The sequence below is a fragment of the Rhodobacteraceae bacterium S2214 genome, assembly GCA_025141675.1.
Lineage (GTDB): Bacteria > Pseudomonadota > Alphaproteobacteria > Rhodobacterales > Rhodobacteraceae > Yoonia.
Genome location: CP081161.1, coordinates 1,981,217 through 2,037,515 on the forward strand (window position 1 = coordinate 1,981,217; position 56,299 = coordinate 2,037,515).

Here is a 56,299-nt window from a genome sequence, read left to right on the forward strand (position 1 = left end):
TCGCCCCGAAGAACACGCCCACGTCGGCACCATTGACGTCATGTGCGGCTTTGGCGGTGCCTTGGGCGTTGCGGCGGCGCTCTATCAGAAATACCGCTTTGGCCGTATCGGGCGCGGGCGCACGTCGCTGTCGTCTAACAGCGGGCTGCTACAGGTGCCCTTTGCCTTTGACTACAAAGGCCGGGGGCTGTTTGATGAACCATCCGGCCCGGAAACCAGCGGCTATGACGCGTTGACGCGTTTTTACAGTACCGCCTCGCGCCATATCCTGCTCTCTGCTTATGAACATGATTTGCCGCTGTTTCGAAACGTCGAGGGGCTAGAAGAACTTCCCGATCTTGAAGAAGACGAGCGCGCGGCCTTTCTGGCAACCGCCTTCCAAGCGCAGCCTGCGAATGAGTGGGTCGAACGTTTGCAGGCCGCCGATATCGGTGCCGTAATTTGTGAAAATCTCGACTCCCTGCGCGCGATGAACCTGCGGGATGCCGACGGCACAGCGGGCACTGAAAACGGCAGCTATTCCTTCTCTCATTATCCGGATCATCCAAGCGGCCACAGCGTTATCCAGCTTGACCCATACGCCGTGCGCACAGCCCGAGGGGCCGTTACAGCCGTGACGCCTGCCGAAAAGTTCGGCACCTCAACCCGCGCGATCCTGCGTGAATTGGGTTATGCAGAGACCGCCATCGAGGCGATGATAAAGTCAGGCAATCTAAGCGAGTCCTGGAGTGAGGAATATTTGCCGAGCTAACCAACGGGCGGGTTTGTCGTTTCTGGCATCTATCCTGATACGCGGCCCCGCTAAACCGAGGCAAGATAGACAAAGTAGGGCACGCGGCGATTGCCAGCGTGGGAGGACCAAGTCTATCTGGCATGCACCCGCCATTTAGGAGGAAACATGGCACATAAACCCCCATTGATGGAACTACCCATCCAAACCGCTGATCGCGGCTTTTACGCTGGCTTCAGCAAAGATGTTGCGATCACGTCGAAGATTCTGATCGCGGCCCTTATCGTTTGGGCCATCGCGGTGCCAGAAACAGCCGCAACGATCCTCGGAGACATGAACGGTGCGCTCCTTGCGGCATTCTCAAGCTGGTACATCTACGTCGTTGCCCTGTTTTTGATCGTCTGCGTCATTCTGGCCCTGATCCCAAGCACAGGCCGCTTGAAACTTGGCCTTGAAGGCGACACGCCCGAGTTTTCCAATTTCTCTTGGTTCTCGATGATGTTCGGGGCGGGGATCGGCATCGGTATGCTGACGTTTGCAACCGCCGAACCGATGTATCACTTCGCCACGAACCCCAATGTTATCATGGGCGAAGCGGGTGCATCCGGCGCTGACAACGTCACCAATGCCTACCTTTGGTCGTTCCTGCACTGGGGCTTTTCGGCCTGGGCGTGCTACGCGATTGTGGGCCTGTCGCTTGCGTATTTTTCCTATCGTCGCAATCTGCCACTGACGATCCGCTCGGCGCTGACGCCGCTGTTTGGTGAGCGGATGTCGGGTATCCTTGGGCACATCGTTGATGTTGTTGCCGTTGTTGCGACGATTTTGGGTGTAGCACAGACGCTGGGTTTTGGGGTTGAGCAGTTCGTCTCGGGCTTGCACCGCATTGGCCTTGGCGATTGGTTGATCGATGCAGCAACAGGCAAACCATCGACGGCAGGTGTCATTACGGCACTTCTGGTCATCATGGGCGCATCGACATTGTCCGCGTTGTCTGGCGTTGGCAAAGGCATCAAATGGCTCTCCAACATCAACATGGGCCTCAGCTTTTTCCTGCTGGCGTTCTTCTTGCTCTTTGGGTCAACGTTCTTCGGGCTGACCGCGCTGCTTGAAGGCTTGATGGCATATATCGTTCAACTTCCTAAGTTGCTTTTCACCGTCTGGTCATCTGACGGCGTTGACGGCAGCGAAGCCGCACAACTTGCCAGCTGGCAGGGTGGTTGGTCCGTGTTCTACTGGGCATGGTGGATCGCATTTGCACCCTTCGTTGGCGTCTTTCTGGCGCGTATCTCTCGCGGTCGATCCGTTCGGGAGTATGTCTTGGGCGCGATTCTGATCCCGTCTGTGATGTGTTTTGTCTGGTTCACAATTGTCGGCGGCACGGCGATTGACCTGACCTTGAACGGCGGCGCAGGTGATGCGATTTCCGGCGCGGGTCAGCAGAACCAGCTTTTCGCGATGCTCGACTTTATCCTTGGCTCCGGTTTGGCGTGGATGATGGCTGTGATCGTCGTTGTTTTGTTGCTTACCTATTTGGTGACAACAGCTGACTCTGCGATCCTGATCGTGAACACGATCAACGCTGCCGGCGCAGAAGAGCCTTCGGGCCGTCCTCACATCCTGTTCTGGGGCTTGGCGTTGTCTTTGGTTGTTGGTGGTCTGCTGATCGCTGGCGGCGTCGGGGCGATCCAATCCGCGATGGTGATCGGCGCTTTGCCATTTTCGGCCGTCATGGTTTTGATGTGCGCCTCGCTTGTGAAAGCGATCGTCAAAGACGGCATTCGCGAAAAGAACGGCGTGCAGTCCGTTCACACTGAAAGCTAACTAAAACGGGGCCCATGCGGCTCACCCTTCGCCCGGCACAGGATGCCGGGCGAAAGCAGCCAATGACCTTGGCGTATAGGCTTTCCCATATCGGCCAAGTGTCGTGGAGATGGGCCGGTTCAAAAAAACCTTGCTTTCGAAAACAATCTCTCTTTCAATTGTCAGACATTTGTTTGCGGCCGACGGGAGGTGGCCGCAGATGTTTCTGAGCAGTCAATAAAATGAGGTCCAAACCAACTTTCAAAGCAACTATTTCTCGGGAGGAAAAACCATGAACCTAAGGCCAGATCCAACGTTTCACGCAACGCCACAGCTTGCGATGGCAGCGCCCACAGAGAACTATGCCTTTACCATCATGCTAAGCCCAGATGGGTCGCAATCAGATGGCATTGCGGTGGTCGATGTAAATCCCACCTCTGACACCTACGGCGAAATCGTGCATCAAGTCATCGTTCCAAACAAAGGGGATGAGTTCCATCACTTTGGATGGAACGCTTGTTCGTCAGCTCTATCCCCGCTTACGGGTCATGCATTTCTTGAGCGTCGCTATCTGATTGTACCGGGCATCCGATCATCACGAATTTATGTGATTGATGTCAAAGATCCGCTCAAGGCGAAAATCCACAAGACAATTGAACCCGAAGAAATCTTCGAAAAAACGGGATATTCCCGCCCACATACGATCCATTGCGGCCCTGAAGGTATCTATGTTTCGACCCTTGGCGGCGGTGGCGAAGATGGCACAGACGGCCCCCCGGGTATCTTCATTATGGATTGTGAGACGTTCGATATTATCGGGCGTTATGAAATGGACCGAGGCGCGCAAGACAAACACTACGATTTCTGGTGGAACCTGCCGCAGGATTACATGGTCAGCTCTGAATGGGGGCTACCGCCGCAGTTCGAAAACGGGATCGTCGCCGAGGACCTTTTGTCCAACAAATACGGCCATTCCATCCATTTCTGGGACCTGCGGAAACGCAAGAACATCCAAACCATTGATCTGGGTGAGAACCACCAAATGGCGCTGGAAATTCGCCCCGCGCATGATCCTGCAAAATCCTACGGCTTCTGTGGTGTCGTGGTGGATACATCAAACCTACAAGGTGCGATCTTTACGTGGTGGAGAGACGACGACGGCAAATGGCAGGCAAAGAAAACGATCACTATTGATCCCCGTCCCGAAGATCCGGAAAACCTGCCGCCGCTGTTGCAAGGCTTCGGGGCTGTACCGGCGCTTGTGACGGATATCGACCTTAGCCTTGATGATAAATACCTTTACGTTGCTTGTTGGGGCCAAGGTGAAATGCACCAATACGATGTCTCTGACCCGATGAACCCTGTTTTGGCGGGCAAGGTCGAAGTCGGCGGCATCGCGCGCGGCAAGGACCACCCCAATGGAAAACCGTTCGCCTATGGCCCTCAGATGGTGGAAATCAGCCGTGACGGTAAACGCGTCTACTGGACCAACTCGCTCTATTCGACGTGGGACGATCAGTTCTATCCAAATGACGAAGGCGGCCAGATGGTCATGGCCAACAACGACGAGAACGGCTTTCACCTGGACAAAGATTTCTATGTGGAATTCCCAAAAGGAATGCGGTCCCACCAGATCCGGCTGGAAGGCGGCGACTGTTCGACAGACAGTTTCTGCTATCCGAACGTCTAACCATTGGATGACGTAACATCGGTGGCGGCCCTTTGGTGGGCCGTCATAGCATCCGGCCTATACCATGGCGTTAACCCCGGAATGGGCTGGCCACTGGCCGTGTCAGCTGCACTATTTGAACAAAAACCGTCCGCCCTATTGCGTGCTTTAGCCGCGCTGGCGATCGGCCACTTTATCGCGATGACGGCGATCCTCTTGCCATTCTCGATGATGATCACCTTGGTTGAATACGAGGTCGAAATCCGCATCGGCGCGGGTTTTCTTGTTATCGGATTGGGTCTTTATCTGCTCATCAATCGCCGCCACCCACGGTTTCTGGCTCGGATCAGCCCTGCCAAGCTCGGGCTATGGTCTTTCCTTGCAGCACTCGCTCACGGGGCAGGTCTAATGCTGGTTCCGATCTACTTGGGCATTTGCGCGGTCTCAGAGTTGGATACGGGCCATGAGGCGGCTTTCGAGCTGATGAGCTCAAATGTCTCAATCGCTTTTGCCGTCGCTACGGCCCACACGGCAGCCATGATGTTGGCTGGTGGGATACTTGCGGCAGGCATGTATTTTTGGCTCGGTCTCAAATTCCTTACCAAAACTTGGTTTAACTTGGATGTGGTCTGGGCGCTGAGCCTTATCACAGTCGGCTCCATTGCGATTTTGCACGCTTTAACTTGATGCATTTAACCAAGCCCACGTTCTAATGAACGAAACCGCGCCAACGAGCGCGCCGCGCTTACGAGTGAGTACTGCGCCTGCAAGGCATCGAAACTGAAGGTCGGTTTTGCCCGCGATCGAGACCTCAGACTTCGCAACAACCTCGCGGACGCAGCGAAGGTCCGGTCTGACGGGCAACACTGCAGCATCCTCGGGGTCGGCTGGAGGTCGGCTTTGGGCCGTTCGTGTCTTTGACCAAGACACAGGTGAGTTCATGCTGTGTACCGTTTCTACAACCGTGTGCGCGCTGAAATGGACGGACTCCTCGCATTCTACGGCAAGGAGCACAAAGTGATCAAACGCGCCGAAGCGCAGCGCCTAGCTGATACGCTTGCTGGTTCCGACATGACCATCCTTCACGGTGAAGACGCCAGCCCGTCAGCCGCCCTGTCTGCCTTGGCTGAGCCGATTGGCATGGGAGAAGGAGTCTATACGCCCGGGGACGAAGCTGCGGTCGAGGACGTTAATGATGATGACGACGCCGACATGCCGGATGTGGCAACAAGCAGCGGCGATAAATCACCCGCAAAGAAAGTTCAGAAATTCACCGGTGCGCCGGAAGGTAAAGGATCATTGAAATGAACGGCACTAAGAGCACGGACGCCGATGTGAAACCGTCGATCGCGGTCCTGAAAACGCTGAAGTCGCGGTACTATGAATTGCCGCGGTATCAGCTTCTCGGCAGCGCCTTCGACCGCGTACTGGACCAGTTCCTTTCGGCCTATCTTGCGGGGCAGCATGTGGAGGGTCGAGGTCTGATGGTTACCGGTGGAACCAGAACTGGTAAGTGTCATGACATCAAGCATCTTCTGCGTGGGTTTGCAGCGTCAGAGGAGCCTTTGGCTGGAGATTTCCAAAGGAAATATGTCCGGGTGTCACTGCGGTCGGCAGTTAACTGGAGGGGGTTGGGGATGGCGTTCTTGGAAGCCATGGAATTCTCATTCAGTCTTGATCACCGCAGAACTGACACGATTTGGTCAAGGGCGGAATCTCAGCTTCGACGCGACAAATACCTGATCCTCAATATCGATGAGGCACAGCATCTGTTCGTGGACAAAAAAGCGAATGAGAACGAAGTGATCTTGAACGGTCTAAAAGATCTCATGAAGCGGCCAGGTTGGCCAGTGCTACCGATTTACTCCGGCGTCTCAGAGCTTTTGGACTAAGCGAATCAGAATGAGCAGCTGACCAGTCTGATCGAACCGATCACCTATGATGATATCGCCTACAATGAGATCGGCCTGAAAGAGGTCGATTCAATCCTTTTGACGTACTCTGAAGTCGTGGGCCTAGACCCGACTGAAGTGCGCAACTCAGAGGTTTACAATCGGTTGATCCATGCCTCCAATGGTCGATGGGGTAGGTTGATCGCGCTAGTCATCCACGCTTTGGCGGAAATCAGTGTCGTACATCCCGGTAGAAAACAGGTTCTCATCGGCGATCTCGCTGTTATTTTTCAGCGATGGACCGGCGTATCGGATCCGGCAAATGTCTTCTTAGTCGATAATCGATATCGGATTGCGGTGGGAGTTCTCTACCGACAATAGTTTGGCTCAAAACCTATGAAAACGGATGACCCTGCAGCTGTTTCAGCTGTGGGTTTTTTCTTTATCTTATTGAAAACATAGATAATTATGAAGTTGGTGCCAGGAATAGTGAAATTTCCAAATTGCGCTTCCGTTAGACTCTGAAAACAAACGATATTTGATTAAGCCGACAAACTTATTCCGACGAAATTACGGCATCTCGCAGGTGGCGGTTTCTGCCTTATTTCATAGGGGCGGGTCAAACGTTAGCAGGTTTCACCCTTCCTCGTAGTAGCTGTCATCCCACTTGTCGGCCTTGGCTCCAGACGTTTCGCAAGATCGGTGTTTTGCGGTTCTGATGCACCCGCAAGACGTCTCCACGCAACCCAACTTCTAACTGGCCGCGATCAGTGAGGCCGGCGGCTTTGGCTGGATTGCTTGTGACCGTGGCGATTGCGCGTGGGACGTCGTTCCAAGTTTTGGCGAGATGGAAGGCAGATAATAGCAGGGCCGACGGGACGTAGTCGGAAGACACGATATCCAGAAGGTCAGCGTTTGCTAGATCTTCCGCCGCGACGTTTCCGGAATGCGAGCCACCCCGTATCAGGTTGGGCGCCCCCATCATCACTGCGATCCCATGTGCGCGACAGGCTTGTGCAGCTTCAACAGTCGTCGGAAATTCAGCAAAGCCGACGCCGTTTTTGGCTGACGTCGCAACATGTTCACCGGTGGTATCATCGTGGCTGGCCAGCACAGCGCCGAGGCGTTTGGCCTCGCTAACCGCGCCGATTTCGTGCTTTGCGCCGTATCGTTTTTGAAGATTTATTTGATTTTCAACGTGTTCCGCAAATTCGGTATCGTTCATGCCACGCTTTTTGCCGACGTAGGTTTTAAGCGCTGTAAGATCACGGAACTGTCGTTGACCCGGCGTGTGGTCCATTAGGCTAACGATGCCGACCCGATCGTCGACGCTAAACGTGGCCAATTCTTCAAGAAGCGTTTCTGAACATATCTCTGCCCGCAGATGCAGGAAGTGGCTGATCTTAAACAGACCTTCGGCCCGTGCCGCCAATAGTTCATTTGCAAGTGTGCGGGCGTATTCAACATATTGCCCTTTTTGACTGCTGTAGATCGATCCTACGCGCATGGCGTCAAAGACAGTCGTGATCCCTGTGGACGCAAGTTCCGCGTCATGTGCCAGAAGGGCAGGCAGATGGGGCCAATCCACCTTTGGGCGGGGTTCCATGTGGCGTTCGACGTTGTCGGTGTGCAACTCAACTAGTCCAGGTAAAACAAGATCACCGGCGCAATCAACTGCACCATTTGGGACAAGGTCACCTTCGGCAACGTCGGTAATCACGCCCTGTTCGATTGTTATCGATCCGGTTAGGACTTGATCTGCCAAAACGAGCTGTGCATTCGCCAAACAAATGTCGTTTGTCGTGCTGGTGTCACAAGACTTTGTAAAAGAGGGCGCAGGAAAAGGGGAATTCATGTCATATTCTCGATTTGCGATTTACTTTATCCCGCCGGAAGGCGCTTTGGCAGATTTTGGTGCCGCGTGGCTGGGTTGGGATGTTGTGACTGGTCGTGACGTTGTTCAGCCATCTGTGTACGGTTTGCGTGACATCACGATGACACCGATGAAGTACGGGTTCCACGGGACGTTGAAGCCGCCGTTCAAGCTGGCAGCAGGGCGATCTTTCGCGGAACTCGAGCGCGCGGCGGCAGATCTTGCCGCGATGGTAAAACCCGCAGTCAGCGATGGTTTGGAATTGACCACGTTGGGCGGTTTTCTTGCGTTGACGCCAAGCGGTGATGTGTCTGGGGCACGGCGCGTGGCGCAGGCCTACGTGTGTGATCTCGATCCGTTTCGCGCGCCCGCAAGCGCGGCTGAACTGGACCGCCGCCGTGCCGCTGGACTGAGTGCGCGCCAAGATGCGCTTTTGACGCAATGGGGCTATCCATATGTGATGGACGAGTTCCGTTTCCATCTGACCCTTTCGGGGCGTTTGCCGGAGGAAGACATCGCGCGTTGGACAGATGTTGCAAGCAGTCATTTGCCCGATTTGCCCAAGCCGTTTGTGATTGACCAGATCGCCCTGTGCGGTGAACGCGAAGATGGTCGCTTTGAGCTGATCCATCTTTATGCCCTGACCGGCTGAAGCAGCTTGGCTGCATGTGCGATCGTTGTGGGCAAGGGGCCGTCGTTCGACACATGGATGACTTTGAGGCCTGCAGGCAAAGGTTTGATTGCGACAGATATCCTTTGTGCGATGTCTTCTTCGCTTTCGCGACCACGCGCAGCAAGGCGTTTGGCCAATGTTTCCTCGGATGCTGTAATATTCAGAACGACAAATTGAGGAAAAATCTTTGCGGCATCGTTGAGCGCTTTGCGTGAAAAATTTACGAGGCAGTCCGTCCCTTTGTTAAGTCGGTCGCTCACGTTGATCGGGATACCATAGCGCAAACCATGCGCGCCCCAATGGATCGCGAATGCCCCATCTTGCGCCAAGGTCTCAAACGCGGCAGGGGTAGCTGCATCATAGTCTTCGCCGCCAAGGCCCGGTGCGCGTGTGATGACCCGGCGCACCAGATGCATGCTTGGCATCAAATCATGCAGACCTGCCATCACGCTGTCTTTGCCGACGCCGGACGGCCCAACAACTGCGATGAGGCGTCCTTGCGTCATGCCGCCACCTTTGGCGTGAATTGGCTCACGTCTATTTCCCGATCACACAGACGCTCGCGGGCCGCTTCATCGTGGAAGATCCCGATGATCGCAGCGCCGCGTGCCCTTGCGTCTTCGATCAATGACAGCACGACTTCGCGGTTGGCAGCATCAAGGCTCGCGGTGGGCTCGTCCAACAGCATTGCAGGATATTCATGCGCGAAACCTCGCGCGATATTCACGCGCTGTTGTTCGCCGCCTGAAAACGTTGTGGGCGAAAGGGACCACAGCCGTTCTGGGATATTCAGCTGTGACAACAACCGCTTGGCGCGTGTTTCGGCATCATCGGCGGATACACCCACCGCACGCAATGGTTCGGCCACCACATCTAACGTTGGCACACGTGGCACAACCCGCAGGAACTGACTGACGTAGCCAAGCACATCGCGACGCAGGTTGATGACCTCGCGCGGTTGCGCCTGCACTATGTCGACATCGCCGATCCGAATTTCACCTGCTTGCGTCCGGTAGTTGCCGTAGATCATGCGCATCAGCGTCGATTTACCTGCGCCCGATGCTCCGGTCAGGGCGACGCATTCGCCTTTGGCGACGGACAGGGAGACATAGTTGATGACTTCAATCACGGCACTACCTTGATTGTGCAGGGTGAATGTTTTTGAAACGTCTTTAAGATCAATCATCGGTCATACCTGTAAGACAGAGGAAACAAGAAGTTGGCTGTAAGCATGTTGTGGGTCATCAAGCACCTGATCGGTCAGACCCGCTTCGACAACGTGCCCGTCTTTCATCACCATCAACCGGTCGGCCAATAGGCGGACAACGGCAAGGTCATGGGTCACGATGATCGCAGACAATCCCATGTCGCGTACCAGCCCGCGCAACAGATCAAGCAGGCGTGCTTGAACGGACACGTCTAAACCACCCGTGGGTTCATCCATGAAAACCAGCCGTGGACCTGTCACCAGATTACGCGCGATCTGTAGCCGCTGTTGCATGCCGCCCGAGAACGTTGTGGGGCGGTCATCTACGCGGCTGGCGTCGATTTCGACCCGACCCAGCCAATCAACCGCCTTGCCACGAATGTCGCCGTAATTGCGTTCGCCCACGGCCATCAGGCGTTCACCGACGTTGCCGCCAGCGCTGACACCCATGCGCAAACCGTCGCGGGCGTGTTGGTGGACAAAGGCCCAATCGGTCCGGCCCAACATCCGGCGTTCGGGTTCGGACATCGTGATGGTATCTTTGGGGCCGTCTGCGCGGGTATCAAAAACGACCGCGCCAGCGTCAGGGATCAAGTGACCTGCCATACTGTTGAGGAGCGTGGATTTTCCAGAACCACTTTCCCCGACAATGCCCATGACCTCACCGGGGTACAGGTCAAACGACACATCAGCGCAACCAATATGCGCACCGTAGTGTTTGGTTAGGTTTTGAACGGATAAAAGCGGCGTCATGCTGCGGCCTCATTTTCAGTTGATGCGGGCCCGAAATGGCCAGCGTTGCGGCGTCCCATGCAATAATCTGTGTCAGAGCAGCAAAAGAGACGGCCGCCCTGATCATCGGTGATCACCTCATCGAGGTAGCTTTCGTCAGACCCGCAAAGCCCGCACACATGATCCGCTTTTGTGGCCTCAAATGGATGATCTTCGAAATCGAGACTCACTACCTGCGTGTAAGGTGGCAATGCGTAGATGCGTTGTTCACGCCCCGCGCCGAACAGTTGGATCGCCGCCATATCACCGAGCTTCGGATTATCGAACTTTGGAATGGGCGATGGGTCCATCACGTATCTGCCCTCAACCTTTACCGGATAGGCATAAGACGTCGCAATATGACCGTGACGGCTAATGTCTTCGTAAAGTTTCACATGCATCAGCCCGTATTCTTCGAGGCTATGCATTTTGCGGGTCTCGCTCTCGCGTGGTTCCAGAAACCGAAGGGGTTCCGGGATGGGCACCTGATAGACAAGGATTTGATTTTCAGTCAGCGGTTCTTCGGGAATGCGGTGGCGTGTTTGGATCACGCTTGCCTCGCTGGTCTCGGTGGTTGTCTCCACTGCCGCTGTGCGTTCAAAAAACGTGCGGATCGAGACGGCGTTGGTCGTGTCGTCCGCCCCTTGGTCAATGACCTTAAACGTGTCGTCAGGAGTCAAGACGGCGGCAGACACCTGCACACCACCCGTGCCCCAACCATAAGGCATCGGCATTTCGCGTGAGGCGAAGGGGACCTGATATCCCGGTATTGCAAGACCTTTCAGGATCGCGCGGCGGATCATCCGCTTGGTTTGTTCATCAAGATATGCGAAATTGTAGTTAGACATGATGAGTGCCTCGGAAGGTATAATGAGTATGGAATGGGTTTTCTTCGCAGCTCTCGGTGCCGCCGTTTTGACATACGGGTTCTGGAGTGATCGGCGGCATAAGCGCCGCAAACAGTCGTTGCGCCGCGATGATAGCGCCGGTGTCTACGTCTGGACCGATTTTGACGGCAGCGAACGTAGATCGTCCAAGCATCCCGAAGAACCCGGCGGTGTATGGCATAGCGACAGTAGTTCTTGGGGCGATTTTGGTGGCGACGGCGGAGGAGACGGTGGTGGTGGCGACTAACGTCATTCTGTCGCCTCCTGCATTTGATCCGCGCCGGCGTCGCGGCGCAGTTTGCGCACCAGTTCGAGCTCGGATTGAAAATCGACGTAGTGTGGCAGTTTGATATGTTCGAGGAACCCCGTCGCCTGAATGTTGTCTGCGTGATACAGCACAAATTCAGCGTCCTGCGCGGGTGCGCCTTCGTTATCTTCGCCTAGCTCTTCCCATCGTAATGCGCGGTCCACCAAAGCCATTGAAATCGCTTTGCGTTCGGTCTGGCCGAAGACCAATCCGTATCCGCGCGTGAACTGGGGGGGTTCCGTTTTGGAGCCTTTGAACTGATTGACGGTTTCGCATTCGGTCAGGGTCACTTCGCCAATTTCCACGGAAAATCCCAGTTCTGGGATATCCATTTCAACAGGCACCGTTCCGATCCGTAGCTCGCCCACAAAAGCGTGGTTGCGGGCGTACCCCCGCTGTGTGGAATAGGCCAAGCCGAGCGTGAATCCTTCGTCCGATCGTGTGAGCGCTTGCAGTCGTAGCGCGCGTTCCGCTGGCATTTCCAAAGGTTCGCGGGTCAGATCGGGCGGAGAGGTATCGTCGAGTGGGGCGTCTTCGATTAGTCCTTCCTGATTTAGGAAGTCGGTCACATGTGGCACCGCCGCAGCTTCGACGTCGCGCGTCGGGGCGTCTGTAATTTCACCATCTGCTGCCAGTTTGAAGTCCAGCAAACGGTGCGTGTAATCGAACGTCGGGCCTAGAATTTGACCACCTGGCAGGTCTTTGAACGTCGCAGAAATGCGTCGGTCGCACGCCATCGCACCTGTGTCCACTGGAAGCGAAGAGCCAAAGCGCGGCAATGTCGTGCGGTAGGCGCGGATCAGGAAGATCGCTTCGATCAAATCACCCCGTGCTTGTTTGATCGCCAAAGCGGCAAGGTCCGGATCATAGAGCGACCCTTCGGCCATGACGCGGTTCACCGCAAGACTAAGCTGTTCGCGAATTTGCGCAACGCTCAGTTCAGCGACGGATGTATCGCCGCGTCGTTCTTCGGCTAACCACGCATGTGCGTTTTCGATGGCACGTTCGCCACCCTTGACAGCTACGTACATGACGACACCTCCGTTGAACGCGGCAGGGCTGCTAGTTGATCGCCGAATGTGAAAATGAAATCCAGACCGAGCGGGAATAGTTTGTGGTTCAATTGAAACGCAGGGGTTTCGGGCAAGTTCAGTTGTGCGGTTTGTTTTATGCCGGGTCCGTTCAACACCGAATTGCCCGATAGTGTGTCGCTTTCGACGATAAGCGTCGCAGACCGATCTGGGTATTCCGACGTGCCCACTGGATAAGCCGACAATGGTCCAAGTGCGCCCCACGTGCCGACTGCGAACATCGCCTGTGATGGCCCCGTGACTGGTGCACCGGTGTGAAACGCCAACCAAGACCGTACGTCCGCGCAATCAGTATCTCCGGCCAGATAAACCGGCGTGTCGGCGTCGCAAAGGGTCAGTAGAACAGCGCCAGCGGCTTTGGATAAAGGGGCAGGGGGTTCGGCCCCGGTGATGTCTTGTATGGTGCCGGGTCTTGCCATGGCTTCCATGACGCTTCGAAAGGCATGTGCGGATTGTATGGCTGGGTCGGCAAACCCACCGCTTAACGTTTGCGCGTCCATCAGTCGTCCCCCCGCACCATCGTGAAAAAATCGACCTTCGTTGCGGCAGCTTTGGCGGCGCGGTGCGCCTTGCGCGCCATCGCTTCCGTTTCGAGCGGGGACAGCACAGCGGCACGCACGTCGTCTGCTTGTGTCGTTTGCATCATCGCATCAATCAGTGCCGCGGCTTCTGCATCTGGCTTGCTGCGCCCTTGAATATAGGCGTGTCCGACTTCGCCCGTCGCAAGGGTCAAAGCACAACGGGTCACGGTTACTTCACCCAAATTGAAGGGGGAACCAGTCCCGCCAGCGCGGCCTTGCACCATCGTACTGCCGATTTCGGGGGCGCGGAGCCATGTGAAGCTGGGGCGCGTCAAATGCGTATCCAACAACTGAGAAACACGACCCTCAGGCGCTTTGGCCAACAGTCCCATCCAGACTTTGCGGGGGTTTTCTGTATCGAATGTATCTTTCATCTCGACAACTTGTCTTTCATCTATACAACTATACATATCTTACCATATTTTGCGTTTTCCGATAGAAGAGATTTGTGAAGTTTGAGTGACACAGTCCCCAAGACCCCCGTTTGGAAAGCGATTGCATCTGCGCTTCGCATAGACCTCGCTGAAGGCCGTTATGCCCCCGGTGACAAGCTGCCGACCGAAGCCGCTTTGGCCGAAAGGTTCGGCGTTAATCGTCATACGGTGCGTCACGGCATCTCGGCGCTTGTGGATGAAGGGTTGGTGCGCACGCGGCGCGGCGCGGGTGCTTTTGTTGCGGCCACGCCAACGGATTACGCCATCGGCAAACGGGTCCGGTTCCACGAAAACCTGATCGCGGCAGGACGACGGCCAGAGAAACGGGTGATCCATCTTGAAGAACGTGCGGCATCCGACGGCGAGGCGTTTGCGCTGAATATCGCCCCTGGTGATCGGGTATGCGTATATCAAGGTTTGTCACTGTCAGACGGTCAGCCGATTGCGCTGTTCGAAAGTCTTTTCCCGCTGTCGCGGGTCAATGGCATTTTTGATGCATTCAAAGAAACAAGCAGCGTGACCGATGCGTTGGCGCTTTGCGGTGTTGCAGATTTTGCACGTGCGTCGACGCGCCTGACGGCCGTGCGCGCCGATGCCACCCAAGCGCTGCATCTGCAGGTTCATGAAGGCGATCCACTGCTGCGGTCCAGCAGTGTCAACGTCGATGATGCTAAAACCGCGATCGAATACGGGCGGACCTACTTTGCAGGGGATCGTGTGACTTTAACGATTGAAACTTGAACCGCTCGAGGTTGATTGTGTCGAACGCTAAGCGGTCTCATATTTTTCAAGAAATGCCTCAGCCGACATCGACCGAAAATCTGGGAGCGCGGTGCGCAGATCTTCATGCGACCAATCCCACCACGCTAGTTCCATCAACCGGTCCGCAATTGGTTTGGGTTGGCGGTGGCGAAGTGGCGTCGCGGGTGTCCCTGCAACGATTGTGTAAGGCGCGACATCCTTCGTCACGACTGCGCCCGCTGCGACAACAGCCCCGTGGCCGAGCGTGACCTCTGGCTTGATCATAGCGCCTGCACCAATCCACGTGTCGTGACCGATATGTGCAACGCGGGAGCTGCGGTGCGTAAAGAAATCTACATCACGATCCGCGTCGTCCCAATAATCATCGGATCGGTATAGAAAATGATGGCAAGACGCCGTATCCAAAGGATGATCCGTCGCGCCGATCCGCGAAAACGCCGCGATATTCGCAAACTTGCCGATTTGCGCATTAGCAATATCCGCATAACGGTCGCAATAGCTGTAATCGCCGAAGGATGCGTTATTCACGCGGCTGCCCTTACCGATCTCTACAAAGGCACCAAAGGTGCTATCCGTGATCTCGCATTCGGGGTGAAAGAATGGCGCATTCGCAGTCAAACGTGCCATTAGTAGGCGAACTCTTCGCCGGTGAACCGAAGGAACTTTCCGGTATCTTCTATCGTCAGCCGTTCCATTATGGCCAAAATTCCTTGGGCCACATCGTTAGGGTCTTCGTCCGCACCTGTGCCGCCCATATCCGTTCGCACCCAACCTGGGTTGATCACGACAACAGGGATCCCCTCTGGTTCCAGTTCAACTGCCAGCCCTTGCATCACTTTATTAACCGCAGCCTTGGAGGCACGATAGGCGATCTGGTTGGATTTAGGGGTGGCAAAGCTGGCCATCTGGCTTGAAACTGTCAGTATTCTGGGCCGCTCTGATTTTCGCAATGCTGGTAGTGCTGCCTGCGCCACCGCGAGCGGGGCGATGCTGTTGATGGCGAACGTTTCGCTCATTCCGCGCCAGTCCATCGAAAGCGGAGACTGCCGATCAGACACTGGACCAATAATACCAGCGTTGTTGATGAGCACGTCAATCTGCGGCAGTGCGCGTAACTGATTTGCAACTGCGGCAGGGTCGGACAGTTCCAAGGCGATTGTCCCGTTTCGACCATCGCGCGTGGTGCCAATGACGTGGTGACCATTAGCAGACGCAGCTTGATGCAAAGCTGCCCCTATGCCGCGGTTAACGCCCGTGATGAGAATGTTTGCCATTAATCTTTGCGTCCAATCAATTTGCTGCGTAACCAGCCCGAGAACCAATCCATAAACATCACCATCAGGATGATCAGCACGATGTAGTATGCGACTTCTTCCCAGTCTTTTTGGGTTTGGATCGCTTGGGTCAGCATCAGGCCGATGCCGCCACCAGTGATCGCCCCAATGATGGTAGCCGACCGCGTGTTGGATTCAAGAAAATACAGAACCTGCGCCAGCAAAACCGGAACCACTTGCGGGATCACGCCAAAGCGGTAGCGTTGTAACGGCTTCGCACCGGTGGAAGAAATCCCTTCGATCTGTTTTTGATCGACGTTTTCTAACGCCTCGGAAAAGGTTTTACCGAATGTGCCCGTATCCGTGATCAAGATCGCCAATGACCCAGTCAGTGGGCCGGGGCCGAAGGCGCGGGCAAGAACGACTGTCCAGATCAGCGCATCGACGCCGCGAACGAAGTCGAACAGGCGGCGTGTCGCGGCACGCAAGACCATGACTGGGGAAAATTTCTTGGCGGCCAGAAAGGCCAAGGGCAACGCGACCATCGCCGCACCCATCGTACCAAGAAATGCCATCAAAATCGTCTCTCCGATGGCCCACGCGACGTCCTTGTGCCGCCACATCTTGTTGTTCCACCAGTCCGACATGGCACCCGCAATGTTGCTGCGCGCAGGATCGAGCCGTTCCCCGAACAGGATCATGCCGATGCCTTCGCCATGGTATGGGCTGTCGAGCGTAAACCAAAACAGTTCCCACCCTGCGAAGTAATTGAAAACCTCTGTCCGCGCGCCAGTTAGCGTGATGCGCCCTTCGTCTGTTGTGATGCCAATGCGGCGGTCGGAGGCAGAAATCCAATCGGGTAGATCGTCAGGCAGGTTGCTTGTCACCGTGCGGCCTTCGGCTTGCACCTTGATCAACGGAAATCCCGGCACATCAATCTCTGTACGGTTGTCGGGCAAATATCGCACGATGTGATCTGCGCCGAGATCAATTGCGATCACGTCATTGCCGCTGACCCATGCGGGACGTTCGCCATCCGGATAAGTGCCTTTGCGTTCGCCTTCGACGGCGTAGCTGATTTCGCCAGAGCGGTTGTTGCGCGTGACATGTACCTTATACGACCAGATGTCCGACGTCAGCGTCTTTGCATTGTCGACATTGGCGCGTCCCGCGAGACCGGCCAGATCGAAGGCAAAGAAGATATAGACGAGATAGGCGAAGATCACGGCAGGCAGGCCAAAACCAATCAGTCGCTTGCGCTGGAAAATCTGTTCAGCCTCAAGCTTTGTTGTATCCAGATCGATCGCGGTCATTGGGCTTGTCCTTCGGTCAAACGATTGCGGTAGCGGCTGGACACTTGGTCGAAGAATACGATTGTGCCGAATAGAAGAACGAAGATGGCTGCGGCTTCGTCAAATCGACCGGGTCCCCATGCCATCGCATTGCGTAACTCGTAGCCCAATCCACCAGCGCCCACGAACCCGAGGATGGCGGAGGCGCGAATATTGATCTCGAACCGCAAAAGCGCGTAGCTGATGTAGTTTGGTGCGACCTGTGGAAGCACGCCAAGTATCATCCGTTGTGACCACGTAGCGCCTGTTGAGGCCAACCCTTCAAGCGGCTTCAGATCAGCATTCTCGGAGACTTCTGAGAACATTTTTCCCAATGCGCCAGCCGTGTGGATGGAAATAGCGATCATCGCAGGCACGGGCCCGCCCCCAAGGACAAAGATCAAAACAAGGGCGACGACAATTTCCGGCACTGCGCGCATGATGTCGGAAATACGGCGAAACAACGGGATCAAACGGGGCCATTTTGCCAACCCGCGTGTGCCATGTAGAGAAAGAAACAAACCGCCAATCGCCCCAAGCAGGGTCGAAACCGCCGCGATGTTGATCGTTTCAATAAGAGCCGGAAAATACTTGAACACCAAGGCAGGCAATTCCGCTCGTTTTTCCCATGCTTCTGACAAAACATCGGCGGGATAATCGCCGATCTGGTGCAAGCCATCCCAGAAACCGCCAGCGTTCCGGTCGTCCGCAATGTTAAATCCGGACACCATCAGGACAACAAAGATCAGCAATGTTAGCCCGCCATAGAGCCTGCGTCGCTGGACTTGCGCCATATAGGTCGACTGAATGTTGCCAACGGTTTGCGGCGCGCCGCTGAATGCTGTTTCTGCCATGGGGCCCCCAAACGAAAAACCGGCAGCCCCGCAGGGCTACCGGATGCGTCATAAAAATGGATTAGTTACCAATCACGGATTGACGTGCAGCGACGATGCTTTCGTACATCTCGTGGGTGACAGGCTGGAAGCCCAGTGTGTCACCAGCCGCGACGCCGTAAGCACAATCAGGGTCGTTTTCGAACAGTTCGTCGACCAGGGTTGTCATTTTGACCTTCACCTCTTCCGGCAGTGCGCTGCGCAGCACAACCGGGCCTTCAGGGATCACGTTTGACTGCCAAATCTGCACGAGGTCGTTCATGTCAACGAGACCTGCATCAACGGCGCGGCGCAGTGCGCCAGAATTGTAACCGTCTTCCCAGTTACCTTGGCCATCCGCCCAAGTGACACCACCGTCAATGTCGCCATTGTTGACTGCGACGATTGTTTGCTCGTGACCGCCAGTGAATTTGACTTCACCGAAGTAGTCACCGGATTCCATGGTGATACCGTCTTTGTACTGCGGGATTTCGATGGATGGAATCAGGTAACCGGATGTGGAATTCGGATCACCGAAACCAAATGCCTTGCCTGCCATATCGTCCAGCGATGTGATGCCACTGTCAACGCGCGCAAAGCCGATGGAGTGGTAGCCGACAGAACCGTCTAGGTTCACTTTGATCAGGACAGGCTCGACCGCTTCAGAGTCTTGCAAGTATGTTGCAGCGTAAGACGATGCGCCAAGCCATGCCATATCGATTGTGCCGCCGAGCAGGCCTTGGATGACGCCGTTGTAATCCGCAGGTGCGAAAAGCTTTGTTTCAACGCCAAGCGCTTCAGTCGTGTAATTGACCATGCATTCGTAGTTGTTCATGCGGTCCTGCGCGTTTTCACCGCCCAGAATACCGATACGGAATTCTGTGATGTCTTGCGCGACCGCGCCTGTGCTCAGTGCTGTTGTGGCGGCAAGCGCCATTGCGAGGGTCTTTTTCATCGTTATCTCCGTAGGGTTGATGAAGGTGGCCCGCGAAAGAAGCGGGACGTGACTGGCTTAGGCGTAGGCACCCGTTTTGGGGGCCTTTTTGCTGTCCAGTGTTTCAATTTCGGTGGATGTGGCGGCTTCGGAAAAATCCGCGCCTGCGCCGTAGATGTCGCGGGCAACGCCAAAGGTCAGTTGTTCGGGTGTGCCATCGAACACGATCCGGCCGTCCCGCATGCCAATCACACGGTCACAATACCGTCGTGCAGTGTCCAACGTGTGCAAATTCGCAATAACCGTGCGACCGTCTTCTTCGTGGATCGTGCGCAGGGATTGCATGACGATCTGCGCGTTCATGGGATCAAGCGACGCAATCGGTTCATCTGCCAAAATGATCTTGGGATCCTGCATCAATGCCCGTGCAATCGCGACGCGTTGCTGCTGCCCACCAGATAGGGCTTCGGCACGTTTTGGTGCCTGTTCGGCAATCCCTAAGCGATCAAGAATTTCAATTGCGCGGTGGATGTCGGACTGAGGATATAGATTGAATAGGGTCGCGAAAGTGGACCGCTTATTCAACGTTCCGTGCAAGACGTTTGATACGACGTCCATGCGCGGCACCAAATTGAACTGTTGGAAAATCATGGCACAACGTGACTGCCAATCCCGCTTGGCGGCCCCGCGCAATCCGGTGATGTCTTCACCTTCGAAAGTGATCGTGCCTTCGGTTGCGTCATTCAACCGATTGACCATTCGCAACAGTGTCGATTTGCCAGCACCAGAGCGGCCGATGATCCCGATCATAGCCGGTTTTTCAACGGTTATACTGGCCGCATGAACGGCCGTCTTGTCGCCGAAACGCTTTGTTAGTGCATCTATAGTTAGCATATCGCCCCCATGTTTGGGCGATGGATATGGATGGTAGACGACAGCGACGTGACGGTTCTGATTCAAGTTCTTGAAGCTTTCGAAACAGAATCATGACAGAAAATCAGTCCATGTCTGGGAGGTTGCAAAGTTCCCGCTTGGAAGGGACGGCGGCGAATATCCCTCGTTGCAGACGATTTTATGCAAATAGTTTCATAAAACCGTTACATTTTGATGCATGTCTGGTTATCCTTTCGGTATGTCCAAACACTTTTTCTACTTATTGTGCTTGATTGCGACATTACCGGGCATTGCGCAGGCGAACTTTTCCGACCTGACTTGCGATGACAGCGCGCGCTTGAACGAAACCTTGACTGATGTGATGGGGGCCGAACGTCAGGGGCAAGGCTTACGGGGACCGGAAACGGTTCTTGAGGTCTGGGTCACGGCGGGGACGGGCGATTTCATGGTTGTTCAAACCTACGCCAATGGCACGTCGTGCATTGTCGCACTTGGCGAACATTGGGAAGCCACAGATAATAACCCGGCTTAAGGCGTTGTTTCTTCCAATCGGTCTGTCGCTGGGGCAGGGCGAAGCGACAACGCTTCTATTCGTGCATAAAGCTGCGGGGTCATAAGCACGTTTTGTGCCGCCAAGGATGCATTCAACTGCGTCGCGTTCCGCGCACTGATGATCGGGGCTGTCACCGAAGGATGATATGCAGCCCACGCCACGGCAAGCGTTGCCGGATCAACGTTTATCTCGGCTGCAAGGTCAGTAAGCGCGTCGGCTGTGCGTTGCATCCACGATTGGCCATAGCGGGCTGCGTAGCGTTGATCCGTCGAAAGCCGGCCCGTGACTTCGGCACTGTACTTCCCAGTCAACAGACCTGCCCCGAGTGGAGAGTAGGATGCCACAGCGATGTTCTCTGACATCGCCATGGGGAACAGTTCGACCTCTGCTTGTCGTTTCACCAACGAATACATTGGCTGGATGATATCAATTCTAACGCCAAAACGCTCGGCTGCCGCTTGCGCCTTCATAACCTGCCACGCTGCAAAGTTCGACACGCCGATATAACGGATCAAGCCGGATTGTTGCAGCTTGGCGAGCGCATCAAACGTTTCATCCAATGCTGTCTGCGGATCCCAGCGGTGCAAATATAGAATATCCACGACATCCATTTTCAGACGTGAACGGCTTTCATCAAACTGTGTCAGGATGTTTTCTGAACTGCTCCCTCCGGTATATGCGGCCTTTGTAGCTACGATAATTTCATCGCGTTCACGACCAACGAATTCCCCCAGCATGCGTTCAGATGCACCGCTTGTGTATGTGTGTGCAGTATCAAAAAAATTGACCTGCCGCGCACGGCATAGATCAAACATTTCGTGACTGACGGTTTTGTCGGCAGTCCCGCCAAACTGCATGCAACCAAAACACATTCCAGATGCGTCGTTCCCGCTGATTGTCTGCAATTTGGTCATCTGGGGTGCCTTTTTTAGATCGCTACTAGGCGGCGATACCCGAGAATGGAAAGAGATTTGTGACACGTTTCTCAATCGCGCCGGATAAGCGAAACGGAAGCGTCTTTTCATGACAACGCCCATTATCTTTCTGCAATTGATAGCGTATGGACAGGTAACACAAACGGAGAATGCATCATGTCCGCGACACAAAGCTTACCTGAACTTATTGGCACGGCGCAGGAAAAGGCCAAAGACGCAGCGGGCGACGCATTGGCGCTTGAAGCGATTGCCGTGGATACGTTCGGTGCGTTTGAGGCGCGGATGCAGTATCATTTCCGCCGTGGCCCGTTTTCACGGAAGTTGAAGTCCGCGTTGATTGAGGCGGGTGAGGCGGATCTGGCAGAACGGGTTTACCAGTATTATCTGGCAGTAAACGTGATCAAACACGGAAAAGGAGCCAGCCACCGTGAATTGCTTGCGATGTCTGATCCGAAGTTTCCGACCCGCAAAGCGCCCGAGGATTACGTGCCAGGCGACGGTCAACCGGCGTTGGTTGATGTGACCGTTCCAGGTTTCTTTGACGGGATGGCGGAAGCGGTCCTTGCAGCGCAGGCCTTCCTCGAAGGCTAATGTTTCGGGCCTAAAGCCCTGCGTGTGGCCAAAAGACGCGCATTTTGGCTCAGAATTGTTTCGATATACCATGGTATACAATGGACGTCGCAGGTTGCATCCGCTAAGGACAGGCAAATTCAATCGCGAGGGTTACCATGACCGATATCATTTACACCAAAGTTGACGAAGCGCCGGAACTGGCCTCTGCGTCCTTCCTGCCGATCATCCAGAAATTCGCAGCAGCCGCTGGCGTGTCTGTGGGCACCAAGGACATCTCACTGGCTGGTCGTATCCTTGCGACATTCCCTGAGCACCTGAAAGCCGATCAGCAGCAGTCTGACGATCTGGCCGAACTGGGCCGTTTGGTGAAGACGGCGGAAGCCAACGTGATCAAGCTGCCGAACATCTCTGCATCTGTGCCGCAATTGGTTGCCGCTGTGAAAGAACTGCAATCCCAAGGCTACGCGCTGCCGGATTATCCAGAAGCTCCCGCGACTGACGAAGAAAAAGCGATCCGCGCAAAATACGACGGGATCAAAGGCTCTGCCGTGAACCCTGTGTTGCGCGAAGGGAATTCGGATCGTCGCGCTGCCAAAGCAGTGAAATCTTTCGCTCAGAACAATCCACACCGGATGGGTGAATGGAATGCGGACAGCAAGACGAAGGTTTCGTCTATGTCTGGTGGCGACTTCTTCTCGAACGAAGTGTCTGCGACGCTTGCCAAAGAAGCGACTGCAAAGATCGTTCTGGAAACTGCTAATGGCGAAACTGTTCTGAAAGAAGGCGTGTCCTATCCCGCAGGCACAGTGGTTGACGCGACATTCATGTCGGCGGCGGCATTGCAGTCTTTCTTGGCTGAACAAATCGAACAGACAAAGGCTGAAGGCACATTGTTCTCGCTTCACATGAAAGCGACGATGATGAAGGTTTCCGACCCAATCATCTTTGGTCACGCGGTAAAGGCATTCTTGGCACCTGTGTTTGAAAAGCACGGTGCTGCGATGGCTGATCTGGGCGTGAACCCGAACTCTGGTTTGGGTGACCTTCTGGCACGTGTTGAAGGCAACGCCGACATCATGGCGGATATCGAAGCCTGCATGGCGGCGCGTCCGCCGATGTACATGGTTGATTCCGACAAAGGCATCACCAACCTGCATGTTTCATCCGACGTGATCATCGACGCATCCATGCCTGCGCTGATCCGCGCTGGTGGTAAGGGCTGGGGCCCTGATGGGAAAGAAGCAGATTCAAACTGTGTGATCCCTGACAATTCATATGCGCCGGTTTACGATGAGAGCATCAAGTTCTTCAAAGAAAACGGTAAATTGAACCCTGCCACTGCGGGCACAGTGCAGAACATCGGTCTGATGGCGCAAAAAGCCGAAGAATATGGTTCACACCCAACCACATTCGAAATGCCAGAAGCAGGCACCGTGAAGATGATCCTCGACGATGGCACAGTGCTGCACCGGCACACTGTTGAGGCCAACGACATCTGGCGGTCTGCCTCTGCGCGTAAAGCCCCGATTGAAGATTGGGTGAACCTCGCGATTGATCGCCAGAAGGCCGAAGGCTGCCGTGCGATTTTCTGGCTCGATGCCGATCGGGCGCATGACGCGGAACTGATCGCTTATGTGAAGCCGATCTTGGAAGCCAAAGGCGTGGCCGACAAGTTTGAAATCATGGCCCCACGCGAAGCCACACGTGCGTCGCTTGAGACGATCACCAAAGGCGAAAACACGATTGCCATCACTGGTAACGTGCTGCGTGACTATCTGACTGACTTGTTCCCGATCTTGGAACTGGCGACATCTGCGAAGATGTTGTCCATCGTGAAACTGATGCAGGGCGGTGGTCTGTTTGAAACGGGTGCAGGTGGTTCTGCGCCAAAGCACGTGCAGCAATTGGTTGAAGAAAACCACTTGCGGTGGGATTCACTAGGTGAATTCTGTGCGTTGGGTGAAAGCCTGCAATTCCTCGCAGACGCACGCGGCAACGAAAAAGCCCGCGTTCTGGGCCAAGCCGTTGATACTGCCACGCAAGGCATCCTCGACAACAGCCGTTCCCCATCGCGTAAAGTGGGTGAGCCGGACAACCGCGACAGCCACTACTGGTTTGCGCGTTATTGGGCCGAAGCCTTGGCCGCACAGTCAGACGATGCAGAATTGGCTGCGCATTTTGCCCCAATCGCCGAAGCACTGGTTGCTGGCGAAGCAGCTATTGTGTCCGAACTGGCAGCCGCACAAGGCAGCGCCGTTGATCTGGGTGGCTACTACCACGGTGATGCGGCGAAAACCGCTGCTGTGATGCGCCCATCGGCAACGTTGAACGCGATCATCGGCTAAGGTCGGGTCTAGAGATAGAAAAAGCCCCGCGCATCAAACGATGTGCGGGGCTTTTTTGTATGGGCTAGCGTAGGGCGGCGAGAACAGTGCGATCTGCGATGCCCGTGACGGGTAAACCTTCGCGCCGTTGAAAATCGCTGACGGCAGAGCGGGTTTGTCCGCCAATGACGCCATCGGCAGGACCGACATCATAGCCACGTTGAGCGAGGGCGCGTTGCACGGTTTGACGGTCTGCTTTCGTCAGGCCGTTCTCATCCGGTGGGAAGGTGCCGCGCAGAGGACCAGCGCCGCCGAGGCGGTCAGCCAGATGCCCGATTCCAATCGCGTAGAAATCGGAATTATTATAGGTTTTCAAAACGTTGAAGTTGCGCGTTACAGTGAATGTCACACCACCCGCTTGGGGCTGGAGATTGCGACCGGCCGGACCACCGGTGCCTGCCTCTGATCCCCATTTCAATCCGCTGCGCCATCCGTTGCGCGACAGATAAGCGGCGGTCGAGGCAAGCGAATCTGTGGGGTCATCCGTCCAGATGTCGCGCTTTCCATCGCCCGTGAAGTCCACGGCGAAAGACTGATACGACGTCGGAATGAATTGCGTGTGGCCCATCGCGCCAGCCCAACTGCCGATCATTTGATCGGGCGTCGTATCGCCGCGCTCAAGGATTTGCAAAGCCGCAATCAGTTGCTTTTCGTAGAAAGCACCACGGCGGCCGTCGAAGGCCAGCGTCGCTGTCGCTGACACCACTGGAATATCACCACGACGTTCACCAAACAGGCTTTCCATGCCCCAGATTGCGGCGACGATATTGCGGTCCACGCCATAACGCTGCTCGACTGCGGCGAGGGTGGTAGCATGTCGGGCGATGGCGACGCGCCCCTTTGACATGCGTTCATCTGAGGTGGCAATGGAAAGGTAATCCTCCAAGGTCCGGCGCGTTTGGATCTGGTTGCCGTCGCGCGTCACGACGCCGGGGATGAAGCCTGCATTCGCGAATGCGCGATCAAAGGTCGTGGAAGAAATGCCTGCAGCAAGGGCGCGTGGTTTGAAACGTGCGACCCATGCGGAGAAGGCAGGTGTTTGCACGGGGATCAGGTCAGGTGCGGTCGATGCTGTCCTTGGGGACTGCGCAGTGCTGGCGCAACCTGCCAGACTGAAACTACCCAAAACCGATAAAAATAGCCGTCTATTCAAAATCATTTAACGCCGCCTAGCTCAGTACGTGGATCACCTTGTCACACGTTGACCGTGCAACAATCACTGGGAGGCATCAAGCAAGTTTGCCGTGAACAGGCGGAAAGCGGGGCATGTGAAATTTGACGTGCTCGGGCGGTGAATTGGCTTTGCGATCTTGCCTTATGGGCGATAGGTTGTTTGCAGTAATCACCTTTGAATTGTGTTGCTTGATCCAGATGGTAACGTTGATCGTACTTAGTCTCATTTATTCGCCGTAGCGTTTCACGCAAAAAAGTACTTATTCGCAGTGGCTTGCTGTTCACTTTCCTCTGGCAGTTGCGGTCGACCACAACTGTTAGCGCTACCAATTCGTTGACAGGTGCAGGGTGTGTTAATACTAGTATACCAATTGATCTGGGAATGCTGCCGCTTGTCGGTGTCAGTGAACTTGGGTCGAGAATGTGTGTGTGCTTTAGGACATGGGAGTGTCGTCAGGCCGCGCTATAAAACGATCGGGAGGGATCGCACTATGCTACATTTTAATTTCCGGACAACTGTAACGTCAGTTGCACTCGCAGGCGCTGTTGCCGTTGCTGGTACTGCCGCCACTGCTGCTGAACTGCGCGGCTGGAACATTCACGTCGAAGATTACCCTGTGTCTATCGCTATGGAATCATTCATGGCTGAAGTCGCTGAAAAGACTGGCGGCGAAGTGACAGGCCAGATTTACCATAACGGTGTTTTGGGCAGCCAGCCTGACGCAATTGAACAGATCCGTCTTGGCGTGATCGACTTTGGTGAATTCAGCCTTGGGCCGATGGGTCAGTCTATTCCTGAGACGAACGTTGTTTCCTTGCCATTCATCTTCCCATCCATCCCTAAGATGTATGAACTGATGGACGGCGAAGTTGGCGAAGCTATCGGCGCTGGCATGATCGAAAAAGGTATCGTCCCACTTGGTTGGTACGACGCTGGTGCACGGTCATTCTACAACTCTGTTCGTCCAATCAACACGCCAGCAGACGTTGAAGGTCTGAAGGTACGTGTAATGTCAAACGACCTGTTCGTGGGCATGGTTGAATCAATGTCCGGTAACGCGACACCAATGGCATTTGGCGAAGTGTACCAGTCAATCAAAACTGGTGTTGTGGACGGTGCGGAAAACAACCCGCCATCATACGAATCCACAAACCACTTTGAAGTGGCGCAGTACTATTCTTTGACTGAGCACCTGATCATTCCAGAATGCCTGTGCATGAGCCTGAAGACTTGGGAAAAGATGACACCAGAGCAGCAGGAAATCCTGAAAGCAGCTGGTCAAGCATCTGCCGAATTGCAGCGTGAACTGTGGCAGGCCCGTGAAGCGGCTTCCATGGAAATCGTTCAGGCTGGTGGTACAACCGTGAACACAATCGCTGACAAAGCACCATTCCAAGAAGCAATGGCGCCAGTCTACGAGCAGTTCTTGGCTGATAACCCTGATCTGTCTGATCTGGTGAACCTGATCCGCAACGCGGAATAAGCGAGCCACTTAAGATCGAAGGTCCGCCTCTTGTGTGGCGGGCCTTCTTGTCACTGCGGCCCTTCGTTGGGTAGCCTGACACAAGATAACAGGGGGCCCGAAATGACGAGCCAATCACACAAATTCGTCAAGCTCGAGGCCGCCTTAGAAGCGATCCGCGCAGCTTGTATCTTTGCTGCATCGATTGCTTTGGTGATCCTTGTTGCGACATTCGGCTGGTTGGTTTTTGGCCGCTATGTTCTGAACGTCACGCCAACTTGGGTTGAACAGCTAGCGTTGCTGTTGATCTGCTACATCGCATTCCTAGGTGCCGCTGCCGGTATCCGCGAAAATTTTCATCTGGGTGTGAATCTGTTTCGTGATTTGATGCCGCGCGTCGTTCAAAAAGTTCTGATTGTTGCGATTGATTTCGCGCTCGCCATCTTTGGCGGTGTGATGCTGGTTGCTGGTGTTACCTTGATGCAGTTCGGCTGGGATACGCTCTTGCCGATGCTGGATATTCCCGAAAGTTTCCGCACGCTGGCGATTACGTCTTGCGGTGCGTTGATCCTTCTATTTGCGGGCGCACGTGGTGTGCTGCGCGTACTGACATTTTCCGACTGGCAACCTGTCGTCGAAGAGCTGGAAATCTAAATTATGGGCCTCTTAATTCTTCTGCTGGTCTTCGGCATTCTTGTCGTCGTGGGTATGCCTGTCGCTTTTGCGATGGGGATTGCTGCAGCTTCGGCCTTTTGGTTTGAAGGCTTCCCAATGTTAATCACCTTCCAGCGCGCGACGGCTGGTGTTTCGGTCTTTTCACTGCTCGCTATCCCGTTCTTCGTCTTTGCGGGTGAGATCATGCTGCATGGCGGGATTGCCAAACGATTGGTCAAGCTTGCCGCGGCTTTGGTCGGCCACCTGAAGGGTGGTTTGGCGATGGTGAACATCTTCTCATCCATGCTGTTTGGCGGAATTTCTGGGTCTGCTGTAGCCGATATTTCAGCGCTTGGATCTTTGTTGATCCCCGTGATGAAAGAACGCGGTTATCGTCCTGATTTCGCCGTGAACGTTACGGTCACGTCATCCATTGCCGGAATCGTCATTCCACCGAGCCACAACATGATTATCTTCGCGGTGGCCGCAGGGGGCGGTATTTCGATCTCCAAACTCTTCCTCGCGGGCGTAGTGCCGGGTATCTTGATGTGTCTCAGCCTTGCTGTTGCCGCTTACATTCTGTCGGTCAAACACAAGTATCCCGCGGAACCTTTTCCGGGTTGGGCGGAAGTCGGTCGCGCAGCCGCAGATGCAATTCCTGGTTTCATCACAGCTGTAATCATCGTTGGTGGTACGTTGTCTGGTGTGTTCACAGTGACCGAATCCGGTGCGTTTGGTGCGCTTTACGCATTGCTGCTGACGAAGTTCTACTACCGTTCGCTGAGCTGGGACGCCTTTGTGCTAGCTGTAACCGGCGCCGTACGAACCACGTCGATGGTGATGATCTTGATCGCTTTTGCGTCGTCGTTTGCCTACCTGTTGGCGCTGTACCAAGTCCCAACAAAGCTGAGCGACTTGCTTGTGTCGATCTCGGACAACCCGATCGTCATCTTGCTGATGATCAACATCATCCTGCTGATCTTGGGCATGATCATGGACATGGCAGCGTTGATCTTGATCTGTACGCCGATCTTCTTGCCGATCGCCAAGGGCTTGGGCATGGACCCGACGCAATTCGGTATCATGATGTTGGTGAACCTTGGTCTGGGCCTGTGTACGCCACCTGTCGGAACTTGTCTGTTCGTCGGCTGTGCGGTGGGTAAGATCAAGATTGAACAAGCGCTCAAGTCGATCTGGCCGTTCTACATCGCCATCCTGGCCGCGCTCATCTTGGTCACATATGTGCCAGCCGTGTCGCTTTGGTTGCCGTCGTTGCTGGGCTAAGCAATCTTGAACGGCACGCTGCCACGCGTGTTGTGATCCACCTTGATGTCTTTACCAATTGGGGGGACCGACCTGTGGAAACAGTCGGTCCTTTCGCATATCCGGCAGCTTGTCCCGATGGGGTCAAAGTTTGACGCATCTGTTGTGCCCATGTCGTCCGCATAAACCACGTGGCCCGCATGTTTGATCTCGCAGCCTAGGCCAATCGCGTATTTACGCACTGGCGATTTGAAACCAGCCACGCGTTTTGTTTGTACAAAGGCGAGCGATAGATACTGCAAACCGTCAGGTGTCACGGCCAGTTGTCGCAGAATTTCGCCGGGGGACTGAAATGCGTGATGAACGTTCCAGAGCGGGCAGCCACCGCCAAATCTCGTGAATTGAAGCGTTGTGGCGCTGTGCCGCTTGGTGATGTTGCCCGCTTGATCGATTCGCAGAAAGTAGAACGGGATGCCTTTTTCACCGGGGCGTTGCAGCATGCTGAGACGATGGCAGACCTGTTCAACACTCGCGTCAAATTGGAAGGCCAATTTTTCAACGTCGTGCCGTTGATCTTTAGCCGCTTGGGCGAATTCCGAATATGGTAGCACCACCGCACCAGCAAAGTAGTTGGCAAAGGTCATCCGGCATACTTCGCGGGCGACATCGGTGTGGAAGCCCGCATCGTCCAGAAGATGTTCGATCAGGTTGCCTTGTTCAAGCAGACCTACTTGGTAGGCCAGTTGAAACAAATTCGTGGCCATTGTTGATGCTGCATTGAGGTAGATGGTTTTCGTCGCCGGATCATAGGTGCGGACCGTGCCAGAGCTTGGTTTGTCTTTGCGCATCACAACGCGAACATCGTGCTTCTGACGCAGGTAATCGGCGATATCAGTGTGGCGGCCTGCATCAGAATGCGGCAGCGAGGTCGCAAAACTTTCGGCGGCGCGATCCAAGCCGTCGATGTAGTTGTCGTTGTAGTGAAAATAGTCGCGGACTTCTTCGTAGGGCAGGGGCGCCAGTGAAGCTTCGCGGTCTTTGAGCGCATTGTCGACTTCGCCCAGCTGTTCGCGCGACTTTTGGAACATCCGGTAAAGGTCCAGAAACGCTTTCGTCACATTTGGGGCGTTCGTTGCTGCAACTTTTATTTCCTGTGTCAGCACTTTGTTGTCACTGAAAATCGGGTCGGTCAGGACTTCTTGCAAATCGACTGATACCTTTCCCGCACCATCCAATGCGAGTTCCGATAGGTCGAAGTTGAACGTATCGACAAGCGCGAGAATGACAGAGCCTGACAGGGCACGCTGGTTATTTTCTATTTGATTTAAATAGCTTGTCGAAATTCCGATTTGCTGGGCAAATTCAGCCTGCGTCAAATTCAGTCCCTGTCGCAAAAGGCGAATGCGGGCACCGGCGAAGATTTTTCGGGACGCGGTCATGGTTTTACACTTTTTCGCATTTTGCAGTCTTCAAGTTGCTATTTGTTGCATCTTAACACGTTCAGCCCTTTGGAAAAAGCCGATTTACCATAATCACCTGACCTTACGGAACGTCGATTCTAAAGTCTGCGCGGACCGTGGAGGAAACCATCAATTTGGGAACCTGGGAGGGTTCGGTACCAGTTTGAAATCCTTACATTTGCGGGGCTACTGGTGTGTTGCCAGACATGTGCCGCCAATCGCAGCATGGGGTCGTACGCTTCCAATTTGGGAGGGGATACACCATGGCGACTTACGCGGACATTTATGCAAACTGGCAGGCAGATCCTGAAGCTTTTTGGGCGAATGCAGCGACCGACATTAACTGGATCAAAGCACCGGACGTGATTTTGGATACGGCCAATGCGCCGATGACCACGTGGTTTTCGGACGCGGTCTGCAACACGTGTTATAACGCGGTTGATCGGCACGTAGCTGCTGGCCGTGGTGATCAGACTGCGATCATCCATGACAGCCCTGTGACGGATAGCCAGACCAAGATTACTTACGCCGACCTATTGGACCGCGTGTCCCGCGTCGCAGGTGTCTTAGCGGCAAAAGGAATCGAGAAGGGTGATCGCGTTGTCATCTATATGCCGATGATCCCAGAAGCGTTGGTCGCGATGTTGGCATGCGCGCGGATCGGTGCGGTGCATTCGGTCGTGTTTGGTGGGTTTGCCGCACACGAATTGGCGGTCCGGATTGATGACGCAACGCCCAAGGCAATTCTGGCGGCATCTTGTGGCATCGAAGGACAGAAGGTTATTCCTTACAAGCCGCTTTTGGATGGCGCGATTGCCCGTGCTGACCACAAGCCGGACTTTACTTTGGTCCTGCAGCGCCCACAGGCCGAAGCGGAAATGGTCGGCGGGTTTGATTTCGATTGGACAGCCGAGGCGGCAATCGCAGCGCATGCACCGTGTACGCCCGTCCGGGGCGCTGATCCGCTTTACATCCTTTATACCTCTGGGACGACAGGTCAGCCTAAAGGCGTTGTGCGCCACAACGCAGGGCACATGGTCGCGCTGAACTGGACGATGAAGAACATCTACAATGTCGACGCGGGAGACGTCTTTTGGGCCGCGTCTGACGTTGGCTGGGTCGTGGGCCACAGCTACATTTGCTATGGCCCTCTGTTGGCCGGTTGCACGACTGTCATTTTCGAAGGCAAGCCAATCGGGACACCGGACGCAGGTACGTTCTGGCGGGTGATTGAAGAACATGACGTTAAGGTTCTGTTCACTGCACCAACTGCTTTACGTGCGATTAAGCGCGAAGACCCGAACGCGGAATATTTGGACAAATATGACCTGAGCTGTTTGCAATCGCTTTTCCTTGCTGGCGAACGCGCTGATCCGGACACAATCGGCTGGGCGCAAAAGCATCTGGAAAAACCGATTATTGACCATTGGTGGCAAACCGAAACGGGCTGGGCTATCGCCGCAAATCCGCTCGGTATCGAAGAACTGGCCATCAAGCCCGGATCACCCGCTGTGCCAATGCCGGGCTATCAGGTCGATATTTTGGATGAAGGGGGCAATCCGGTCGCGGCAGGAGAGTTGGGTGCAATTGCCATCAAACTGCCATTGCCGCCGGGTGCATTACCGACGCTTTGGAATGCGGAAGACCGCTATAAGTCCGCGTATCTGCAAACCTTTCCGGGTTACTACGAAACAGGTGATGCGGGGATCAAAGACGACGACGGCTACCTTTATATCATGGCCCGCACGGATGACGTGATCAACGTCGCAGGGCACCGTTTATCGACGGGCGCGATGGAAGAAGTGCTGTCCAATCACCCCGATGTCGCTGAGTGCGCTGTGATCGGGATCGGTGATGCGCTGAAAGGGCAGGCCCCGCTGGGATTAGTGTGTCTGAACAACGGCACGGATCGGTCCGAAGAAGAGATCGCAAAAGAATGTGTGGCCCTTGTACGTCAAGAGATCGGACCGGTCGCAGCGTTCAAACGCTGCATCGTCATCGACGCTTTGCCCAAGACGCGTTCCGGCAAAGTGTTACGCGGCACAATGGTTTCCATCGCTGACAGCAAGCCGTGGAACTTGCCGGCCACAATTGATGACCCTGCCACGCTTGATGCCATTGCCGCACGGATCGCCGGGATAGGGGAAACCCTGTCCTAGGCCGCTGAGCGCTTTCAATACTTAGACACCATCAAAGGAAATTTCAGATGACCGTAGATGCGAAACTCAAAACCTATGCACCAAGCGCGGACATGATCGCAGGTGCACATATCAACGAAGCAAAATACGACGAAATGTATGCCGCGTCGCTTGCTGACCCAGATGCGTTCTGGGGTGAGCAGGGCAAACGGATCGATTGGATCAAGCCCTACACGACCGTGAAAGACGTCGATTTCGATCTCGGGAATGTGCATATCAACTGGTATGCCGATGCGACGCTGAATGTGTCCGCCAACTGTATTGACCGCCACCTTGCAACACGCGGTGATCAGACAGCGATCATTTTTGAACCGGACGATCCTGCCGAAGACGCCCAGCACATTACCTACAAGGCGCTGCATGAGTCCGTTTGCCGCATGGCGAATGTTCTAGCTGATCAAGGTGTGGGCAAAGGCGACCGTGTTGTCATTTATCTACCCATGATTCCAGAAGCCGCCTACGCGATGCTGGCCTGCGCCCGTCTGGGTGCGATCCATTCCATCGTATTCGCAGGCTTTTCGCCCGACGCTTTGGCGGCCCGCGTAAATGGATCGGACGCAAAAGTCGTAATCACGGCTGATTACGCGCCACGCGGTGGGCGTCAAACGCCGCTGAAGTCCAACGCTGATGAAGCGCTACTGCATTGCAAAGACACAGTGAAATGTTTGGTCGTGAAGCGGACAGGTGGCCAGACCACTTGGATTGAAGGGCGCGACTTGGACTACGGCGCCTTGGCCGCTGCTGCGGCACCGACGTGCGAGCCAGTCGAAGTGAGCGCAGAAGATCCGCTGTTCATTCTGTACACATCTGGATCGACCGGCCAGCCCAAAGGTGTGGTGCACAGTTCTGGCGGATATCTTGTTTATGCCGCGATGACGCAGGAACTGGTCTTCGATTACCACGAAGGCGACGTATACTGGTGTACGGCTGATGTGGGTTGGGTCACGGGTCACAGCTATATTGTCTACGGTCCGCTAGCGAATGGCGCGACGACTGTGATGTTCGAAGGTGTGCCAACCTATCCAGACGCCAGTCGTTTTTGGCAGGTCGTTGAGAAGCATAAGGTGGCCCAGTTTTACACAGCGCCAACCGCAATCCGCGCTCTGATGGCGAAGGGCCCAGAGTTTGTTGAAAAATGTGATCTCAGCAGCCTGAAGGTTCTTGGCACAGTTGGTGAACCGATCAATCCAGAAGCGTGGAACTGGTACAATGACGTTGTTGGCGGTGGCAAACTGCCGATTGTTGATACGTGGTGGCAAACTGAAACCGGTGGTCATTTGCTAACACCATTGCCCGGTGCCCATGCACTCAAACCCGGCTCTGCGATGAAGCCTTTCTTCGGTATCGAGCCTGTGGTGCTGGAGCCAACAACAGGCGAAGAAATTCACGACACGGCGTGCGAAGGCGTTTTGTGCCTCAAGGGCAGCTGGCCCGGCCAGATGCGCACCGTTTGGGGTGATCATGATCGGTTCGAAAAGACGTATTTTTCGGATTACCACGGCTATTATTTCACGGGTGATGGCTGTCGTCGCGATGAAGATGGCGACTATTGGATCACGGGCCGCGTCGACGATGTGATCAACGTATCGGGCCACCGGATGGGGACGGCGGAAGTGGAAAGCGCCTTGGTCGCCCACCGTAAAGTGGCTGAAGCGGCTGTTGTCGGATACCCGCACGAAATCAAAGGGCAGGGCATCTATTGCTATGTCACTTTGATGAATGGCGAGGAGCCAACCGAGGAACTGCGCAAGGAATTGCGTACGTGGGTCCGTACGGAAATCGGCCCCATTGCAGCGCCTGATTTGATCCAATGGGCGCCCGGTCTTCCTAAGACGCGCTCAGGTAAAATCATGCGCCGGATTCTACGCAAAATTGCCGAAGACGACTTTGGTGCCTTGGGCGACACGTCAACGTTGGCCGACCCATCCGTGGTCGACGATCTCATTGAAAACAGAATGAACAAGGGGTGAAAGATGCCTGAGAATAGCGAAATGCCGAGACGCAGTAAAATGCCGGTCTTGATCCTTCTTGGACCACCTGGTGCGGGCAAGGGGACTCAAGCCAAACGTCTCGAAGACAAGTTCGGGTTGGTTCAATTATCGACGGGCGATTTGTTGCGCCAAGCTGTCGCCAACGGCACGGACGCTGGCAAAACTGCCAAATCCGTCATGGAAGCAGGGGGGTTGGTCAGCGATGACATCGTGCTGAACATCTTGCGTGACCGCTTGGGCGATCCTGATTGTTCTGCCGGTGTGATCCTTGACGGATTTCCGCGTACAATCCCGCAAGCCGAAGCTTTGTCAGCCCTTTTGAAAGCAAAAGGCGCGCAAGTGGATGCGGCGATCAGCCTTGAAGTCGAAGACGAGGCCATGATCGCCCGCATTTCCGGTCGCTATACCTGTGGTGGATGCGGTGAGGGCTATCACGAATCCTTCAAGCAGCCTGCAACAGAGGGTCAATGTGACCAGTGCGGCAGCCATGACTTCCGTCGCCGTGCGGATGACAATGCGGATACAGTCCGCAACCGTCTTGTAGCGTATCACGCCGAAACCGCCCCTTTGATCGCATTTTACGAGGCCGAAGGGTCTTTGCAGACGTTGGACGCCATGGGCGAAATCGACGCAATTACCGACGCGTTACGCAAAATTATCCGACCGATCGTCATCGACGTCCGCGGCGTCAAAGGCATTTCGGCGTGCTCAAAATCATCTCAATTGGAGGAAACACAATGAGTGAACGACCGGAACCAAGCGCATATTGGTCTGCCAATCTGCGCATCATTATCATCAGCCTAATCATATGGGCTGTCGTCTCATTCGGGTTTGGCATTTTGCTACGCCCCATGCTGTCAGGTATCGAAGTCGGCGGCACCGACCTTGGGTTCTGGTTTGCCCAGCAGGGGTCGATCATCGTCTTTCTTGGTCTGATCTTTTTCTACGCATGGCGCATGAACAAGCTCGACCGTGAATTTGGCGTGGAAGAGGATTAACCCATGGACCAGTTTACACTGAACCTGCTGTTTGTGGGCGCGTCATTTGCGCTTTACATCGGCATCGCGATTTGGGCCCGTGCCGGGTCTACGTCTGAATTTTACGCAGCCGGTCGGGGTGTTCACCCTGTCACGAACGGCATGGCGACGGCGGCTGACTGGATGTCTGCGGCGTCGTTTATTTCTATGGCGGGCCTGATTGCCTTTACAGGCTACGACAACTCGTCCTTCCTGATGGGCTGGACCGGTGGTTACGTTCTGCTAGCTTTGTTGCTGGCACCTTACCTGCGCAAGTTTGGTAAATTCACCGTATCCGAATTCATCGGGGACCGTTTCTATTCACCGACAGCGCGTTTGGTCGCGGTGATCTGTCTGATCGTGGCATCCACGACATACGTGATCGGTCAGATGACTGGTGTCGGCGTGGCCTTTGGCCGGTTCTTGGAAATTTCCAACACATCCGGTTTGCTGATTGGTGCCTGCATCGTGTTCGCATACGCGGTATTTGGCGGCATGAAGGGGGTGACTTACACCCAAGTGGCGCAATACGTCGTGTTGATCCTCGCCTACACCATTCCCGCTGTGTTTATTTCCTTGCAGCTGACTGGCACGCCAATTCCTGCGATTGGTCTGTTCTCAGAGGTCTCAACAGGCGGCGAAAGCAGCGTTTATCTTCTGCAAAAGCTTGACCAGATCGTCACGGACCTTGGTTTCGCGAGCTATACCGAAGCCCACAAAGACAACCTGAACATGGTCTTGTTCACGCTGTCGCTGATGATCGGTACAGCTGGTTTACCACACGTGATTATGCGCTTCTTCACGGTGCCAAAAGTGTCTGACGCGCGTTGGTCGGCTGGTTGGGCGCTTGTATTTATCGCACTTCTCTACCTCACAGCGCCTGCTGTTGGTGCGATGGCGCGTTTGAACATCACAAACCTGATGTGGCCAAACGGCACGGATGGCGATGCTGTATCCGTTCAAATGATCGCTGAAGACGAGCGTTACGACTGGATGGAAACGTGGCAGAAAACCGGTCTTTTGGACTGGGAAGACAAGAATGGCGACGGCCAAATTCAGTACTACAACGACCAGTCTGATGCGATGGCCGAAAAGGCTGCGGCAAACGGTTGGGAAGGTAACGAGTTGACAAAGTTCAACCGCGATATTCTGGTTCTGGCGAACCCTGAAATTGCGAACCTTCCGGGTTGGGTGATCGGTCTTGTGGCCGCAGGTGGTCTTGCAGCTGCGCTGTCTACAGCGGCGGGTCTGCTTTTGGCGATCTCGTCTGCTGTGTCTCACGATCTGCTCAAAGGTCAGTTGACGCCAAACATGTCTGAGAAGGCAGAATTGATGTCAGCACGTATCGCGATGGCTGTGGCTATTGCGGTGGCGACGATCCTTGGTCTGAACCCACCGGGGTTTGCGGCGCAAACAGTTGCGTTGGCTTTTGGTCTGGCAGCGGCGTCGATCTTCCCCGCATTGATGATGGGGATCTTCTCTAAGCGTGTGAACAACGTGGGCGCTGTGTCTGGCATGTTGGCCGGTCTGGGTTTCACGCTTGTGTATATCTTCTTGCACAAAGGATGGTTGTTCATCGCAGGCACAAATTCGTTCCCTGATACGGTCGATGGATCATTGTTCGGTATCCAATCTACCGCGATTGGTGCGGTTGGTGCGATCATCAACTTTGCAGTTGCATACGCTGTATCCATGGCAACCAAAGACACGCCGCAAGAGATCAAAGACTTGGTCGAAAGCGTGCGTATTCCAGCAGGTGCTGGCGGTGCAGTAGACCACTAAACGATTTGGGCTGGCGCCTAATCAGGTGCCAGCCTGACCTTAATCAAGGGAACGCATGATGATCGACATTGACACATCTATTCTGTCGTATCTGCACCCCTACGACGTGTTGTCGGCGGACACGCGTACACAGATTTTAGACCAAAGCGAATGGGTGGATGTCCCAGCAGGACGCCCAATATACGCGATTGGTGATACTCTGACTGGCCTGTATATCATCGCTGATGGTCAAGTGACTGTCACCGATGCCAATGATGCCCCCATTTCGTTGCTTGGTCGGGAAAATTCGTTTGGTGAACGTGGTTTGCTGCAGGATGGATCCGCAGTCACGCAGGCCATTGCTGAAACTGATTGCCGTCTGCTTGTTGTTCCGTCTGCGGTTTTTCATGATCTTCTAAGGCGTGAACCAGACTTTGCGCGGTTTTATCAGCGTACCGGGCGTTCCGCGGGAGCGGCGACTGGTCATAGTGGCACATTAGCGGCTGCGCGTGTTGATGCCTTGATGGTGAAAAAACCCGTCAGTTGTTCGCCTGCCACAACAATCCAAGATGCTGCCCGCTTGATGAGCGATGCCAAAATTTCTTGCCTTTGCATCGTGGAGGGTGACATGTTGAAAGGCATTGTGACCCTACGGGATGTCGTTGGCAAAGTTGTCGCGCACGATATCAGTCGGACGTCGTCAGTCGCATCGATTATGACAGAAGCGCCGCGTGTTCTGTCACCATCTGCAATCGGGTCCGACGTCTTGCATTTGATGATGGAACATCGCTTGGGTCATTTGCCAGTTGTTTCAGAAGAGCGCTTAGTCGGGATCGTGACCCAGACGGATTTGATCCGCTATCAAGCGTCAAACACCGCCAGTTTTGTTGGGCAAGTCGCAGGTGCCACTTCAGTTCCTGACCTCGCCGCCATAACGGCGCGTATTCCGCAGTTGTTGGTGCAGCTTGTCGCAAGCGGCCAACGCCACGACACAGTGACACGGATGATAACCGACATTGCAGATGTGGTGACACGTCGGTTGATCCGTATGGGGGAAGACGCCCTTGGTGTCGCACCCGGACGCTATGTGTGGCTTGCCTGTGGATCACAAGGACGCCAAGAACAAACAGGCGTGTCAGACCAAGACAATTGTCTGATTTACGAAGACGGGCTGGGTACGGACGGCAGGGATTATTTTGGTCAACTTGCGCGGTTTGTATCCGATGGTTTGAATGCCTGTGGATACGTGTATTGCCCGGGTGACATGATGGCGACCAACCCGCGGTGGTGTCAGCCAGCTTCGGTTTGGGCGTCATACTTTCAAGGCTGGATCGCGTCACCGGGCAAAGAGGCGCAAATGCTGGCGTCTGTGATGTTCGATTTGCGGGTAATTGGCGGCGACGACGCCCTGTTTGACGGATTACACGCTGAAACACAGCGGCATGCAGCAGAAAATTCGATCTTTACGGCGCATATGGCCAGTAATGCACTGACACATGGGACCCCGTTAGGGCTTTTGCGCGGGCTATCTACGATCCGCGCAGGAGAGCATCGCGATACCATTGATATGAAATTGAATGGGGTCGTCCCAGTGGTCGATCTGGGGCGGATGTATGCGTTGCAGGGACGGTTCAAGGCGCTCAATACCCGCGCGCGGATCGAATCCGCGCTTGAAGGTGGTATCATTAGTAAAAGCGGTGGGCATGATTTGCTTGATGCTTACGATTTGATTGCCCAGACACGATTGGACCATCAAGCACGCCTAATCAAACAGGGCAAATCGCCTGACAATTTCTTACCACCTGCGACCCTGTCGGGGTTCGAACGCAGTCACTTGCGGGATGCGTTTGTGGTGATCAAAACGATGCAATCTGCGCTCATGCAAGGCCGCGGAACGCTGGCTTGACGCAATAGGAGGACGCTATGTTTTTTGAACTGATCGGTACGATCTTGGCGGGTGTTGCTGCGGCCTTGTTGGTCTGGGCGATCAATCGCACATTGAAGGGACGTTTGCCATCGTGGCTGATGCCGGTCGCGGCAGGCGGGGCTATGCTGTTGGCGACGATCACCAGCGAATACGGCTGGTTCGCGCGGACTCAAGCCAGTCTGCCCGCTGGTTTTATCGTGGCTGAGACCGTTGAAGACAAACAGTTCTATCGCCCTTGGACTTACGCAAAACCATTTGTCAGCCGCTTTGTCGCAGTGGACCAAGCGGGCGCAAAAACGCATCCCGCACATCCGGAACAGCGGATCGTTGATTTGGTGTTTTATGGCCGCTGGACGCGGACGGCGAAAATTCCCGTCCTGTTTGACTGCGCGGCAGGCAATCGAGCAGATCTGGTTGACGGTGTTGAATTCGACGATGATGGCGCCGTTTCCGATGCAGATTGGCGACCCATGGCAGCAGATGCGCCCGTTTTGCTAGCGGCCTGCGCGCCCGCATAACATGACACATTTGAGTTTACGGATCAGGGTGTTCTTGATGTTCTGCGGCTACGCATTTGCTGCCATCTGCGTGGTTGCGTTTGGGTTATGGATCGGGTGGCGGCAGGTTGAAGATGGCGACACCATTTCAGGGTTCGTCACGAGCGGGATGGTCGCCGGGTTTGGTATTCTAGGACTGTCCGCAGGCGTTTGGCTGTTATTTGACGATCACGTCAGCAAACCGATTGAGGCAATCGCGGCAAGTCTGCGTGTTAAAACACATACCGGTGGCAATGCGACGTTCGACAGTGGGACGGCGCAGTATCTGGGCGATCTTGGGCCAGCTGTTGTGGCCGCGCAAAATGCGTTGGATGAAGTGTTGAACGGCGGGGCAATGACAGCGCAGTCGGAAGTGGCTTTGCTAAGGGCGCAGCGCGACCAGCTCGTGACGATCCTGTCAGACATTCCGATTGCCACGCTGCTGATCAGTGCTGACCATCAGATCGTTCTGTATGACGGCCAAGCGGCCAGCTTAATGGAACGTGTGGGAGCCGCGAAACTTAAGACGTCAGTGTTTGACTACCTTGCTGCGGATCAGATCACGGGTGCCTTGGCCCAGTTAAAGACATGTCCTGATGACCGCAGCGAAATCGCGGTTCAAGGACATTGCGGTGAAACCTATCACGGCTACATCCGCATGTTTGGAGAAGGCCGAGGGTACACCTTGATGTTAGAACCGCACGCCTTGGCGCCAGCGCGACCGATGACGTATGACTTTGATCTTCTGCGTTCGGAAAAGTCGACCCATTTGGATAGTACGCCACTGTCTGACCTCGTTTTTGTTGTGTTTGATACTGAAACGACTGGCCTCGATCCGCAAAAGGACGACGTCGTTCAACTTGGTGCCGTGCGCATCGTGAATGCAAAGATTGTTGACGGTGAAGTCTTGGAAACCTTGGTCAATCCGGGACGTTTGATCCCGTCGCGATCTACGGACGTGCATGGCATTACAGATGCGATGGTTTCAGATGCACCAGATTTCGCACAGGTGTGTGATGCCTTTCATCGCTTTTCGCAGGGTGCTGTTCTCGTCGCGCATAACGCCCCGTTTGATATGGCTTTTTTGGACCGCGGCGCGAAGGTCGGGGATATTACATTCGATAATCCAGTCCTTGATACTGTGCTTCTTTCAGCGGTCACTTTTGGCGGGGCAGCGATCCATACGCTAGATGCAATTTGTGACCGTCTGGATATCACGATCCCCGCTAATTTGCGTCACACAGCAATGGGTGACGCCGTGGCGACGGGCCGTGCGTTTCTTGCGATGCTCAAGATTTTGGAAGGGCGTGGTTTGACGACGTTTGGCGCACTGCATGCAGAAACTGCGAAACACCGCCGGATTCTGAAAGGATAAAACCGAAGGTCGGGAAAACCGGATGTTGTCGTTACAGCATGTCGCGGCATAGTCTGGTGGTAGATTTATTCAGGAGATTTAGAATGCGGTGCCATGAAGTAGATTATGAAGTTTTCGGCGACGATATGCAGATTGTAGAGGTCGAACTTGACCCGCAAGAGGTCGTCATCGCCGAAGCTGGGGCGATGAATTACATGGAAGACGGAATCGGTTTTGAAACCCGCATGGGCGACGGATCGCGGCCATCCGGCGGCATCATGGATTCGCTGTTGAACGTTGGCAAACGCGTTCTGACCGGTGAATCGATTTTCATGACCCATTTCACAAACAACGGGCAGGGCAAAAAGCGGGTCGCGTTTGCAGCACCGTATCCGGGTAAGATCATTCCTGTGAACATGGCTGAATTGGGTGGGGAACTGATCTGTCAGAAAGATGCATTTCTTTGCGCGGCTTTTGGGACATCTACAGATATTGCGTTTCAGAAAAAGCTCGGCGCAGGTTTTTTTGGTGGTGAAGGTTTCATTCTTCAACGGCTCAATGGTGATGGCATGGCGTTCATTCATGTGGGCGGCACGGTCATTAAGCGGGATCTAAAACCCGGCGAGGTGATGCGCGTGGACACGGGCTGTCTTGCTGCGATGACGGGTGGTGTGGATTACGACATCGAACGCGCGGGAAACCTGAAGTCGATGGTGTTTGGTGGAGAAGGGATTTTCCTTGCGACGTTGCGCGGACCGGGCACGGTTTATCTCCAAAGCTTGCCGTTCTCGCGATTGGCTGATCGGATCATGCGCGCGGCAGGGCCGGGTGGAAGCAAAGGTGAAGGGTCTATCCTTGGTGGTTTAGGCGATATGTTTGGCGATCGGTAATTGGCGTCTTGGGGCGCTGCCCCAAACCCCGAGATATTTGAAACCAAAAGAAGGGGCTAACCGCGCGGGATGTCGAAGTCCGGCGCGGCGAGGTGAAAACCGTCGAAACTGAAGCCCGGTGAAACGGTGCAACTGACCAACGTGTAGTCGCCCGTGGTGCGGGCGGCTTGCCAATGGCCTTTCGGAACGATGCCCTGCGGTTGGTCACCGTTCAGAACATCGGGGCCAAGACGGATATCGCGGGCGGGGCCTGCATCGGTTTCGGAGATCGACAGGATCAGCGGTGCGCCTGCGTGGTAGAACCAGATTTCAGTGGCATCGACGGTGTGCCAGTGGCTGGAGCCGCCGTCTTTCAATAGGAAATAGATCGCAGTGCCAACAGGACGGCCATCATTGTCGGCAATCCACGTCTGGCGGTAGAACCCGCCCTCCGGATGGGGGGCGAGGTTCAGTTTTTGGATGATCGCATCGGCGGTCATATCAGCCTTTCAGGATAGAACGGCCTGCGTAAACCGCAGTTTCGCCCAGCATTTCCTCGATGCGGATCAGCTGGTTGTATTTTGCCAGACGGTCAGAACGGGACAGGGAGCCGGTTTTGATTTGGCCACAGTTTGTCGCAACAGCCAGATCGGCAATTGTTGCGTCTTCTGTTTCGCCGGACCGGTGCGACATTACGTTGGTGAATTGTGCGCGGTGCGCCATATCGACCGCCTGAAGTGTTTCGGTCAACGTCCCGATTTGGTTCACTTTAACCAGCATGGAGTTCGCAGACCCCTTAGCAATCCCGTCAGCCAAACGCGCTGGGTTTGTCACAAACAGATCGTCGCCAACCAGTTGCACCTTGTCGCCGATTTTATCGGTCAGAGCTTTCCAGCCATCCCAATCGTCTTCGTCCATGCCATCTTCGATGGAAATGATCGGGTAGTCGTTGACCAATTGCGCGAGGTATTCGGCGTTTTCCTCTGACGTCAGGGATTTGCCTTCGCCCTTGAGTTCATATTTGCCGTCTTTGAAGTATTCCGTCGCTGCGCAGTCCAATGCGAGATAGACGTCTTCGCCTGCTTTATAGCCTGCTTTTTCGATTGACGTCATAATGAAATCAAGCGCTTCACGGGTTGATCCGATGTTTGGCGCAAACCCGCCTTCGTCGCCGATACCCGTGTTGTGGCCAGCTGCTGTCAGTTCTTTCTTCAGCGTGTGGAAGATTTCAGAGCCCATGCGCACGGCTTCACGGATGTTGGTCGCGGAGACCGGCATGATCATGAATTCTTGGATGTCGATCGGGTTGTCCGCGTGTTCGCCACCGTTGATGATGTTCATCATTGGTACGGGCAGGGTGCGCGCGGATGTGCCGCCGATGTAGCGGAACAACGGCTGTTCTGTGTAGTCAGCAGCGGCTTTGGCGACTGCCATGGACACACCAAGGATTGCGTTTGCACCAAGGCGGGCTTTGTTTGGTGTGCCGTCAAGTTCGATCATCGCCATGTCGATGCCGACTTGTTCTGTCGCGTCGAAACCAAGGATGGCTTCGGCGATTTCACCGTTCACGGCCGCGACGGCTTCCAGCACGCCTTTGCCCATGTAACGACCTTTGTCGCCATCGCGTTTTTCAACTGCCTCGTGCGCACCGGTGGATGCGCCTGATGGCACAGCAGCGCGGCCCATTGTGCCGTCTTCAAGTGTCACGTCGACTTCGACAGTTGGGTTGCCCCGGCTGTCAAGAATTTCGCGGGCGTGGATGTCGATAATGGTGCTCATGGGAGGCTCCTAAGGTCGGCTGTGTTAGCGTTAGCGGTTCTATAGCGCGGTTGGGTCAGAAGGTGAAGCGTGGCGGAGCTTTGCCTCGCGCCACAGGGTATAAATGCCGGATGCTACGATGATGAATGCACCCAGCAGGGTCAGGCGGTCAGGACTTTCTTGGAAAGCGAAAACACCGATGACCAGTGCAAAGACCAGGCGTGAATACCGGAACGGAGCGATGATCGACATTTCCCCGATCCGGGTGGCGGCCACAATGGCGTAGTAGGCGGCCACACCAATGAAGACGGCCGCAATCAGGCGGAAGGTGTCGACTGTTCCGGGCATCGACCAGCTTGATCCGGTGACGCCAAATGCCAGTAACAACAGTCCCGTAAAGATGGACACGACAAAAGCATAAAAGGCGATGACACGTGATGAAATCGTCGCCTTGATCCGGCGTGTCGCAAGGTCACGTCCGGCAAGGCCGATCACGCCCATCACAGCGAGCAACGATTTTGGGTCAAAAGCGTCCATGCCCGGACGGATAATCAATAAGACGCCAAACAGGCCAATGCCGATAGCAAGCCACCGACGCCATCCAACGGCTTCACCAAGAAACAAGGCGGCCCCGAGCGTCACAACCAAAGGTGTGGCTTGCAGGATCGCGGATGCTGTTGAAATAGGGGTGAGCGCGATGGCGGCAACAAAACCAAGGGTGCCGAACATTTCGAACCCGTTGCGCAGCATCAAAGTGGGGTTCAACATATCGGGGGACCACAGTCTATCACCGTAGGATTTAGCGATAAATGCGAAGATGATCGCACCGCCGATGCCCAAAACCGTGATCACCTGACCAACGGCAAGGCCCGCTGCCATCTGTTTGATCAACATGTCTTCGACAGCGAAGCCGAACATGGCCAAGACCATCAGCATCGCACCGCGAAAATTGTCCATGTGGGTGATCCTCAAGGTTGTCCTGACCCTGCGTTACATGGCGGGAGGCGGAAACAAAAGGGTCTGGATTCCCTGCCTTGATGAATGCCTGTCTTCATCCAATTCTAGGAGGATAAAATTGTGCATCATCTGGGGATTTGAAATGCGATTTTGTCTATTTGTGATGGGGTGGGCGTCGGTGACTGCACTGGCGAGTAAAGTCGCGGCAGCGCCAGTGGCCACGGTATTGATTACGGTTTTTTGACAGGCACACCATAAAGTTCCAGACGGTGACCCATCAGGCGATATCCGAGCTTTGCAGCAATTTTTTCCTGTAAGGCTTCGATGTCGGGGTCGACAAATTCAATCACTTCACCTGAATGCATGTCGATCAAATGATCATGGTGTTCGCGGTCGGCAGTTTCGTACCGCGCACGCCCGTCACCGAATTCGTGCTTTTCAAGGATGCCGGATTCCTCAAGCAGTTTGACCGTGCGGTACACGGTGGCCAACGATATATTCGGATCGGCCAGAACAGCACGGTTATACAGTTCTTCAACATCAGGATGATCGTCTGCGGCTTCGAGAACTGTCGCGATGGTCCGGCGTTGTTCGGTCATACGCAGGCCTTTGGCTTCGCATTTTTGCAATATTCCGCTGCTCATCACTGGCCCTTTCCGTTGGTGCCGCCCCTTTAGACTGTGCCGGCTGATCTGGCTAGTCTTAGAACCACTTGATCCACCGCAAAACGATATACAAAATCACGCCAATTGCGACCATAGCACCACAAAGGATCAAAAAGGCGTCGGGGTTGTTCATGCCCGGCACCCCGCCGACATTGACGCCAAACAGGCCCGTTAAAAAACCGAGCGGCAGGAAAATGGCTGCGATCACGGACAAGACATAACTGTTACGCGCCAAACGACCGTCCTGTTGCAGTTCCACATGATCGGCAAGCGCGGTCAGTCGATCACCCACTTCGTGGACTTCATCGACGGATCTTTTTGCGCGGTTTGCTGTATGCCGGAATCTATTCCGAAAGGCCTTGGAAATAAGCGGCGTTTCGATCTTAGCAAGGTCAACCAGCGCCTCGGACAACGGCCCGACATGGCGACGCAAGGTGATGACTGATCGGCGCAAGGGGGCAAGTTCGGACGGTGGTGGTGCCTGCCTGTCATAGACCGCGTTTTCCATGTCTTCAGCACGGTCTTCGAGGTCGAGTGACACTGTCTCGATCCGATCAACAAGTCGTTCGGTGATCCGCGCGATCAAGCGGGCAGGCGTGTCTGGCGCGTCGCCTGTTGTGATTTGATTTTTGATGTCATCAAGCGCAAAAATTCGTTGTTTTCTGACCGTCACGACAAGGTTCTGCGTGGCCCAAAGGCGCAGTGAAACCATGTCTTCGACTTCTTGGCCATCGTTCAGGTTAATCCCGCGCATGGTCAGCAAGATACCGTCGTCATGGATATCAACGCGTGGTCTGGTGCGGGGCGCCAGAAGCGTGCGAAAGGCAAGCGGCGGGAGATATTCGCGGCACCATTGCTCCAGCTCGGGTGTATGCAAATCAAAATGCAGCCAGCGAAACGCAGCACCGTCGACCGGCGACGCAGTCGGGTCCGTGACCGGTTTCGATGTGCCATCTGCAAAAATATCGAGCGCCGTGACCGGCGTTGGATTAACCGACAAATTGCCCCTCCATCGTCAGAACAGCATTTCCGGCAATCTTGATCGGATAAGGTTGGCCAGGCAGGGCCGTTGCTTTGATCCGCGACGGGCGTCCCATGTCGTCGCCTTGGTGAATGTCGAACGACAGTGGTTCGCCGGCAAATTCGCTTAGCAGGGCCGCGACGGTGGCACAGGCGCTGCCGGTCGCAGGGTCTTCCGGCATGTTATCAAGCGGGGCAAACATGCGCGCGTCCAGACGGTTGCTATTGCGGACATAGGCGAAAATTGCAAAATCTAATCCAGCCGGATGGACCGCGGCTCCTGCTTTGAACCCGTCGGTCACAGGGGTACAGGCGGAAAGGTCTGCACGTGATTTCAGTTCCACAAACACGAATTCAAGACCCAAGCTGGCCTGTGTGGGTGCATGCGTTTCAGTTTTGATTTGCTCTGGGGAGATGTCGATTGCGGCAGCGACCAATTCCAGCGATGGATGCGCGATAATATCGAGCGGTGCGCTTGTCGTGAAACTCGCGCCGTCTTTGGTGACAGTGCAAGGGATCGGGCCGACGCCCAGTTCCAGAACCATGGGTTCGTCATGGCCGAGATCAGAAAGCGCAATGGCCGTTCCAATCGTTGGATGCCCTGCAAAACCGATTTCGCGCGTCGGCGTGAAAATGCGGACTTTGGCAGTATGGGCGGGATCATCTGGCGGAAAGACGAATGTCGTCTCCGAAAAATTGAATTCGCGGGCGATTTTCTGCAACGTCGCTTCGGGGATGTCTTTTGCGTCAGGGAAGACCGCCAACGGATTGCCGCCAAAAGCTGTGTCAGTGAAGACGTCGTAAACGCGGTATGATGGCATGGTGCGGCCTTATGATCTGGATTGGTATTAAGCCAAACCATGATCAGGCACGCCATGTTTTGCAAGCCACCTCAATACGATGCTGATTTTCGAAAGCATCCTAAATGCAGCCACGTACCGCCAAGCGTTTTGACCTGCGCCCCCGCACCAAGTTTGAACCGCGCGATTCCGGGCGACGTGACTGTGTCAATTGATCCAAGATCCAGCACGTCTGTGCCAAGGTCTTGTAAGCTGTCCATTGCGGTTGCCAAACACAGGTTATGCGCATTGCATTCCCGCCCTTCATCCGACGTCCAGCCAATGTGATATGTTGCCGCTGATCCGTGGCGTAAGAAGATCATTGCAGCAATCGGAACGGCGACGCGTGACGCGGTGACGATAATGGCCTGACCTTTGTTCATCACGGAATAGGCCTGCGTGACAGCGGCAGGCAAGGCGCGATACCCGCGCGCGGCCTGTTGTTTTTCATCTTCGTCAAGCAGCCATTTGTCGGTCGTGTTTTGATAGCTGCGTGTTGAGATACGCAGATCGGCGGATTCAGATTTGCGTAGTGCATTGCGCCATTTGATCGACATGAGCGCGCGTCTGACATCTGGTCCGTGCCGCAAATCCATGACCGCCACACTGGCCGGCGTCATGATCTGACGGTATCCGGCAGCCGTCAGAATAGCAGGTGCCACATCTTCGGCGTTTATGACCCGCACATTTTCATCGCGTAGCATGCAGACGGCGTCGAATTGCGCTTTTTCGGACGGTGGAGTGGGCCAGAACGGCCCGCGCGACATCATCTTGAATGGTTTGCGAAGCGGCCAAAGCTGACGTGAAAACACCTGCGCGGATCCATCTTCGGGCAGGAAGTAGGACGTCATCGGTTGGCCCATTCCGGACAGCGCAGCTGCGAAATGAGGGTGCTGTTGCAAGGGCTGGTGATGCGGCGTCTGAAACGTCGATTGATCAATCTTCATGTGCGCGAGTTAAATAGATGGAAACCTAAATACTGGTAAAGATTGTCCATGAAATCATCACAAGACATCCGGCTGAAACGTCACCGTGTTGCAGGCGTCGTCGTCCATGGACCACGCCCCACAAAATTGGCCGCCGCATTGGTTGCGACGGCCGTTTCAATACCATTCGTCATTGTCGTCAGCGTAATGGATCTGCTGACTTAGCCCAATTGGACCAATGCATGGCGTTTTTTGCCCGCGCTAAGCTTGATTGGGCTGGCAAGTGCTGCAGCGTCAATCATCAGACCGGCGTTGGTCAAAGGCTCATCGTTCAGTTTTGCGCCGTTTTCGCCGATCAGACGTTTAGCGGCTTTGCCGGAATCGGCCAGACCCGCTTTGACGATCACCTGCACGATGGACATGCCGTCGCCCAGATCATCCGCCGACAACGTCAGCGTTGGCAGATCATCCCCAACGCCGCCTTTTTCAAAGACCTCACGCGCCGTCGCTTCCGCCGCTTTCGCGGCATCCGCGCCGTGGAGCAAGGTCGTGACCTCATTGGCGAGGATGATCTTGGCCGCGTTGATGTCGGACCCTTCGAGCGCGCCCAGACGGTCGCATTCTTCAACTGGCAGTTCAGTGAAAATTTTCAGGAACTTGCCCGTGTCCGCATCCGTCGTGTTGCGCCAGAATTGCCAAAACTCGTAAGAGCTGAGCATTTCGTCGTTCAGCCAAATCGCGCCACCTTGGGATTTCCCCATTTTGCGCCCATCAGATGTGGTCAAAAGCGGCGTGGTCAGCCCGTAAATCTCGTGATCCAAGACCCGACGGGTCAGATCGATCCCGTTGACGATGTTGCCCCACTGATCCGATCCGCCCATTTGTAGCAAGCAGCCATACCGGCGGTTCAGTTCAAGGAAATCATACGCCTGCAAAATCATGTAGTTGAATTCGAGGAATGACAGGCTTTGTTCGCGGTCCAACCGAGATTTTACGCTTTCGAACGACAGCATCCGGTTCACGCTGAAATGACGGCCGATGTCGCGCAGGAACGACAGGTAGTTCAACCCGTCCAGCCATTCTGCGTTGTTCAGCATCATCGCGTCGGTGTCCGCGTCGCCGTAGTCGAGATATTTCGCAAATACCTGCTGCATACCGTCGATGTTTGACTGGATTGCGGCGTCATCCAGCAACGGCCGCTCATCAGACCGGAACGATGGATCGCCGACCTTTGTTGTGCCGCCACCCATCAATGTGATCGGCTTGTGACCGCATTTTTGCAGCCAACGCAGCACCATGATGTTCATCAAATGGCCAACATGCAGTGACTTTGCCGTCGCATCGTAGCCGATATAAGCAGGAACGACCCCCTTCGAGAACGCATCATCCAAACCTTGATAGTCGGTACAATCGGCCAAAAAGCCGCGTTCCATCATGATTGCGATAAATTCGGACTTGGGGTGGTAGGTCATATCTTGTTCCCATCTCGTGTGCAGTGCAGTCTATAAGGCGCAAGTTCGGGTAGGGAAAGCACATGTTGAAGTCAGAGCCGATCAGGTCGGTTGGGGCGATGTCTGGGACATCACTTGATGGGGTGGATGCGGCGGAAATCGTCACCGACGGGGTAACGATTAGTGAATTCGGACCTGTTGCTTATCGGGCGTACACTGATGCCGAACGGTCCGTGCTCAAAGCAGCCTTAGGGAAATGGCAAGACGATGACGTGGACGCCGTGGCTGAACTGATTGAGACGACGCATGCGCAAGTGCTGCACGACTTTCAGGATGCAGAGCTGGTCGGATTTCATGGCCAGACACTGGCCCATGATCCGCACGGGCGCGGCACGCATCAATGCGGCGATGGTGCGGTATTGGCTGAGGTCTTGGAAAAACCCGTCGTGTGGGATTTCCGTAGTGCGGATGTGCGGCTTGGCGGCGAAGGGGCACCGTTGGCCCCGTTCTTTCATTTCGCACTCGCCCAGTACATCAAAGCGACCGAACCGCTCGTGTTTCTGAACCTCGGCGGCGTGGGAAATTTGACGTGGATTGATCCTGCCGTGAGGGAACCACATGCTGATGGGGCATTATTGGCCTTCGATACCGGTCCGGCGAATGCCCCGTTGAATGATTTGATGCAAAGCAGACGCGGTGAGGCTTGTGACGCAGACGGCAAATTGGCACAAAGTGGCGTTGTGGACGAAAGCATCATCGAACAGTTCCTGAACAACCCGTATTTTTACAAAATACCGCCAAAATCACTCGATCGCGATGACTTTGCTGATTTGACAGCAAAGGTCGTGGATTTGTCTGACGCGGATGCCGCAGCGACTTTGACCGCTGCCGCAGCGATGAGTGTGGCGCATAGCATCAGCCATTGCCCAGCGCCGCCGAAGCGCGTTCTAGTGACGGGCGGCGGACGACGCAATCCGACCTTGATGGCGATGCTCGCTGCCAGTTTGGATTGCGCGGTGATCCCAGTCGAAGACGTGGGGCTGGATGGCGATATGCTGGAAGCGCAGGCTTTTGCGTATTTGGCCGTGCGCGTGGCGCGCGGATTGCCAACGTCGTGCCAGAACACTACGGGCGTCAAAGCTGCGGTGTCCGGCGGCACTTTATCACGCCCGAATTCAATAGGCTAGCAAGATTATCGCGACTACGACGCGGGGGGCACCGCCCCCCAACATCATTTAGCCGACTGGCGACAGATGGATGTTAAACCTCGCCCGAATTGCCGCATCAACATCCGCAGGGAACGCAACTGCTGACGGTTTGCTCAGGATGCTTTCTTTGCGGGCGATGGCCTGTGCGATCAAATCAGGTTTATCTTTTTCAGCCCATTCTTTGGGTGATGTGCGGTCAGCGACAACGGGATAGACATATTCGGTCTCCATCAAACCGAGCGTTTGATCAGAGCCAAGGTAATGACCCGGCCCGTTCAGGCAAACATCGCTCATCGTCGCGAAGCCAAGCGTTTCGTCGGTGACTTCGATCCCACGGACACAGCGCATTGCTTGACCCAGTAGATCGTCACCAAGGATCAATGACTCAAAGCAAAATCCGAGCAAAGACGCGTGCATCCCTGCGGCCTCATAAACCATATTTAGACCTGACAAACCCGCCATGACGTTGGAACACATCTGTTCCCAACCCGCTTGCATATCTGGCAGCTTCGCGTCTGCGATCCCTGCGGCAGCGCCACCCGGCACACCCAGAAAACGGTGCATTTGGGCACAGCCCGCAGTCAGTAAAGCCTGTTCGCCCGACCCGCCAGACATCGCACCCGTTCGCAGATCAGACACAAACGGCCATGTGCCGAAGACCGCCGGATGGCCCGGTTTGATTGCATTGACATAGACCACTCCAGCAAGACATTCGGCGACTGCTTGGACAATAGCCCCCGCAATCGGGGCAGGGGCCGTGGCACCAGCTTGGCCTGCCGAAAGCAACAACACAGGCATCCCGCCCGCGATGCAATGTTCCATCACTTGGCAGGATTCTGTGGCGAATTTCATAGGTGGGACAACGAAGCAGTTGGAATTCAGGACAAAGGGTCTTTCCCGCCATTTGTCCTCACCGCCAGCCATCATCGCGAGCATTTCCAGTGCATCCGCGACGAAATCCGGTTCCGTAAATGACGTTCCGACGTGTTTTGATGTGCCACTGCAACAGGCATAGATCGTGTTTAGGTCCATTTCGCGATTGTCTGGAACATCGCGGGCGACCATCGGCCGTTGCAGAAAGTGGATATTGTCCAATTCCTGAACGATACGGCCTGCGTCGTGCAGGTCTTGCAGGGTGCTTTCCCGATAATTCCGGCCAAGAACATCGACCATGTGTACGGCGGCCCCAGCTGTTCCGTAATGGACCTTTGTACCGCTGAGGTGCAGATCATACTGCGGATCGCGGGCGTGTAGCGTGATATCCTTTTGTGCCAGCCCAAGCATCTTCTTTACTAAGGCCCGAGGGAAGCGCAGTCGCCCGTCTTTGCCTAGGGTCGCACCTGCGGCAGTCATGACAGCAACGCCGCTTTCAGGGGCATCGCACAACCCGATCTGTTCCAAGGCGACCAATGCCGCCTCGTAAATGCGTTCCATGTCTTGTTGTGACAATGGATTGTAGGTTCCACCGGACATGCCCGCTTTGATGGGCTGCTTGTCGCGTGTGAGCGGGGCCGCCCGCATAGCGTGACGTGCTGCACGACCACCGCTTCGGGCAGGGCGACTGCGGCGTGGTGCTGTTGATTCATCGTTCATGGGTTTGATCTTTCGCAGTTTGGAAATTGAATTTGGATGATCAGTCCAATTTCGGACGCCCTCGCGCTGCGCGACCGCGGCGTGCCCCGATTGTACGGGCAACCCTCACGTATTTTGGCCGATGCTGCGTCATTGCGCCTCCCTATGCGTTAGTTTTGCGCAAAAAACGTTAGGGTCTATTCCAAATGCGACGACATGTCGTGTTTGGCGCATGGTGCGCGGCTTTTTGTAAGATCAGCGATTTTCAGCGCGTTTTGATCGCGCTTTTTCACACAGTTGTGAGACCCCTTAAAAAAATCTGAACCAATACCGAAGTGACCAGTTGTCAGACCACAACGACACACACTCACGAACGGAGAATGATTATGAAACGTACACTTACAACTGCTTTGATCGCTGCCCCATTGGCTGTTGCGGGTTCATTTGCGACGGCCGGTGGCCTTGCTGAGCCAGTAGCTGCTGCAGCCCCAGCACCAGTCGCCGTTGCGGCACCTGTATCTTACGGTAGCGACTGGTCCGGCGCTTACGGCGGTCTGTCTTTGGGTTACGGTGACGTCGATGCAGACGGCGTGACTGGCGATTTCGAAGGCACGACCTTTGGTGGCCACATCGGTTATAACTACGACATGGGCAACGTTGTCCTTGGTGCCGAATTGGAAGCCGTCGGCACAGATGATTTCGTGAACGACGCGACAGGTCTTGAACTTGAACAGGTTCTGCGTGCCAAAGTTCGCGCGGGTTACGATGCGGGCGCATATTTGCCGTATGTAACAGCAGGTGTAGCGCAAGCCACAGTGAACGGTGACGACGACAACGGCTATTTCTACGGTCTGGGTGTCGACTACGCTGTATCAGACAGCTTTACAGTCGGTGGTGAAGTGCTGCGTCACGAGTTCGAAGACTTTAACGGCGGTGCGGACATCACAGCCGACACAGTTGGTCTGCGTGTGTCTTATAACTTCTAAGACTATCAAAAATTCGGCGGCGTCGCCATTTTTCGGTGGCGCCGTCGCTATTCTATCTTCTTGCTTTAGGTTTGTTTTCTTCGGAGCGTTTCTTTGAAATGGATCGCTGCCGTATCTGTACCGTCCCGATCAGGAGCGGTGTTTATTCCTTTGATAGTAACGCATCCACCTTATCGCTGCTGATACCCTTGCCAAGCAAGGTAAACCCGCCATCTTCGAACATTTCTTTGGCGGCATCATAGATCGCGCGATGCGTGATCCGCGCGAGTGATGAGCCAAGAGAAAGTCGTGCCACGTTCAGCTTCGCGAAACTCGCGACGTCAGATTGGGTGTATGGTCCCGCGATCAATGCATTGACTGGTGTCGACACGGATTGGGTCAGTTTCGCGAGATCGTCCATTGTTTTGGGCATCGGCGCGTAGAGGCAATCTGCACCGGCAGCCTCGTAGGCCTGTAGCCTGCGGATTGCTTCGTCGGTGTCGTATACACCGCGCAAGATTCCGTCGGCACGCGCGGTCAGAACAAAATCGTTAGGCAATGCCCGTGCAGCTGCAGTTGCCGCTTTGATCCGTTCGACCGATAGCTCAAAATCGTAGGCGTTATCCGATGGAAGCGCGATGTCTTCGATACAGATGCCCGCCAGACCGGTTTCGGCAGCAAGTCTAACTGTTTCGGCACATGTCTCTGGATCGTCGCCAAAGCCATTTTCAAAATCGCCTTGCACCGGCAATGATGTCGCCGCCACAATGTCTTGCGCGTGGGCCAACGCAACATCCCTTGTCAGCGTACCGCCATCCGGTTTGCCCAGCGTGAACGCATGCGCGGCAGATGACGTCGCCAAGGCCTGCGCGCCGAGCGCGGCAAGCATTCTGGCCGATCCGATGTCCCATGCATTTGCGAGGATGAAGGGTCTGCCGGGAACGTGGAGGGCGCGGAACTGGGCTCCGATATCGGTCATGGTCTGTCCTTTCGGTGAGAGACAGCGCCACGCGACATGTTTAAAGCCCAGCGCCGTTTAAGTTATGCATGCCTTCGCAAATGCAACAAGCCGATTGATCGCATCCACATACGCGTCGTCATCTATCGTCATCGCGACACGGATATGGCCTGCGGCGGCTGATCCAAAACTCTCCCCCGGCATTACAGCGATATGTTCTTCGTCCAGCAATGCGTTGGCGAAATCCCAGCTGCTTTTTCCGGTGGCCCGAATATCCAGCATCACGTACATCGCACCTTGGGCGGGAACAGCCCGCACGACATTCTGGCCTTCAAGCGCCTGCAACGTCAAAGCGCGGCGGCGCTCAAAGGGGGCTGCCACCTGTGCTTCCAACGCGTCACCTGCATTCAGCGCAAACAGGGCAGCATCTTGGATGAATCCGGGGACACCATAGTTGGTGTTGGTCGCCAGATTGATTAGGTGAGTGATCATATACGCAGGTGCGCAGACCCAGCCAACACGGCTGCCTGTCATCGCATGGCTTTTGGACATCGACCCCACAACCATCGTCCTTTCGACCATATCAGGCAGGGTCCGTGGTGAGGTATGTTCGCCATCCCAGACTTGGGTGTCGTATACTTCATCGGAAATCAGCCAAAGATCGTGATCTTTGCACACCTGCGCGATCCCGTTGAGCGTTTCTTGGCTATAGACGACGCCCGTTGGATTGTTTGGGGTATTGATCAACAACGACTTGGCACGTGGATCAGCTGCGGCAGCGGCCAGTTCATCTATTTGCGGCTGAAAATCGTTGTCAGGCGATGCCTTGAGGGCGACAGGTACACCGCCAACACCGCGTACCGTGCCGGGATAAGTGGCGTAATGTGGATCGATGAAAAGGGCCGTGTCGCCCGCATCGAGAGCGGCCAGATGTGTCGCATAAAGCGCCGATTGACCACCCGGTGTGATCATGACGTTATCACGCGTTGTTGGAACACCTGTCCGCGTCTGGATGCGATCGGCAACGGCATCGCGTAACGCATCCGTGCCGGGGATCATCGCATAGCCTGTGTGTCCTCCAACCGCAGAGGCATGCATCGCATCAAGGATGCTTTTGTCGGTGCGAACGTCGTGTTCGCCGATGGTCAATTCCGTGACTTTGACGCCATCCGTAATCATTTTGCGCGACCGGTAGAAGAGCCCCCAACCGTCGTCGCCATCACCGTTAATGGTGTTTAATCTGTTTGATACTTTCATGTCCGCACAGGGCCATAAGCAACAGTCCAAAGTCAATCCGTTGTAATCACCAAATTCCGCGGTCCGGGCCCTTCTTCACCTTTGACATCGGCGGGGTTGTAAAGCTGGCAGGACTTGAGGCTTAAACAGCCGCAACCGATACACCCATCCAACTTGTCGCGCATGTCTTCGAGGGCAGCGATCCGCGCTTCGATATCCGCGCGAAATCCGTTAGAAATGCGGGTCCAATCGCGCTTTGTCGGTGCTTTGTGATCGGGGAGGTCGGCCAGTAGCTCCGCAATCTTGCCCAGCGCGAACCCAAGCCTTTGGGCCGCCATGGCGAATGACAGTCGGCGCAGATCGTGTCGTCCGTATCGTCTGTGTCCACCTGTGTTGCGCACCGGATGGACGATGCCGTGGGTTTCGTAAAACCGGATCGCTGACACGGCAAGGCCCGTACGATCAGCAAGATCGCCTATCGTTAGCCCTTGGGAGAAGTTGGTAGCCATGAAAATAATCCTTGAACTCAAGTTAACTTGAGAAATGAAAAAGGATTTATCAAACGAATCCAAGAGGAATATTCATGAGAAACCCATTTGCACGTAGGCATGTCGTTTTAGGCGCAGGCGTATCGGCACTGTCGCGCGAT

At 54.9% G+C, this 56,299-nt stretch carries 57 protein-coding genes (2 of these 57 cut by a window edge); 28 read left to right on the forward strand and 29 right to left on the reverse strand.

Annotated elements, in window-relative coordinates; translation table 11 throughout:
* From K3729_09890 to K3729_09915, 6 genes are all read left to right on the forward strand, one after another.
* Positions 1-751 carry the end of a CoA transferase gene (locus tag K3729_09890; protein UWQ97798.1) on the forward strand. Its footprint begins 1,757 nt before the window's first position, so 751 of the gene's 2,508 nt are visible here — the last part of the coding sequence; its start codon lies off the left edge, out of view; it ends in the stop codon at positions 749-751.
* 147 nt (positions 752-898) lie between these two features.
* Positions 899-2,554, forward strand: a complete 1,656-nt coding sequence (locus tag K3729_09895; protein ID UWQ97799.1) for a BCCT family transporter — start codon at positions 899-901, stop codon at positions 2,552-2,554.
* A 271-nt stretch (positions 2,555-2,825) separates the two neighbouring features.
* Positions 2,826-4,223 (forward strand): selenium-binding family protein, encoded by a 1,398-nt coding sequence (locus K3729_09900; GenBank protein ID UWQ97800.1) that lies wholly within the window; start codon positions 2,826-2,828, stop codon positions 4,221-4,223.
* Between the two features lie 3 nt (positions 4,224-4,226).
* Positions 4,227-4,889 (forward strand): hypothetical protein, encoded by a 663-nt coding sequence (locus K3729_09905; protein ID UWQ97801.1) that lies wholly within the window; start codon positions 4,227-4,229, stop codon positions 4,887-4,889.
* A gap of 291 nt (positions 4,890-5,180) precedes the next feature.
* The gene (locus K3729_09910; GenBank protein ID UWQ97802.1) at positions 5,181-5,510 is read left to right on the forward strand and encodes a hypothetical protein; all 330 of its coding nucleotides are present in this window, start codon (positions 5,181-5,183) and stop codon (positions 5,508-5,510) included.
* Positions 5,507-6,094, forward strand: coding sequence for an AAA family ATPase (locus tag K3729_09915; GenBank protein UWQ97803.1), 588 nt, complete (start codon positions 5,507-5,509; stop codon positions 6,092-6,094). The genes K3729_09910 and K3729_09915 overlap by 4 nt, the downstream gene beginning before the upstream one ends.
* A gap of 658 nt (positions 6,095-6,752) precedes the next feature.
* Here the strand turns inward: K3729_09915 and K3729_09920 are convergent.
* A complete protein-coding gene (locus tag K3729_09920; protein UWQ97804.1) occupies positions 6,753-7,949 on the reverse strand; it encodes an alpha-D-ribose 1-methylphosphonate 5-triphosphate diphosphatase in 1,197 nt (398 codons plus the stop codon).
* Here K3729_09920 and K3729_09925 point away from each other — a divergent pair.
* On the forward strand, positions 7,948-8,619 hold the full coding sequence (locus K3729_09925) for a DUF1045 domain-containing protein (protein ID UWQ97805.1): 672 nt from the start codon (positions 7,948-7,950) through the stop codon (positions 8,617-8,619). The genes K3729_09920 and K3729_09925 overlap by 2 nt on opposite strands.
* Here K3729_09925 and phnN read toward each other — a convergent pair.
* Genes phnN through K3729_09945 form a run of 4 tightly spaced genes read right to left on the reverse strand, consistent with a single transcriptional unit; the run spans position 8,601 to position 11,466 of the window.
* Entirely contained in the window at positions 8,601-9,146 is a 546-nt protein-coding gene (gene phnN, locus K3729_09930; GenBank protein ID UWQ97806.1) for a phosphonate metabolism protein/1,5-bisphosphokinase (PRPP-forming) PhnN, read from the reverse strand. The genes K3729_09925 and phnN overlap by 19 nt on opposite strands.
* The gene (gene phnL / locus K3729_09935; protein ID UWQ97807.1) at positions 9,143-9,826 is read right to left on the reverse strand and encodes a phosphonate C-P lyase system protein PhnL; all 684 of its coding nucleotides are present in this window, start codon (positions 9,824-9,826) and stop codon (positions 9,143-9,145) included. Before phnL ends, phnN begins: the two co-directional genes overlap by 4 nt.
* Before the next feature lie 3 nt (positions 9,827-9,829).
* Positions 9,830-10,600, reverse strand: coding sequence for a phosphonate C-P lyase system protein PhnK (gene phnK / locus K3729_09940; GenBank protein UWQ97808.1), 771 nt, complete (start codon positions 10,598-10,600; stop codon positions 9,830-9,832).
* The gene (locus K3729_09945) at positions 10,597-11,466 is read right to left on the reverse strand and encodes an alpha-D-ribose 1-methylphosphonate 5-phosphate C-P-lyase PhnJ (GenBank protein ID UWQ97809.1); all 870 of its coding nucleotides are present in this window, start codon (positions 11,464-11,466) and stop codon (positions 10,597-10,599) included. Before K3729_09945 ends, phnK begins: the two co-directional genes overlap by 4 nt.
* 22 nt (positions 11,467-11,488) lie before the next feature.
* Here K3729_09945 and K3729_09950 point away from each other — a divergent pair, with 22 nt between their 5' ends.
* Positions 11,489-11,752, forward strand: a complete 264-nt coding sequence (locus K3729_09950; protein UWQ97810.1) for a hypothetical protein — start codon at positions 11,489-11,491, stop codon at positions 11,750-11,752.
* A 2-nt stretch (positions 11,753-11,754) separates the two neighbouring features.
* Here the strand turns inward: K3729_09950 and K3729_09955 are convergent, their stop codons facing one another.
* Genes K3729_09955 through phnG form a run of 3 tightly spaced genes read right to left on the reverse strand, consistent with a single transcriptional unit; the run spans position 11,755 to position 13,858 of the window.
* The gene (locus K3729_09955; GenBank protein UWQ97811.1) at positions 11,755-12,843 is read right to left on the reverse strand and encodes a carbon-phosphorus lyase complex subunit PhnI; all 1,089 of its coding nucleotides are present in this window, start codon (positions 12,841-12,843) and stop codon (positions 11,755-11,757) included.
* The gene (phnH, locus tag K3729_09960; GenBank protein ID UWQ97812.1) at positions 12,834-13,403 is read right to left on the reverse strand and encodes a phosphonate C-P lyase system protein PhnH; all 570 of its coding nucleotides are present in this window, start codon (positions 13,401-13,403) and stop codon (positions 12,834-12,836) included. Before phnH ends, K3729_09955 begins: the two co-directional genes overlap by 10 nt.
* A complete protein-coding gene (gene phnG / locus K3729_09965; GenBank protein ID UWQ97813.1) occupies positions 13,403-13,858 on the reverse strand; it encodes a phosphonate C-P lyase system protein PhnG in 456 nt (151 codons plus the stop codon). The genes phnH and phnG overlap by 1 nt, the downstream gene beginning before the upstream one ends.
* 81 nt (positions 13,859-13,939) lie before the next feature.
* On the opposite strand from phnG, the gene phnF reads away from it, so the two are divergent.
* Complete coding sequence (gene phnF / locus K3729_09970; GenBank protein UWQ97814.1) at positions 13,940-14,659, forward strand: phosphonate metabolism transcriptional regulator PhnF; 720 nt, start codon at positions 13,940-13,942, stop codon at positions 14,657-14,659.
* Between the two features lie 27 nt (positions 14,660-14,686).
* On the opposite strand, the gene K3729_09975 is transcribed toward phnF, so the two are convergent.
* The 6 genes from K3729_09975 to phnC all read right to left on the reverse strand — a co-directional run bounded on the left by K3729_09975 (position 14,687) and on the right by phnC (position 19,985).
* Positions 14,687-15,307, reverse strand: coding sequence for a chloramphenicol acetyltransferase (locus tag K3729_09975; GenBank protein UWQ97815.1), 621 nt, complete (start codon positions 15,305-15,307; stop codon positions 14,687-14,689).
* Positions 15,307-15,954, reverse strand: coding sequence for an SDR family NAD(P)-dependent oxidoreductase (locus K3729_09980; GenBank protein UWQ97816.1), 648 nt, complete (start codon positions 15,952-15,954; stop codon positions 15,307-15,309). Before K3729_09980 ends, K3729_09975 begins: the two co-directional genes overlap by 1 nt.
* Positions 15,954-17,267, reverse strand: coding sequence for a phosphonate ABC transporter, permease protein PhnE (gene phnE, locus K3729_09985; GenBank protein UWQ97817.1), 1,314 nt, complete (start codon positions 17,265-17,267; stop codon positions 15,954-15,956). Before phnE (K3729_09985) ends, K3729_09980 begins: the two co-directional genes overlap by 1 nt.
* Positions 17,264-18,139, reverse strand: coding sequence for a phosphonate ABC transporter, permease protein PhnE (gene phnE / locus K3729_09990; GenBank protein ID UWQ97818.1), 876 nt, complete (start codon positions 18,137-18,139; stop codon positions 17,264-17,266). The genes phnE (K3729_09985) and phnE (K3729_09990) overlap by 4 nt, the downstream gene beginning before the upstream one ends.
* A gap of 61 nt (positions 18,140-18,200) precedes the next feature.
* Entirely contained in the window at positions 18,201-19,112 is a 912-nt protein-coding gene (gene phnD / locus K3729_09995) for a phosphonate ABC transporter substrate-binding protein (protein ID UWQ97819.1), read from the reverse strand.
* Between the two features lie 57 nt (positions 19,113-19,169).
* On the reverse strand, positions 19,170-19,985 hold the full coding sequence (phnC, locus tag K3729_10000; GenBank protein ID UWQ97820.1) for a phosphonate ABC transporter ATP-binding protein: 816 nt from the start codon (positions 19,983-19,985) through the stop codon (positions 19,170-19,172).
* Positions 19,986-20,247: 262 nt separating this feature from the next.
* Here phnC and K3729_10005 point away from each other — a divergent pair, with 262 nt between their 5' ends.
* Entirely contained in the window at positions 20,248-20,517 is a 270-nt protein-coding gene (locus K3729_10005; GenBank protein UWR01008.1) for a hypothetical protein, read from the forward strand.
* Here K3729_10005 and K3729_10010 read toward each other — a convergent pair.
* Positions 20,514-21,452, reverse strand: a complete 939-nt coding sequence (locus tag K3729_10010) for an aldo/keto reductase (GenBank protein ID UWQ97821.1) — start codon at positions 21,450-21,452, stop codon at positions 20,514-20,516. The genes K3729_10005 and K3729_10010 overlap by 4 nt on opposite strands.
* Before the next feature lie 177 nt (positions 21,453-21,629).
* On the opposite strand from K3729_10010, the gene K3729_10015 reads away from it, so the two are divergent.
* Together K3729_10015 and K3729_10020 are read left to right on the forward strand one after the other, a co-directional pair.
* Positions 21,630-22,064, forward strand: a complete 435-nt coding sequence (locus K3729_10015) for a hypothetical protein (protein ID UWQ97822.1) — start codon at positions 21,630-21,632, stop codon at positions 22,062-22,064.
* A 137-nt stretch (positions 22,065-22,201) separates the two neighbouring features.
* Positions 22,202-24,391: an NADP-dependent isocitrate dehydrogenase gene (locus K3729_10020; GenBank protein UWQ97823.1), complete on the forward strand. Its 2,190-nt coding sequence runs from the start codon at positions 22,202-22,204 to the stop codon at positions 24,389-24,391.
* A gap of 64 nt (positions 24,392-24,455) precedes the next feature.
* Here the strand turns inward: K3729_10020 and K3729_10025 are convergent, their stop codons facing one another.
* Positions 24,456-25,589: a lytic murein transglycosylase gene (locus K3729_10025; protein UWQ97824.1), complete on the reverse strand. Its 1,134-nt coding sequence runs from the start codon at positions 25,587-25,589 to the stop codon at positions 24,456-24,458.
* A 505-nt stretch (positions 25,590-26,094) separates the two neighbouring features.
* Here K3729_10025 and K3729_10030 point away from each other — a divergent pair.
* From K3729_10030 to K3729_10040, 3 genes are all read left to right on the forward strand, one after another.
* Positions 26,095-27,087: a TRAP transporter substrate-binding protein gene (locus K3729_10030; GenBank protein UWQ97825.1), complete on the forward strand. Its 993-nt coding sequence runs from the start codon at positions 26,095-26,097 to the stop codon at positions 27,085-27,087.
* Between the two features lie 102 nt (positions 27,088-27,189).
* Positions 27,190-27,720: a TRAP transporter small permease gene (locus K3729_10035; protein ID UWQ97826.1), complete on the forward strand. Its 531-nt coding sequence runs from the start codon at positions 27,190-27,192 to the stop codon at positions 27,718-27,720.
* 3 nt (positions 27,721-27,723) lie between these two features.
* Positions 27,724-29,004 (forward strand): TRAP transporter large permease, encoded by a 1,281-nt coding sequence (locus K3729_10040; GenBank protein ID UWQ97827.1) that lies wholly within the window; start codon positions 27,724-27,726, stop codon positions 29,002-29,004.
* Here the strand turns inward: K3729_10040 and K3729_10045 are convergent.
* Positions 29,001-30,422: a short-chain fatty acyl-CoA regulator family protein gene (locus K3729_10045; GenBank protein UWQ97828.1), complete on the reverse strand. Its 1,422-nt coding sequence runs from the start codon at positions 30,420-30,422 to the stop codon at positions 29,001-29,003. The two genes, K3729_10040 and K3729_10045, sit on opposite strands and share 4 nt — an antisense overlap.
* Before the next feature lie 284 nt (positions 30,423-30,706).
* Between K3729_10045 and K3729_10050 the strand changes: the two genes are divergently transcribed.
* From K3729_10050 to K3729_10090, 9 genes are all read left to right on the forward strand, one after another.
* Positions 30,707-32,602: a propionyl-CoA synthetase gene (locus K3729_10050; GenBank protein ID UWQ97829.1), complete on the forward strand. Its 1,896-nt coding sequence runs from the start codon at positions 30,707-30,709 to the stop codon at positions 32,600-32,602.
* A 47-nt stretch (positions 32,603-32,649) separates the two neighbouring features.
* Entirely contained in the window at positions 32,650-34,611 is a 1,962-nt protein-coding gene (gene acs / locus K3729_10055) for an acetate--CoA ligase (GenBank protein ID UWQ97830.1), read from the forward strand.
* A gap of 21 nt (positions 34,612-34,632) precedes the next feature.
* Positions 34,633-35,373 (forward strand): adenylate kinase, encoded by a 741-nt coding sequence (locus tag K3729_10060; protein UWR01009.1) that lies wholly within the window; start codon positions 34,633-34,635, stop codon positions 35,371-35,373.
* A complete protein-coding gene (locus tag K3729_10065; protein UWQ97831.1) occupies positions 35,370-35,630 on the forward strand; it encodes a DUF4212 domain-containing protein in 261 nt (86 codons plus the stop codon). The genes K3729_10060 and K3729_10065 overlap by 4 nt, the downstream gene beginning before the upstream one ends.
* Before the next feature lie 3 nt (positions 35,631-35,633).
* Complete coding sequence (locus K3729_10070; protein ID UWQ97832.1) at positions 35,634-37,430, forward strand: cation acetate symporter; 1,797 nt, start codon at positions 35,634-35,636, stop codon at positions 37,428-37,430.
* Between the two features lie 58 nt (positions 37,431-37,488).
* Positions 37,489-39,315 (forward strand): CBS domain-containing protein, encoded by a 1,827-nt coding sequence (locus tag K3729_10075; protein UWR01010.1) that lies wholly within the window; start codon positions 37,489-37,491, stop codon positions 39,313-39,315.
* Positions 39,316-39,332: 17 nt separating this feature from the next.
* Positions 39,333-39,854, forward strand: a complete 522-nt coding sequence (locus tag K3729_10080) for a hypothetical protein (protein UWQ97833.1) — start codon at positions 39,333-39,335, stop codon at positions 39,852-39,854.
* A 1-nt stretch (position 39,855) separates the two neighbouring features.
* Positions 39,856-41,247 carry a 3'-5' exonuclease gene (locus tag K3729_10085; GenBank protein UWQ97834.1) on the forward strand — a complete coding sequence of 464 codons (1,392 nt, stop codon included), beginning with the start codon at positions 39,856-39,858 and terminating at the stop codon, positions 41,245-41,247.
* 83 nt (positions 41,248-41,330) lie between these two features.
* Entirely contained in the window at positions 41,331-42,116 is a 786-nt protein-coding gene (locus K3729_10090) for a TIGR00266 family protein (protein ID UWQ97835.1), read from the forward strand.
* Positions 42,117-42,172: 56 nt separating this feature from the next.
* Here K3729_10090 and K3729_10095 read toward each other — a convergent pair whose 3' ends face one another.
* The 7 genes from K3729_10095 to K3729_10125 all read right to left on the reverse strand — a co-directional run bounded on the left by K3729_10095 (position 42,173) and on the right by K3729_10125 (position 48,281).
* Positions 42,173-42,595, reverse strand: a complete 423-nt coding sequence (locus K3729_10095) for a cupin domain-containing protein (GenBank protein ID UWQ97836.1) — start codon at positions 42,593-42,595, stop codon at positions 42,173-42,175.
* Between the two features lies 1 nt (position 42,596).
* Positions 42,597-43,874: a phosphopyruvate hydratase gene (gene eno / locus K3729_10100; protein ID UWQ97837.1), complete on the reverse strand. Its 1,278-nt coding sequence runs from the start codon at positions 43,872-43,874 to the stop codon at positions 42,597-42,599.
* 39 nt (positions 43,875-43,913) lie between these two features.
* The gene (locus tag K3729_10105) at positions 43,914-44,810 is read right to left on the reverse strand and encodes a DMT family transporter (GenBank protein UWQ97838.1); all 897 of its coding nucleotides are present in this window, start codon (positions 44,808-44,810) and stop codon (positions 43,914-43,916) included.
* Between the two features lie 230 nt (positions 44,811-45,040).
* Complete coding sequence (locus K3729_10110; GenBank protein ID UWQ97839.1) at positions 45,041-45,454, reverse strand: transcriptional repressor; 414 nt, start codon at positions 45,452-45,454, stop codon at positions 45,041-45,043.
* A gap of 58 nt (positions 45,455-45,512) precedes the next feature.
* Positions 45,513-46,475, reverse strand: a complete 963-nt coding sequence (locus K3729_10115) for a zinc transporter ZntB (protein ID UWQ97840.1) — start codon at positions 46,473-46,475, stop codon at positions 45,513-45,515.
* Positions 46,465-47,316 (reverse strand): PhzF family phenazine biosynthesis protein, encoded by an 852-nt coding sequence (locus K3729_10120; protein UWQ97841.1) that lies wholly within the window; start codon positions 47,314-47,316, stop codon positions 46,465-46,467. Before K3729_10120 ends, K3729_10115 begins: the two co-directional genes overlap by 11 nt.
* A gap of 71 nt (positions 47,317-47,387) precedes the next feature.
* Positions 47,388-48,281, reverse strand: coding sequence for a GNAT family N-acetyltransferase (locus tag K3729_10125; protein ID UWQ97842.1), 894 nt, complete (start codon positions 48,279-48,281; stop codon positions 47,388-47,390).
* 48 nt (positions 48,282-48,329) lie between these two features.
* Here K3729_10125 and K3729_10130 point away from each other — a divergent pair, with 48 nt between their 5' ends.
* Positions 48,330-48,485: a hypothetical protein gene (locus tag K3729_10130; protein ID UWQ97843.1), complete on the forward strand. Its 156-nt coding sequence runs from the start codon at positions 48,330-48,332 to the stop codon at positions 48,483-48,485.
* On the opposite strand, the gene tyrS is transcribed toward K3729_10130, so the two are convergent.
* Positions 48,482-49,732 carry a tyrosine--tRNA ligase gene (tyrS, locus tag K3729_10135; GenBank protein ID UWQ97844.1) on the reverse strand — a complete coding sequence of 417 codons (1,251 nt, stop codon included), beginning with the start codon at positions 49,730-49,732 and terminating at the stop codon, positions 48,482-48,484. The two genes, K3729_10130 and tyrS, sit on opposite strands and share 4 nt — an antisense overlap.
* A gap of 62 nt (positions 49,733-49,794) precedes the next feature.
* On the opposite strand from tyrS, the gene K3729_10140 reads away from it, so the two are divergent.
* Positions 49,795-50,898 (forward strand): anhydro-N-acetylmuramic acid kinase, encoded by a 1,104-nt coding sequence (locus K3729_10140; GenBank protein ID UWQ97845.1) that lies wholly within the window; start codon positions 49,795-49,797, stop codon positions 50,896-50,898.
* A gap of 48 nt (positions 50,899-50,946) precedes the next feature.
* Here K3729_10140 and K3729_10145 read toward each other — a convergent pair whose 3' ends face one another.
* Positions 50,947-52,512 carry a trimethylamine methyltransferase family protein gene (locus K3729_10145; protein UWQ97846.1) on the reverse strand — a complete coding sequence of 522 codons (1,566 nt, stop codon included), beginning with the start codon at positions 52,510-52,512 and terminating at the stop codon, positions 50,947-50,949.
* A gap of 365 nt (positions 52,513-52,877) precedes the next feature.
* Here K3729_10145 and K3729_10150 point away from each other — a divergent pair, with 365 nt between their 5' ends.
* Positions 52,878-53,477 carry a porin family protein gene (locus K3729_10150; GenBank protein ID UWQ97847.1) on the forward strand — a complete coding sequence of 200 codons (600 nt, stop codon included), beginning with the start codon at positions 52,878-52,880 and terminating at the stop codon, positions 53,475-53,477.
* A gap of 142 nt (positions 53,478-53,619) precedes the next feature.
* Here the strand turns inward: K3729_10150 and K3729_10155 are convergent, their stop codons facing one another.
* From K3729_10155 to soxR, 3 genes are read right to left on the reverse strand one after another with little or no spacing between them, the layout of a single operon-like run.
* Entirely contained in the window at positions 53,620-54,435 is an 816-nt protein-coding gene (locus K3729_10155) for an isocitrate lyase/phosphoenolpyruvate mutase family protein (GenBank protein ID UWQ97848.1), read from the reverse strand.
* A gap of 57 nt (positions 54,436-54,492) precedes the next feature.
* Positions 54,493-55,671: a pyridoxal phosphate-dependent aminotransferase gene (locus K3729_10160; protein ID UWQ97849.1), complete on the reverse strand. Its 1,179-nt coding sequence runs from the start codon at positions 55,669-55,671 to the stop codon at positions 54,493-54,495.
* Positions 55,672-55,703: 32 nt separating this feature from the next.
* Entirely contained in the window at positions 55,704-56,159 is a 456-nt protein-coding gene (gene soxR, locus K3729_10165) for a redox-sensitive transcriptional activator SoxR (protein ID UWQ97850.1), read from the reverse strand.
* Between the two features lie 74 nt (positions 56,160-56,233).
* Here soxR and K3729_10170 point away from each other — a divergent pair, with 74 nt between their 5' ends.
* Positions 56,234-56,299 carry the 5' end (the start) of a hypothetical protein gene (locus K3729_10170; GenBank protein UWQ97851.1) on the forward strand. The gene runs 90 nt beyond the window's last position, so 66 of the gene's 156 nt are visible here — the first part of the coding sequence; its start codon is at positions 56,234-56,236; its stop codon lies beyond the right edge, outside the window.

What these genes read in the sequence shown, in the direction of transcription:
- K3729_10065 (UWQ97831.1), top strand. Translation starts at nt 35,370, where the DNA reads ATGAGTGAACGACCGGAACCAAGCGCATATTGGTCTGCCAATCTGCGC.
- K3729_09920 (UWQ97804.1), bottom strand. Translation starts at nt 7,949, where the DNA reads ATGAATTCCCCTTTTCCTGCGCCCTCTTTTACAAAGTCTTGTGACACC.
- phnN (UWQ97806.1), bottom strand. Translation starts at nt 9,146, where the DNA reads ATGACGCAAGGACGCCTCATCGCAGTTGTTGGGCCGTCCGGCGTCGGC.
- K3729_10060 (UWR01009.1), top strand. Translation starts at nt 34,633, where the DNA reads ATGCCGAGACGCAGTAAAATGCCGGTCTTGATCCTTCTTGGACCACCT.
- K3729_10050 (UWQ97829.1), top strand. Translation starts at nt 30,707, where the DNA reads ATGGCGACTTACGCGGACATTTATGCAAACTGGCAGGCAGATCCTGAA.
- K3729_10020 (UWQ97823.1), top strand. Translation starts at nt 22,202, where the DNA reads ATGACCGATATCATTTACACCAAAGTTGACGAAGCGCCGGAACTGGCC.
- K3729_10120 (UWQ97841.1), bottom strand. Translation starts at nt 47,316, where the DNA reads ATGCCATCATACCGCGTTTACGACGTCTTCACTGACACAGCTTTTGGC.
- K3729_09955 (UWQ97811.1), bottom strand. Translation starts at nt 12,843, where the DNA reads ATGTACGTAGCTGTCAAGGGTGGCGAACGTGCCATCGAAAACGCACAT.
- K3729_09895 (UWQ97799.1), top strand. Translation starts at nt 899, where the DNA reads ATGGCACATAAACCCCCATTGATGGAACTACCCATCCAAACCGCTGAT.
- phnE (UWQ97817.1), bottom strand. Translation starts at nt 17,267, where the DNA reads ATGACCGCGATCGATCTGGATACAACAAAGCTTGAGGCTGAACAGATT.
- acs (UWQ97830.1), top strand. Translation starts at nt 32,650, where the DNA reads ATGACCGTAGATGCGAAACTCAAAACCTATGCACCAAGCGCGGACATG.
- phnH (UWQ97812.1), bottom strand. Translation starts at nt 13,403, where the DNA reads ATGGACGCGCAAACGTTAAGCGGTGGGTTTGCCGACCCAGCCATACAA.
- K3729_09915 (UWQ97803.1), top strand. Translation starts at nt 5,507, where the DNA reads ATGAACGGCACTAAGAGCACGGACGCCGATGTGAAACCGTCGATCGCG.
- K3729_09980 (UWQ97816.1), bottom strand. Translation starts at nt 15,954, where the DNA reads ATGGCAAACATTCTCATCACGGGCGTTAACCGCGGCATAGGGGCAGCT.
- phnK (UWQ97808.1), bottom strand. Translation starts at nt 10,600, where the DNA reads ATGACGCCGCTTTTATCCGTTCAAAACCTAACCAAACACTACGGTGCG.
- K3729_10075 (UWR01010.1), top strand. Translation starts at nt 37,489, where the DNA reads ATGATCGACATTGACACATCTATTCTGTCGTATCTGCACCCCTACGAC.
- K3729_10090 (UWQ97835.1), top strand. Translation starts at nt 41,331, where the DNA reads ATGCGGTGCCATGAAGTAGATTATGAAGTTTTCGGCGACGATATGCAG.
- K3729_10030 (UWQ97825.1), top strand. Translation starts at nt 26,095, where the DNA reads ATGCTACATTTTAATTTCCGGACAACTGTAACGTCAGTTGCACTCGCA.
- K3729_10035 (UWQ97826.1), top strand. Translation starts at nt 27,190, where the DNA reads ATGACGAGCCAATCACACAAATTCGTCAAGCTCGAGGCCGCCTTAGAA.
- K3729_10110 (UWQ97839.1), bottom strand. Translation starts at nt 45,454, where the DNA reads ATGAGCAGCGGAATATTGCAAAAATGCGAAGCCAAAGGCCTGCGTATG.
- K3729_09925 (UWQ97805.1), top strand. Translation starts at nt 7,948, where the DNA reads ATGTCATATTCTCGATTTGCGATTTACTTTATCCCGCCGGAAGGCGCT.
- K3729_10145 (UWQ97846.1), bottom strand. Translation starts at nt 52,512, where the DNA reads ATGAACGATGAATCAACAGCACCACGCCGCAGTCGCCCTGCCCGAAGC.
- K3729_10105 (UWQ97838.1), bottom strand. Translation starts at nt 44,810, where the DNA reads ATGGACAATTTTCGCGGTGCGATGCTGATGGTCTTGGCCATGTTCGGC.
- K3729_10155 (UWQ97848.1), bottom strand. Translation starts at nt 54,435, where the DNA reads ATGACCGATATCGGAGCCCAGTTCCGCGCCCTCCACGTTCCCGGCAGA.
- K3729_10160 (UWQ97849.1), bottom strand. Translation starts at nt 55,671, where the DNA reads ATGAAAGTATCAAACAGATTAAACACCATTAACGGTGATGGCGACGAC.
- K3729_10130 (UWQ97843.1), top strand. Translation starts at nt 48,330, where the DNA reads ATGAAATCATCACAAGACATCCGGCTGAAACGTCACCGTGTTGCAGGC.
- K3729_10070 (UWQ97832.1), top strand. Translation starts at nt 35,634, where the DNA reads ATGGACCAGTTTACACTGAACCTGCTGTTTGTGGGCGCGTCATTTGCG.
- K3729_10040 (UWQ97827.1), top strand. Translation starts at nt 27,724, where the DNA reads ATGGGCCTCTTAATTCTTCTGCTGGTCTTCGGCATTCTTGTCGTCGTG.
- soxR (UWQ97850.1), bottom strand. Translation starts at nt 56,159, where the DNA reads ATGGCTACCAACTTCTCCCAAGGGCTAACGATAGGCGATCTTGCTGAT.
- K3729_10095 (UWQ97836.1), bottom strand. Translation starts at nt 42,595, where the DNA reads ATGACCGCCGATGCGATCATCCAAAAACTGAACCTCGCCCCCCATCCG.
- K3729_09950 (UWQ97810.1), top strand. Translation starts at nt 11,489, where the DNA reads ATGAGTATGGAATGGGTTTTCTTCGCAGCTCTCGGTGCCGCCGTTTTG.
- K3729_09975 (UWQ97815.1), bottom strand. Translation starts at nt 15,307, where the DNA reads ATGGCACGTTTGACTGCGAATGCGCCATTCTTTCACCCCGAATGCGAG.
- K3729_10015 (UWQ97822.1), top strand. Translation starts at nt 21,630, where the DNA reads ATGTCCGCGACACAAAGCTTACCTGAACTTATTGGCACGGCGCAGGAA.
- phnG (UWQ97813.1), bottom strand. Translation starts at nt 13,858, where the DNA reads ATGAAAGATACATTCGATACAGAAAACCCCCGCAAAGTCTGGATGGGA.
- K3729_09910 (UWQ97802.1), top strand. Translation starts at nt 5,181, where the DNA reads ATGGACGGACTCCTCGCATTCTACGGCAAGGAGCACAAAGTGATCAAA.
- phnC (UWQ97820.1), bottom strand. Translation starts at nt 19,985, where the DNA reads ATGCTAACTATAGATGCACTAACAAAGCGTTTCGGCGACAAGACGGCC.
- tyrS (UWQ97844.1), bottom strand. Translation starts at nt 49,732, where the DNA reads ATGACCTACCACCCCAAGTCCGAATTTATCGCAATCATGATGGAACGC.
- K3729_10010 (UWQ97821.1), bottom strand. Translation starts at nt 21,452, where the DNA reads ATGACCAAATTGCAGACAATCAGCGGGAACGACGCATCTGGAATGTGT.
- K3729_10085 (UWQ97834.1), top strand. Translation starts at nt 39,856, where the DNA reads ATGACACATTTGAGTTTACGGATCAGGGTGTTCTTGATGTTCTGCGGC.
- eno (UWQ97837.1), bottom strand. Translation starts at nt 43,874, where the DNA reads ATGAGCACCATTATCGACATCCACGCCCGCGAAATTCTTGACAGCCGG.
- K3729_10150 (UWQ97847.1), top strand. Translation starts at nt 52,878, where the DNA reads ATGAAACGTACACTTACAACTGCTTTGATCGCTGCCCCATTGGCTGTT.
- phnL (UWQ97807.1), bottom strand. Translation starts at nt 9,826, where the DNA reads ATGATTGATCTTAAAGACGTTTCAAAAACATTCACCCTGCACAATCAA.
- K3729_09945 (UWQ97809.1), bottom strand. Translation starts at nt 11,466, where the DNA reads ATGTCTAACTACAATTTCGCATATCTTGATGAACAAACCAAGCGGATG.
- phnD (UWQ97819.1), bottom strand. Translation starts at nt 19,112, where the DNA reads ATGAAAAAGACCCTCGCAATGGCGCTTGCCGCCACAACAGCACTGAGC.
- K3729_10080 (UWQ97833.1), top strand. Translation starts at nt 39,333, where the DNA reads ATGTTTTTTGAACTGATCGGTACGATCTTGGCGGGTGTTGCTGCGGCC.
- K3729_10045 (UWQ97828.1), bottom strand. Translation starts at nt 30,422, where the DNA reads ATGACCGCGTCCCGAAAAATCTTCGCCGGTGCCCGCATTCGCCTTTTG.
- phnE (UWQ97818.1), bottom strand. Translation starts at nt 18,139, where the DNA reads ATGGCAGAAACAGCATTCAGCGGCGCGCCGCAAACCGTTGGCAACATT.
- K3729_10025 (UWQ97824.1), bottom strand. Translation starts at nt 25,589, where the DNA reads ATGATTTTGAATAGACGGCTATTTTTATCGGTTTTGGGTAGTTTCAGT.
- K3729_10125 (UWQ97842.1), bottom strand. Translation starts at nt 48,281, where the DNA reads ATGAAGATTGATCAATCGACGTTTCAGACGCCGCATCACCAGCCCTTG.
- K3729_10140 (UWQ97845.1), top strand. Translation starts at nt 49,795, where the DNA reads ATGTTGAAGTCAGAGCCGATCAGGTCGGTTGGGGCGATGTCTGGGACA.
- K3729_09900 (UWQ97800.1), top strand. Translation starts at nt 2,826, where the DNA reads ATGAACCTAAGGCCAGATCCAACGTTTCACGCAACGCCACAGCTTGCG.